This window comes from Corynebacterium sp. HMSC08F01 (assembly GCF_001807545.1).
GTDB lineage: Bacteria > Actinomycetota > Actinomycetes > Mycobacteriales > Mycobacteriaceae > Corynebacterium > Corynebacterium coyleae.
Window position 1 is genome coordinate 1 of the sequence record NZ_KV789316.1, and the last position, 54712, is coordinate 54712.

The following is a 54712-nucleotide window of genomic DNA, read 5'->3' on the forward strand; positions in this document are numbered from 1 at the left end:
CTCATTGCGCACGCCGACCGTGAACACAACGAGGAGCCCCGCCGCGATGAGCGCAAAAACGAGCTGGGCTACATGAAATCCATGTAACCCAGTCAAACTCGACGCAATCGAGGTTCCCATTAAAGCGCCGGCCCAAGCGGGACCGAACTTTGGCAACGTCATAGGACTAACGCTAGGCCTGCCACCGCGTCTCATCCACTTTGGGTCGGGGCTTTGTGGTTTTTAGAACGCGAATGGCCTGAAGCGCGCCAAGGGAGGCAGCCGGCACTAGAGCGTCACGTTGGCCAGCACCGTGCCGGTGGGTTGCGCCGCGCCGGCGGCGACTTCCTCGGTGACGAGGACTGAAGCAGTTCCACCGGGCAGCGGCATCCACACGTCGTCGTGGGGTTCTTGGCCGATGACTCCAGCCGATTCCATGGCGCCGTCATCCATGACTGCCCACACTTGTGCCCCCATGCCGTCGTCGAGAGCTGGCTGGCCGTTGACCATGGCGCCGCCCTTGCCCATGTCAGAGCTGATCGCGATGTCGAGGCTCGCGCCCATCGCGTCGGCCTGACCTTGACGCGCGTCGTCGGCCTCCATAATTGCGTGCATTTCGTCGACGCCCTGGGCTGTCACGGATTCGCGTGACTCGTCGACAGTGAATTGGGTGACCGCGAACCCGCCACCGGCGATGAGCACAACGGCGGCTGCTGCGGCGGTTGCGAGACGTCGCCCGGAGCGGTTCTTCCGCGCGGTGTCGAAGTCAGCGACCTGGTCGGTGGCGTCGATACGCTCCATGATTGAGCGTTTGAGCTCCGGTGGCGGAGTGACCGGCGTGGCTGCGGAATTGAAGAGGTCCTCGATATCTTTATCCATCACAGGCCTCCTTTCAACGACACGGCCTTGCGAAGCTTTTGCAACCCGTCGCGTACCCGGGTTTTGGCTGTTCCGAGAGCGACGCCAGTGGCATCGGCGATTTCTTGGTGGGTGAGTTCCCCGAAATACGCGAGCATGAGCGCACTTCGATGGGGCTCTCCGATTGAATCAATGAGTTCTTGCAGTTCCTCAGACTCTAGTCGCTGTTGAGCTTCGTCCTCAGCGGCAGCGACCCACGTGGTCAGTTGACTGTTGAAATCGTCGGTGTCGCGGGCTTGGGAGCTGCGCCAGCTCCGCAGCCGATCGATGGCTCGCGATTTGGCGAGCCGCAGTACCCGTGACTTGGCGCTGCCGCGGTGTGGGTCGAAGGTGTGGGCGCTTAGCCATACCTCCACGAAGACTTCTTGGGTGACCTCTTCCGCTTGGGCCCGGTCGCGCAAGATGTGGGTGGTGAGACCTAGAACCTGTGGGGCCAGAACGTCGTAAAGCTCGGCGAAGGCGACTTTATCGCCCGCGCGCACGCTTTCTAAGAGGTGGTCAAGATCCACAGGTTCTAACTCTAATACCTGGGTTATGTGCTACTTGGATTCTTCCGTCATTTTCTCTTCGCTCATCTTGTCCTCCATCATCGCCGCGGAAGACGGGGTCATGGAGCCGTCCATCTTGTCCTCCATCTTCTCCCCGGAGTCGTTGCATGCAACGAGGCCGACGGCGGCGATGACGATGGCGCTGGCACTGGCGATTGCGCGGTTGATAGACATAGTGTCTCCTTCACTTTTTCGGTTCGCAGGCGCAGTGTTTCTGGCCCGTCACTGAGTACTACGGAGCCGGGGGCTGATGCGGATTGGACCAATCCGATGCGGGCGCTCACTCCGTATTGCTGGGTGTAGGAAAGGTAACCGGAAAGTAGAGGAAACTCATGATCAGCGTGATTCTTGTTGGATTCATCGGGGGTGTGATCACGGCATTGTCGCCGTGCATTTTGCCAGTGTTGCCGGTGGTGCTGGGGGTCAGCGTCGGGCGTAAACCGTCGCACGTGGTGACAGGTTTGGTCGTGAGCTTCGCCGCGATCGCGCTGCTGGGTACGATTCTGCTTAGTGCGCTGCATTTGCCACAGTCGGTATTGCGCTGGGCGGGAGTGGTGTTGCTGGCATGGGTGGGGCTGGGAATGATTTTCCCGCCAGTGGGGGAGGTGTTGCAGAAGCCCTTTGACGCGCTTCCGCGCCCCACGGCATTGCAGGAGAAAACGCGCGGCAAGGGAGGTTTTCTCATCGGTCTGGCCCTTGGCGCGGTGTACGTTCCGTGCGCGGGCCCGGTGCTTGCAGCGGTGACGGTGGCGGGCTCGACTGGGCAGATCGGCTGGAACACGGTGGTGCTCACTGTCGCGTTCGCGATTGGGTCCGCGCTGCCGCTGTTCGTGTTCGCCCTGGCGGGCAACAAGATCGGTGACAAGGTAGACGCGGTGCAGCGCCACCGTAAGGCCATCGGCGTGCTCATCCTGGTCTTCACTGTGGCGTTGGCTCTCGACGCGCCGGCGGCGATCCAGCGTGCCCTGCCGAATTGGACGTCGTCGCTGTCGAACCGTTTTGAGAATTCGGACTTGGCCAATGACGCTCTCAGCAAGGTCGGCCCAACTGGGAGCGGTTCACTGCAGTCGTGCCGCCGTGCCGACCCCGCGCAGCTGCAGGATTGTGGCCCGGCACCGGAATTCGCGGGGCTGACGAACTGGATCAACACCGACCAGCCGCCGAGCCCGCAGGACGGTGGTGTCATGCTCGTTGATTTCTGGGCGTACGCCTGCATCAACTGTCAGCGTGCGGGGGAGCACATCACCAAGCTTTACGACACTTATCGCGATTCCGGCCTCACCGTCGTCGGCGTCCATTCCCCTGAGTACGCTTTCGAGCACGACCTGGGCAATGTCCGCAACGCCGTAGAAAAGGAAGGTATCCACTACCCGGTGGCGCAGGACAATGACTTCGCTACATGGAGGAATTTCAACAACCGCTACTGGCCAGCCCGCTACCTGGTGGACAAGCACGGCAACGTCCGGCAGATCGTGGAAGGGGAGGGAAGCTACGCCGAAACAGAAAAGCTCGTGCGTGAATTGCTCATCGACGCCAACCCCGACGTCGACCTCCCCGAACCGGTCGAAAGCGGCGAAGCAGCAGGCGGTACGAAGGGCCGCAACCCGGAAACTTATCTCGGCACTGCGCGCGCCGAGTACACCAAGCAGCCCGGTTACACCGACGGCGAGCACGACTTCGGTGAACCGGCCGCTCCGGAGCGCGGCATGTTCACTTTGAACGGGACGTGGATTCTCGAGGAGGAATCAGTGCAGACCACCAGTGGAGGACACCTGGACATCAACGTCTTCGCCAAGTGGGTCCAGCTCGTGGTTTCGGGTGAAGGCGAGATCGAGGTCGAGTATCCGGACGGTGCGACAAAGTCGTTCCCGGTCACAGATGGAACCCTCGACCTTGCGAAAAGCGACACGCCCACCGAGGGAGTGCTGCACATCCGGCCCACGGCAGGCGTGAAACTGTATTCGTTGACCTTCGGCTAGGCAGAGACAACCTTGTCCAGCGTCTCGGCGAACCGCGCGACGGTGCCGTCGACATCGCCCCACTTGTCCAAGCCGAACAGACAGATGCGGAAGGCGGAAAAGCCCTCCGGCTCGCCGACCTGCAGCGGAACACCGCTGGCGATCTGGACGCCGGCCTGTTTGAACGCGGATCCGTTGGCCTGCTCCGGGGCGGTGGCGTACATGACCACGATGGAGGTGGCCTCGAAGCCGGGGGCGGCGACGGAGACGTAGCCTTTGTCCGCCAGCAGCTTGCGCACCTTGGTGCCCAACTCGACCTGGCGGGCGGTGTACATTTGACGCGCATCTTCCCGTGCCCTACTGCTTCCCGAGTTGCTAGATGTTCCGGGAGCGATAGCGCCATGACCGCATCCTGCGGTACTTCTCTGGATTTACTTGCTGTCTTTAGCGGGAAGGTTTCTTTGCGCCGACACGCCGTCGAGTTCAAGTTCAACGTGTAGTGCTTAACCTCTGCGATGAACTCTTTGATCCCGGGACGTGATGAGGACTGGGGCTATTGTGCTCCCCCGAACGCTACGGCCCGGGGGCACGAGGCTGTGTCGCAGGTGCAGGCGAGAGGACCACTAGCGAAACACAGACCGCTGAGTCGACGCAGTCACGGTAAAGACGGAGCCGTCTAGGCGGTGCTCGAGGTTGCGCGGGATACGGTGACGCTGGGCGTCGGTAAGCGATGCGCATTCCGCGACATCGATGGAAAGCTGGACTTTGCCGTCCGTCGTGTTGACGCCCTGGCCGCCCGGAGTCGACGATTTCGCGAAACGCTCCGCGAGATCGGCGGCGATGACCGCACCGTCGGGGATCCCCGGGCCGGGTGCTATGGTCATGTCGTTCATGCCGCCCAGCCTAGGTGCCCACAACCCTTTCTCGTCTCGGCGGAAGCGGAGACCGCGTCGCGACGGCCGGGATCCAGCCTCAGTATTATCCTCGTCACCGGTTGATTCGAACGCTTTTTGCTCCTCCTTCTCCCGTCGGGCTTCGATTTCAGCGGCCTCCGCAGGTGGCAGTGATCGCTGGATCCGCTCGAACTACCGGTTCCGATCAGCGGTCGAAGGATTTTCGCAGCAGCCGGACCTGCGGCGCCGGTGCCGCCGCCGTAGCCTGACGAGCATCCCCGCCATGACGGCCATCACGACGGCGGTCCCGGCACCGATGATCCAGGGATTACCGAGGAGCCCACCGACGCCTGCGAGTGCTCCGCCCGCCGCGATGAACGGCAGGCCGCAGCAGAGCAGCGACGGAAGCGCGCAGCATGCCAGCAAGAGCAGCCCGGTCACTGCAGCGACGACGGGACCGGCGCGCCATTCGTCGCGGTCCTGATCGGCGCTCATCGTCTGCTTCAGGATGAGATCTCCCCGATTGCCTGCGTTGCCGTTCATGCGCAGCACGACAGCAGCGACGGGTCGGTGGTGAAGGCCTTCGCGGCGATTCGGATGCCCTCGGCCATGGTCAGGTAGGGGGCCCAGGCGTTGGCGACCTCGGCGACGGTCCTGCCGAGCACGTGGACGCCTGCGGCGGCGAGCTCCCCGGCGTCCTTGGCGACGGCGGTCAGGCCGAGGATCTCTTTCGTCTCGGCGTTCACGACGATCTTGATGAACCCGCGGGTGTCGCGGTTGACCAAGGCGCGGGGCACGTGGTGCAGGGGCAGGACGCGGCAGTCGCAGTGGATCCCCGCGGCGAGGACGTCCTTCTCGGTCATCCCGACCGCGCCGATCGCGGGCCCGGTGAACGTCACCCGCGGCAGGCGGGCGTAGTCGACGGACCGGTCGGCGTCAGCGAACGCGTTCTCGGCGACGAGGGTGCCGTGGTGGGCGGCGACGTAGACGAACTCGGGGTGCCCGGTCACGTCGCCCGCGGCCCAGACCCGCGGGTTCGAGGACTGCAGCCGGTCGGAGACGACCACCTCGCCGGAGTCTCCGGTATTCACCCCGACCGCATCGAGGTTCAGGCCATCGGTGACGGGACGGCGTCCGAGGGCGACCAGGACCTGGTCGGCGCGGAACTCCTGCGAGCCGCCGGACAAGGCGGCGGTCACGACGGCCTCGCCTCCCGTGCCGCGGGAGACCCGGGTGGGCACTGCGCGGCTGACGACGCGGATGCCCCCGTCGGCGAACACCTCCTGGAGCGCCTTCGACACCTCCGGCTCCTCCTTCGAGGCGAGCCGGGACCGCACGAGCAGCGTGACCTGCGAGCCGAGGCGGGCGAACAGCTGCGCCTGCTCCAGGGCGACGTAGCCGCCGCCGAGCACCAGCAGCGACTCGGGGACCTCCGTCAGCTCCATCGCCGTGGTCGAGGTCAGGTATCCGGTCTCCTTCAGGCCGTCGATCGGCGGTGCCCACGGGCGAGAACCAGTCGCGACCAGGTAGTGGTGGGCCTCGATGGACTCGACGCTTCCGTCGGATCCGGCAACATCGAGAACCGGCGCATCAGGGGTGCCCACGAACGAGGCGTCGCCGCGGAGGACCTGCCAGCCGTAGGAGTCGGCGACGTCGGCGTACTTCTCGCCGCGCAGCGACTCCACCAACGCTTGCTTCCCAGCGATCAGCGCGGGCATGTCGACGGGATCCGCCGTCGTCGCGATCCCGGGGAACCGGGTTGCGGCATCGACCGCGACGTGCCGCGCGCCGGCCGCGGCAATGAGCGCCTTCGACGGGACGCAGCCCGTGTTCACGCAGGTGCCGCCGAGCGTCCCGCGCTCGATCATCACCACCGACTTCCCGAGCGTGCTGGCGCGGATCGCAGCGGCGAACGCGCCGCCTCCCGATCCGATGATGGCGAGATCGTACTTCGTAGGCATCGCTACTCCTGTCAACTCTTGGCTTTCTGCTCTGTCTCATCCATACTGGACCTTCCAGTGCAGGGGAAGGTCAAGCGCGGCCACGGAGGGAGACAGCAATGTGGATCGGAGAACTCGCCGAGAGGGCGGGCACTACCGCGAAGACCCTTCGCTTCTACGAGGAACAGGGCCTTCTGCCCCCGACCGAGCGCACGCCGTCCGGATACCGCGACTACGCGCCCGAGACGGTCGCTCGGATCGACTTCATCCACCGCGGCCAGGCCGCGGGTCTCACTCTCGCCCAGATCCGCCAGATCCTCGACATCCGCGACGGCGGCCATGCGCCCTGCGAGCACGTGCGCGACCTGCTTGACGTGCGCCTCGCTGAGATCGAGCAGCAGATCGCGCAGCTCTCCGTGCTGCGCGACACTATCGCGGACCTTAGCCAGGACGCCGCGCACCCGGATCCTGAAACGTGCAGCACCGATCAAGTGTGTAGATACTTGTAGACGGCGGGAGTCAATGACTCAAACGCTACAACCCCGATATGCGCTAGCGCATGTCGATGCCGCCGGTGCCCACCTCGATGATTTTGGTGGTGGCCGCGATAGCACACAGCAGCGGCATCGGGGCGGAGGCCTGCAGTGCGAAGTGGTGGACTCGGAAGGACGCGTTGTTCACGCCGATTTCGTCCGCAGCCTGGGTGATCTCCAGACGAGTCTTGGCGATCTTTTCCGCAGATGGCCCGCACTAGCTGCCGAAGGCGTAATGCCCGAAGCTTAAGAAGCCGAACGCTTTCATTGGATAACACTCCTTTTGATGGTGTTAACGAGAGGGGGTAACTTTGCAACGACATACCGTCGAGTTCAAGTTCAACGTGTCGCTAGTCCTCGGGGCTGCCCACGCAGAACTCATTGCCTTCTGGATCCTGCATTACTGTCCACACCAATCCCGGTGCTTTGTGGGTGCCGAGTTCGGTTGCGCCCAAGCCTTTGAGGCGCTCTACTAAGGATTCGCGCTCCGCCCCGCCAGCGTCGATGTGCATGCGGTTCTTGCCAGGCGTGGGATCGTCAACGCGCTGAAACCCTAGCGCTGGGGTGGAATCAACCATCACGAAATCGCCGTAATCCGCGGCGATTTCGCAACCTGTGGCGGCGGACCAAAACTCGGCGAGCTGGGACGGTTCGAGGCAGTCGAAAGTGATCTGGCGGATCGTGAAGTTGGGGTCGCTCATGGGCATCATTATGGGGGCGGGGCTAAGAAAGCGCAGCATGGTGTCCGGGCGGGGACTCAGCCTTCCGGCGTAGTGGAGCGTATTGAATCGCGAGGGTCACTCCCGCGAGAGCGCAAGAACTCGATGTCGTAGCCTTTTTCGGCTTCGGCGACCCAAGCATCAACCTGATCTTCACTGATCGGCTTCCCGTTTTATTGTCTTCACGGTAGCCACCGTAATGCGGAGCTTGCGACGGTGTGGTTGCGTAAAGTGGGTGTGCATTTGTATTCGGGCGAGCACAAACTTAACGTTGTGCGTTATTGACGCTTCGCGTTATGGGGGATAGGGTGAGACATGATCCAGTCATTCGCTGACAAGGACACTGAGCGTCTGTGGAATCGAGAGCGGGTCCGCTCGATCGATTCCCGCATTCACTCAGTAGCGCTGCGCAAGCTTCGCCAGCTTGGGTACGCGCAGACTCTCGATGAGTTACGGATTCCTCCGGGAAACCGGCTCGAGGCCTTGAAAGGCGACCGGCGGGGTCAGTTCAGCATTCGAATCAACGACCAGTGGCGGATCTGTTTTCGGTGGTCCGCCGCGGGGCCAGAGGAGGTTGAGATCGTTGACTACCACTGACAAGCTCCCTCCGGTTCACCCGGGTGAGATCCTTATGGAGGACTTTCTCAAGGAAATGGAGATCACCCAGCACAAGCTGGCCGTCTCCATCGGCGTTCCGCCCCGCCGGATCAACGAAATTGTTCACGGTAAGCGCGCTGTAACCGCTGACACTGCCCTTCGTTTGGCGAAGTTTTTCGGGATGAGCCCCCAGTTCTGGCTTGGGTTACAGGCCCAGTACGACCTGGATGTGGCAGAAGACAAAATCCTGGCGGAAATCGAACGGATTCAGCCGCTCCAGGCTGCCTCGGCGTAGCAGGTCAGCGACTTTAAATGCGTCGCGCCATGTCGGGGTAGTAGACGACAACCCCATCTTCGTCGACTTCGAGCTCTACATCGACTCCTCGTGTTCCGCTTGCGTAGCGAACTTTGTGTGAGTCGATTGAACTGTAGTACTGATCCGAGGCGATTACCTGGAGAGAGGGCATATCGATCCAGGCCATGATGAGCGGAGTCTTGGGGACATTCTCTTCGAGCAACCCGAGGCGCCGAATGGGCATCGTGTTTGTCAAGGGGCATAGACCCAGGTCACAGTCCACTGCAGTTTCCAGATCAGCTGGTTGTACAAGACCCGGTGACGGGAGGTGGTCCGGCTGGGTGCCTGATTCTTTAGTAGTCGATTTCCACTCGCCTTCTTCGGACCGTGTGAGCTTAAGGTGACGCTCCCAACCTTCGCCCACGACGTTGGCCACCACGTTTTGAGTTACCCAGTTTTCTACAGCCCTCAGATCCCAGGCGGCTTTGTAACCTTCCCCGACCTGGGTACCGCTAGCCGTCAAGCCAGTTTGGTGGAACTGCACCCTTGCTTCGTTCTGGATTAAGGGGTTGTCTACATGCTGCCATGTGTAAGTCCGTTCCATGCGCTGAAGCCTACTGGCCCAGGGCGCTTGTGGTCGATGGTGACAGCTCTAAGGAATCTGGGGCCGCTTCCTCATGGACTTCAGCTCCGAGCGACGCATCTTCGCTTCTCGACGGCGCCGCACCGAGCCCCTGGTCGGCTTCGTCTTGCGCCGCGGGGGAGGCGGCGGGGCGAGCGCCTCGCGCAGCAGGGCGGCCAACCGCTCGCGCGCCTCGGCACGGTTGCGGACCTGTGACCGCTGGGACGACGCTGCCACGGTGAGGACGGTGCCGTCTAGGCGATGCTCGAGGTTGCGCAAGATGCGGCGACGTTGGGCGTCGGTAAGCGATGCGCATGCGGCGATGTCGAGGGAAAGCTGTACCTTGCTGTCGGTGGTATTGACGCCCTGGCCGCCCGGCCCCGACGACTTTGCGAACCGCTCCGTCAGGTCGGCGGCCGCGATGACCACGCCGCCGGGGATCCCCGGGCCGGGCGCGATGGTCAGGTCGTTCATGCCGCCCACCCTACGTCCGAGCTAAAAATCGCGATAGATCTCGCGGCGATGACCGATTGAAAGCACTTCGATTGTGATTGTGCCTTCGTTGATGAGAGCGAGGATTCGGTATGTGCCGACGCGGTAGCGCCACTCGCCGGACCGATTCGCGATGAGCCCTTTCCCAAATGCTCGTGGGTTGGTGCAACCTTCCAAGTTGTCTTTGATCCAGGTGGCGATGATCCGCGCGTCGAAGCGGTCCATCTTCTTCAACTGTTTGCGGGCGCGGGCTGTGAATTCGACCTTGTACTCTCCTGCCGCTGCGTTCATTGAAAGTTGCTACTGATCGAGGTCGGCCAGAATTTCGTCGAGACTGTAGCGCTCGCCGGTGTCGTGAGCGATTGCGTCGCGAAGCTCCTGTAAATCGTGCGCGTCCTCAATTTTCTCCAAGATCGCATCGCGGGCGAAGTCGGAAATAGTTACGCCCTCGAAGCGCGCGTACTTGCGCACTAGCTCGGCATCATTGTCATCCATCCGGATTGTCATCGTTGCCATGGGTACCCCTTTCATCAAACTGAATACAGTGTATTCAGCGGGTGACTGGCGTGCAATGGTCAATCAAGGGCTCGACGACTTCCGCCTACACTGGCGCGCATGAAGACATCGCTTTACGTTTAGTTTCCCGGCAATGCCCGAGAGGCGCTCGAGTTTTACCACGGCGTGTTTGGCGGAGAATTGAATATCCTCACGTACGGCGAGCAGCTTGACCGAGGTGTGCAGTTCCCGTTCGATCCGCCTCGCGACGCGGTTGCGTACGGCACTTTGACCGGGCCGTTCACAATCAGTGATCGGCGACGACCTGCAAAATCAGAAAGGCACTCTCGATCGTGGCGTGTTTGGATTCACCGTCGACGTTGAGTCGGTGAAAGAAGGCGAGCGTCTCATCGAACGCCTTACCGCAGGCGCCATGGGGTGCGCATTTCGGGGTGCTCGAGGATAAGTTCGGGCTCGCATGGAACATCAGCACCGGAGACGGCCCCCGCTAACTCACCTTCCGTGGCAGCACAACAGTGGGGTACTTGCGCACGTATCCCACCGCGATGATCGCCAAAGCGGCCACTGCGCCGAGCATGGTTTCTGCGGTGCGGGCGAGCAGCATCGGGCCGACTGGGGCGGCGTCGACAGCCTGCACCATGAGCAGCGCTGTTGGGGTGATGAAGCTGGCGGCGATGGTGTAGTTGCGGGTCACGTACATCTCGGTCAGGTACTGCAGTACGACGATCCAGACCACAATCTGCCAGCCCTGCGGATGGTGCGACAGTAGGAAGCCGGTCACAGCGATGCCGGTCAGGGTGCCAAGGACGCGCTCGATGGCACGGAAGTACTGCACCTTAAACCGGGAGTTCACCAGGGGAGCGGCGGCAGCGACCATGGCCCAGTAGGAGTGGGAGAGGGGATCGACAATCGTCACTGAGATCAGTCCCAAGGTGCCAGCGAGCAGCGGGGCGAAGAAGAACCGGTTCGCCTCAACCGCAAGGCGGCGGCGCGGCACGCGGCCTGCGTCGGGGGCTCGGGTGGCGATCTCGTTTTCCTTCGCGTCGCCACCCGGACCTTCGCCGATGAGGTGGGAGAACAAACCTAAAACAAGGCACACCAGCGCCGCGCCGCCCGCGATGGCGAAGGCGAGCAGCGGATGGACCGGGTTACTTAAGGAACCGACGGCAGCAACGGCAAAAATCACAAACACGGAGCCAGTCGGCTTCATGTCGGTGGCCAGCGCGATCGTCGCCCACACAGACGACGCAATAGAGGTGACAATCAGCAGGATCCAGGGGCTGACATCAAACCACGCGATGGTGGCGCCGAGGGTGACCATCAAGGTCAGTGCGGTGCCGGCAAGCATGTGGTGCTTCAGACGGACCTCGCGGGTGGCGTGGCGGCCGTAGACGCCAGTGAAGGCGCCGAAGTTTGCGTAGATGGCAAGGTCGAGCCGCCCGAGCGCTAGCAGGGTAAACATGGGGATGGCCACGCCGAGCGCGGTGCGGAAGGCAGGGATGTGGTCGCGTCGTGCAGGTCCCATCGTGAATAGTGGGCTGAAATGACGCAACCGGGGCCTCCTCAATATCGAACTTTTCTCATGCTGCCCTGCTAGGACACTCGAAATACTCTAATGGTCACTTCAAAATGTTTCAGAAGAGGGCCGTTAAGGTGTGCGCATATGACTACAACCAACGAGATCAGGGTCGCGGAGGTGGGGGACGCGGGGGTCGTCGCAAAGCTATTGCACGATTTCAACACAGAGTTTGATACCCCGGTTCCCGAAGGCCTTGAGGAGCGGTTTGCGCAGATCATCGCGCGCGACGACGCCTTCGTTCTCCTTGCTGGCGACATTGGTTTCGCCTACCTCACCCTGCGCCCGAGCCCGTATTTCGACGGGCCGGTGGCGATGCTCGACGAGCTCTACGTCGCACCCGCTCACCGCAATCGCGGCGTCGGCACGGCGCTGCTGCAGCGGGTCTTCGAGGAGATCTGCAAGCACAGCGCCGGCGAATTACAAATCAACGTCGACGAGGTAGACACCGATGCGCGCCGCTTTTACGAGCGCCATGGTCTGACCAACATCGAGCAAGGCTCCCGCATGCTGCTCTACATCCGGGAGCTTTAGGCCGGAAGCGATAGCTTTGCGACGAGCCCACCACCGGCCCGCGGCGCAAGCACCAGGGATCCGCCATGGGCGTTCGCGATCGCATCGACGAGTGCCAGCCCGAGCCCGTGGCCGGCACCTGCGGTGCGTTCGGCGCGCGCGAATGGTTCGGTCCAGGTTGCAACCTCGGCCGCGGAGTAGGCCTCGCCGCCGGATTCCACGGTGACCTCGGCGAAGCCGTCCACCTTGCGCAGGGTGAGCGCAGGGTCATGGCCGTGTGTAAGCGCGTTGCGCAGCAAGTTGTCCACTGCTTGGCGAGTCAGGGTGGGGGAGGCATCCACGGTCACGTCCACAGTGTCGGCGGGGACGTTGCGGTCGGTGCACACCTCGCGGCACAGTTCTGCCAGGTCGAGGCGTTGCCGGTCGCGCACGTCCACGTTGGCCAGTTGCAGCAAGGCGGCAACGGTGTCGGCGCTGCGGGCGTTGACCTCGCGCACGCGGGTGAGGGTGGGGCGTAGGTTGGCGTCGTCGCCGGTGAGTGCCACGTCCGCCATGGTCTGGATCGTCGCGATCGGGGTCTTCAACTCATGGGACGCGTTGGAGGCGAACCGGCGCTGGCGCTCCACCGCGCCAGCCAGCTCGTCGAGCATGACGTTGAGCGCGTCTGCGAGTTCGCCGACCTCGTCGTCGGGACCATGGTGGGTGATGCGGGCTGAGAGGTCGCCGCGGGTGACGGTGGCGGCGTCGTCGGCAATGTCGCGAAGAGGTTTGATCACCAGGCCTGCCACGAACCAGCCGATCACGCCCGCAAGCAGGGTCAAAAGGGCGAGTACCGACAGGGAAGCGAGGAGGACGCGGCGCAGGATCTCGCTGGTGATCGGCACGGCACCGTCGATGATGACGCCGTCCTCCACCGTGGGGAAGGTGGCCGTTACCGGCACCGGGGTGAGCTTCAGGTAGGCATACACCAGCCCGATCAGCGCTAACCCCATCCCAAGCACCGTGGCCACGAACATCACCGTGATGCGGGCCCGCAAACTCAGCCTCATCGTTCCTCCTCCGCCACGTAGTAGCCGGCGCCGGCCACGGTGTGCACGATGCGCGGCTCGCCTAGCTTCTTGCGCAGGTGCGACACCGTCACGCGCGGGGAGTTGGTGAACGGGTCCGCGTTTTCGTCCCACGCCTCCGCGAGCAGGTCCTCGGCAGAGATCACTCCGCCGTCGGCCTCCATGAGCACCTCGAGCACCGCGAACTCCTTCGGGCTTAGCGGCACAGTCTCGTCACCACGGGTGACCTCGCGCCGAAAGGTGTCTAGGCGCACATCTCCGCACCGATACACCTCGCCGCGCGCCGGGGCGTTGCGCTTCGCCAGCGCGTTAACCCGCGCGATCAGCTCCGGGACCTCGAACGGCTTGGGCAGATAGTCGTCCGCGCCGAGCCCGAAGCCTTCCAGCCTGTCGTCCAGGGAGCCGGATGCGGTCAGCATGATCACCCGGGTCGCGGGATGCGTATCGACGACCCACCTGCACACCTCATCACCATGCAACCCCGGCAGGTCCCGGTCGAGGACGACAACGTCGGGGCGGGTGTCGTCGATACGTGAACGTGCTTCGAGGCCGTCGTAAACGGCACTAGCCTGCATGTTCGCGTTGTTGAGCGCGGTGGCGATGGCGTCGGCGAGATAGGCTTCGTCGTCGACCACAAGTACCCGAATTGTCATGGCCCCGATCGTATCGGCGGGGGTGTTGCGTCCACGTTAACGTCACCGCAACATCTGGTTGCGTAACTTCCACAGCCATGCAGACCCGAAACGTAGGAATCGACGCCGCCCGCGCGGTGGCACTCGTCGCCATGATGGTCGCGCACCTCACCGTCCAAGACGGCATCACCGCACAGGTGCTGTTCGGCTTCCCGGCCGCGCTGTTCGCCTTCATCGCCGGTGTCTCAATGGGGTACATGCGCGCCCAGCCCGCCGAGTTCATCGTGCGCGGCATCCTTCTGATCGCCCTGCACTTCGCGCTCGCCCCATTTTCGGGATCGATCGTGGTGGTGCTCGGCACCATCGGGGTCTGCATGGCGCTGCTCGCCTGGGCGCCACGCTGGGACACACCTTTGTTGCTGTGGCTCGCGTGCGCCCTCACGTTCGGGTCGGCGGTGCTCGCGCCGTCATCCTGGCCGTATCCGCTGTTGATGTGGGCCGCGCTCATGATCGCCGGCATCCTGTTCAAACGCCACATGCCGTTGTGGCCCGGCCTCGTGGTCGGCGGGGCACTGTTTGCCCTGGATGTGGCGCTGCGCTGGACCACACCGTTGCCACCGCTTCTCGACGCCACCGGACACACCGGCGGGCTCATAGACGTTGTGGGCAGCGTGGGGGCGTCGATAAGCATCTGCTCCCTGTGCTGCCTGGCGCAACGGTGGCTCGGATGGCTCGCGCCGCTGGGGCGGATGCCGCTGACCCTGTACTGCATCCACGTGCTCACCGCCGAATGGCTCAACGTCTGGGTGACCGTGGGCGGCGCCATCGTGATCGCCTACGTATGGCTCGCGGTATTTCCGCGCGGGCCGCTTGAAACTGTAATTCGCCGCATCACCGCGGTAGTGAAGGAGAACAATCGTGAAAAAGTACGCAGCTAGCCTCGCCGTCGCAGGCGCCCTCGTCGCCCAACCCGCATGGGCGATGGAAAGCACCACCTTCGCCGGCGACACCGACGAAGCTAAGCCCGTAGTCTCCGTGCGTGTCGACGACTCCGACCCCGACGACGGCGTCTGCACCGGCACCGCCATCGACCCCCACTGGGTAATCACCGCCCGCCACTGCGTCGAGGCTGCCGCCAAGCCGGGAGGCTCGGTCCGCACCGGCCAGGGCGACGACCAGCGTGTCTACAAGGTCGACCGCCACGAGATTGCCCCGCGTGGCGACATCGCCCTGCTCCACACCGAAGAGGAAATGCAGCTAGACACGTTTGCAGAGGTTGCCGACGAGGTCCCCGCTGGCGCAGTCAACATCTACGGCTGGTCCTCCGACGGCTCGGGCGGCTCCACAAAGCTGCCCTCCGCCGAGGCTGAGGTGCGTGGTGATTCCCCGCTCGCCCTTTTCGACGCCCCAACCGCCCTCGACGTCGCCCTCAAGAACGGCGCCCGCATCCAGCCGGGCGACTCCGGCGGCGCCATCTTCGCCGACGGCAAGGTCGCCGGCATCATGTCGGCCGGTCTGTTCGAGGATCCCGAGAACCCGACCGAGGAGGAAATGACCTCCAACGCCGCCGTCGCGGTGGCGCCGGTCGCTGAGCAGGCCGAGTGGATCCGCAGCGTTGTTGGTGGTGAGGCGGCAGACTCTTCCGCGACCGCCTCTCCGGAATCGCAGGCTGAGCCATCGGCGTCCTGGCGTAACGTTGCCATCGGCCTGGGGGTTTTGGCCCTCGTGGTTGCTGGCTTCCTGGTGCTGCTGCGTCGCCGTTCTAACTAATCGCACTCGCTAGCCACTCTCGCTAGAGCACAGGGTTAAAACTCGAGGTGTGCTACTCGGTTTCTTTCGCCGGGTAGCGCACCTTTTTGTCGTCGCCGACGGTGGCGCCGTCGTTGAGCTTCGCGGGGGTTAGGGTGGGGCCGTGCTGGGTCATGCCCATGATGTGCTGCACGTCGTCGCCGTGGGCGAGGAGGTGGTCGGCGATGATGCGGCGATGGCAGCGCCACCACACTGCTTCCGAGCACATGATCGCCGTTGGGGTTTCCGCGGCCTGGTCTCTGAGTTCTGCGAGGGCTTGCACGAACTCGCTACCAAGCGCGTGGTCCGCGTAATTGTGGAAGCTGCGGTTGCGCCAGTTTCCGTTGACCTCAAAGGGGATGGTCTTGGAGACGTTGCGCCGCCCGGTAAGGCCTTCGCTTCGGGAGTAGGCGATGCCGTGCTCGGGTAGGTGTGTGGCGAGGTGGTCGTCGTTGAACCAGGGGTACTTCTTGGAGCCGGGGAGTTTGCGCACGTCCACAATGGTGCGCACGCCGGAAGCCTCGAGCATCTCAGTGAATTGGTCAAACTCGAGGTTGGAATGGCCGACGGTGAAAATACGCATGCCTTCGAGGGTAGGCACCGTTAGGCACCTTTGGGTATCGGTGGGCTACCAGGTGGGTGGCTGGGTGGATTCCCCGGTGGGTAACCGGGTGGGTAAAGGGCAGGGTCGGGTGCCCCGGTTCGGGCGCAGTCACATCTTCCTTTGGCTGCGTAGATCCGGCTGACCGCGGAGTGTTTCGCTGGGACCGATTGGTTGTATTTCAGCGGGTCAAAGGGGTGTTTTCGGTACCCGGCTTTGCCTGTTTGTGGGTCGTAATCCATGTACCCCTTGTTCAAGGAGCCATCCCTGTTGTCGTTGTTACACCTGTGGTGTTCGCGACACAGGCCGGTGAGGTTCTCGATGTCGGTGTTGCCACCCTTGATCCAGGCAAGGATGTGGTGGGCTTCGCACTCCGTCATTGGGGTGGTGCAGCCGAGCCAGGAGCACACGCCTTGGATGGCGAACATTGCGATGCGCTGTTCGACTGAGGCGAGTCGTGTGGTTCGGCCCATCCACAGTGGCACTGAGGTGACGCCGTCGACTTGGAGGAGGAAGTCGGTGGTTCCTTCCATGCCGAGGCGGATGAGGTCGAAGCAGTCGACTTCGATGCCGGTGTTGGTGTCGTAGAGCATGGAGGCGTCGCCGTCGGCAAGGTCGTCGAGCGTCATCGAGATCACTACCGAAGCCGCCCCGCCGTTCTTCTTCTGGCAGTCCTGTTCGTACTGCTGGAAGATGGCGAAGAACTGGTCGAAGCGTCGCTGTTGTGGGGTGCGGGAATCGACGTTGTCTTGTTGGTCGGCGGGCAGATTGGAGTTCGGTGCGAGGCCTTTGTCCGCGTGCGCCTTGATCAACGCGGCGGCGCCGGCGGTGGCGGTGATGTGGATATCCACGGTGCCATCTGCTTTACGACGACCAAACGACAAACCACGGTTCTCATACCCCGCATTCGGATTGGAGTGGGGAGCGTGCTTCCGGTTCGCTTCGGCCACGGCGCGGCGGACGAACTGGCGGAGGTCTTCCGGGCTGCGCAGGAGCGCTTCGGCCATGGCGTCGGCGTAGATGCGGGTGCGCTCGCCGGAGGCGGCCTTGAGCAGCTTGTCTAGTTCGCGCCGGATGATGTCTTGCTTTTCAGCGCTGACTTGGGAGGAGTTCTTGCGGGCGTCGTCTTGCTGCTGCTTCTGACGGTCCTGCTGCTCCTGCTCCTGTTGGTCGTGGCGGTCCTCGTCCGCGGCACCAAAGAGGTCGTCATCCTGGTCTTCCTCAACCGGGGGAGTGGCAGGTTCCGGCGGTGGGCCGAACAACAAGCGCCCGCGCTCGAGCCGGTTGTAGGCTTCGCCCTTCGACAAGTCGAGGTACTGCTGGAGGTATGCGTTGGGGTAGTTGGCACCGACGATGCGGCCGGCGTCGTCGCGTTCGGCAATAAAAGCGAATGCGGCGTCGATGGTTGCCTTCTTCTTAAATTGTTCTTCCAGGCGTTCCATGTCGCGACGAATGTCGTTGAACGCGAGGGCGGAGGGGTCGTCGAAAAGCGTGCTCAATGTGCGAAGTGCAGCGGAAATCTCGTTGACGCATTGGGTGATGGTGCTGGTCATGGCCCCTCCTTCCGTCGGTCGCTGAAGTGATGGATTCAATGTAACAGCGCGCCCGACACTGAAAGACCACATTCGAACAAACATGCGAAATTGACTAGTTGAGCACCTCATACGTAGCCTCGTCGCCCATCCAGGTCGAGCCGAGCGGCATGGAAGTATCAGACGGGAAAGCGATGTCGTCCTGGTCCTTTGTAAACTTCATCCGCTTGCCCACGAAATCCTCCCACTGCGTGTTGTACTCCTGGGGGCCGTGCGGCCAGTATTCACGGCTGCCGAGGGTGACAAACTCGATTTCTTTTGTCTCCGTGGAAGTGTTTTTCTTCCCCGTCACCGTCATCGGTTCATCCAGCCAGAGCAGGAAGTATTCGCTATCCGGCGACTGTCCGTTCGGCATGCCAAGCCCGCGCGGCGCCATGAGTTCCTCGCCAGTTTTGCGCACAACATTGCCCACGAACTCGATCTGGCTGGAACTCTCCGGCGCAGACGCACCACCTGACGGTGCGAACACAGTCGGGGTGCCGGCGCGCAGAGGGTGCGGATCGCTGACCGGGTGCCAGTCGATGAGCAGGTGGTCCGCCAAGTTACTGTCACTCGGGAACGTCTCCTGTGCTCCTCCGCGCAGCGAGGCTCCGTCCAGTCTGAACAGCTCGGATGAAGACTCCCGCGACCCTGCCGAACCCGCGATCTGGTACACACCCGCCCCATCCGCGGACGCCCACACCGCCAGCCGTCCCGCGCCGTTACCCGGCGCGCCCATCAACAACACGTCTTCGGAGGCGTGGGCCTTACCGTCGTCGCCAATCGTGAACACGATGACGGGCGATGCGTCACTGCCTCCCACCGCCAACAGCAATTCCGGCGAGCCGCCACCGTTGGCTTCCACCAGCGCGTACTCGTATGTGCCATCGGGTGTGTACTGCGCCGCCGAATTCACGGGGTAGTCGCCGGGGTGGTCGAGCACCCAGGCGTACTCGCTTTGCCAATTGCTTGTCGACGACCCCTTCTCACCATCCGGATCATCTTCCCCTTCAATCTCCGAGCCATCGGGGTTGACCCACTTCACAGAGGTGACCACGACGGTTTCCCTGGAATCCCCACCCGCGCAGGCGGAGACGAACGCAACGGAACTGGCAGTAACAAGCGCGAGCGCGCGACGCAACATCATGCGCCAACTCTAACCGCCGTGCACAGGAAATATCCGGCTATTTCCCAAGTTCTTTGCGACGCTCGTAGGCCAGCTTGAGCCGTTCAGCACGCTCTTTCTTGTCCTTTTCCAGAAGCTCCTCGAGGACCTCGTCTTCCTCTTCGGAGATATCGAATATCGCGTACCAGGCGATCATCAGTGCGCCCATCACGGGCCACACCACCCAGGCGTAATCGAGGTCGACGAAAAACGTGATGAAACCGAGGACGCCCGTTGCCGTCATGGCCGCATCCATCTTCTTCTTCGCGGAGAGTTTGCGTTCCAGCTCCATCTCCGAAGGGGACGGTTGTGCTGGTGTTGCGGGTTCGGCCGGGAGGTCGTCGAAAAGCGTGGTTAACTCGCCACGTGTGCGCGCTACTGCAGCCTGCCCTGTGCGTTCTTCGAACTCGCTCACGTCGAGGTAGCCGTCGGCGAACAGTGTGCCCAACCTGTCCAGGGCTGCTGAGCGCTCCGAATCGCCTACACGCACATCGTCCATGTTCGCCTCCAATTTGCGCTTGCCCCAGCGGCAACCTGTTCAATCACAATCATGACAGAGGATAACGAGTACACGATCGGGCAAGCAGCACAAGCTCTTGGCGTATCGACGAAAGCGTTGCGTCACTGGGAAACCCTCGGGCTCATCGAACCGGAGCGCACGTGGGCAGACCACCGCATCTACACCGAGGCGGATCTTGAACGTGGCGCAGCTATTGCGCTTTACCGCGGCGTTGGCGTGCCACTCGCGGAGATTGCATCGCTTCTCAGCGCCTCCCCGCACACCCTCGCAAACGCCCTCAAACACCACAAACAGGCACTTGCTTCTCGACGAGACGCCCTCGAGGAACAACTCGCCTCTGTCGAAAGACTCATCAACGAATCAACACAAGGAGCGATCAACATGGACGCAATGAAGAAGTACCTCGGCGAGAACATGCCCGCCTACCAGGAGGAAGCACAGCAGCGCTGGGGCGAAACGCCGGAGTGGGCACAGTCCCAGGAGAAGCTGGCGCAGATGGGTGACGGCGACTTCAAGCGCCTCCAGGAAGAGCAGGACGCGCTGGCTAAGGACCTAGTCGTGGCCCGCGATGCCGGCGTCGCACCTGGTTCCGAGGAGGCCGAGGCGTTGGTGGAGCGTCACCGCGCGAGCATCGGCCAGTGGTACGACGTCACCCCGGCGCGCCGGCTCATCCTGGCCCGCATGTACGTTGGCGACGACCGCTTCCACGCCGCCTACGACGGAGCGCAGGACTACCTGCTCGAACTGATCACCGCGCACGCAAAGAATGCTGGCGTGGATGTGGACAACCCGCAGTGGGGCTAGCCCAACTCTTCAACTCCCATGATTGCCCCGGACCTGCCCTGGATCTGTGCCGGCACCTACACCGGGCAAATGACAGGAACGTTGCCGTCGTGGAGAACTTTGGCGCGGATGCCGTAGACCTGCTCCAACAGTTCGGGTGTGAACGCATCGTTGGGGGAGTCGTGGGTGATCGTCTTGCCGCCTTTCATAACGAGTAGCTCGTCGCAGTAGCGGGCAGCGAGGTTGAGGTCATGGATGGCGACGATTGCCAGCTTGTCGGTGCCTGCGATGACCTCACGGACCAGCTGGAGGACGTCGACTTGGTGGCGGAGGTCGAGGGCGGAGGTGGGCTCGTCGAGAAGCAAGATGCGAGGCTCGCGTACCAACATCTGTGCGATGCCGACGAGTTGTCGCTGGCCGCCTGACATGGCGGACATCATGCGGTCTGCAAGCGCTGTGATTCCGAGCCGGCTCATGATGCGTGCTGTGGCATCGACGGGATTTTCGGTGGAGCCACCGCCGCGCCGGGCTGCGATCACGATGGACTCGAACGCGGTGAGCGAGGCTCCAGTGAGCAGATCCTGTGGTACATAACCGATGACGTGAGGGCGGTTAGCGTCGGAGACAGTCGCACCGTCGAGAGTGATTGTGCAGGTGCCGGACGTTGGCGTTTTAATGCCTGCCAGGGTTTTGATCAGCGTTGATTTTCCGGCGGCGTTTGGGCCGAGCAGGCCGATTACGTTGCCTTCAGTTAGCGGGCCGAACGACATGGAGTCGAGGATGGTGCTGCGCCCGTATTTCACTGTCAGGTCGTCTACTTGGACTGCCATGGTTTCAGCCTTTCCGCCGGTTGCGGGTGAAAATGAGGAAGATGAAGAATGGCACGCCGACGAGCGCCGTGATGATGCCGATCGGGATCGCCACGCCCGGGATGATGGAAAGGGATACGGCGTAAGCGACGCTGAGCAGCATTGCCCCAGCTGCAGCTGAGGCGGGTAGGAAGAACTTCTGGTCTTCGCCGACCAGCATCCTGGCCACGTGCGGGCCGACGAGACCGATAAAACCGATGATGCCGGTGAACGCCACCGAGGCTGCTGCGAGCACTGAAGCGACGAGCAGGGTGGTGATGCGGAGCCGGGCGACATTGATACCGAGGGCGGCGGCTCGGTCGTCGCCAAGCCGAAGCGCTGTAAGCCGCCATGAATTGGCAACGCAAAACGGGATGGCGACTGCAATAACCACGGCAAGAATGGACGTGGTGGTCCAGTTCGCACGTTGCAGCGAGCCCATTGTCCAGAACACAATCTGTTGGAGCGCTTCGGTGTTCGCGCCGTATTGCAACAGCGAAAGTAGCGCCTGGAAGAGGAATGATAGGGCGATGCCGAGCAGGATCATCGATTCAGCGCTTGCACCTTTCCACACTGCGGCAGCGGCAACGATGGCGACTGCGACAAGTGCCGACAATGCTGCGGTGAACGCCAAGTTGAGTTGCGCGTTCGGCAACACCACCCAACCGATGACGATGGACATTGCCGCGCCGAAGGCTGCCGCTGCGGAGATACCGAGGGTGAACGGTTCCGCTAGCGGGTTGTCCAGGATTGTCTGCATCTGCGCGCCTGCGAGCGACAGTGCTACGCCGACGAGGACTGCCATGATCGCAGCCGGAAGGCGTAGGGTGCGGATGACGGTGCGCGTTTGCTCGTCGACAAGTTCAGGGCGGAAAACCGCATTCCAAACCTGGCCGAGCGAAATGTCCAACGGACCGACGATGACTGCGATGAGGAAGCTCACAACCGCGGCGAGGGTGAGCCCCGCAATCGCGATTGCTTTGCGACGACCCCGTTGCCGGTACGTCGCAATCGCCTCCATTGCCTCTGTCTCGTCATACATGACTGGAGGTGTTACCGCTGTAGCCATTAGGAGTTAGCGTCCGACGCGTTGACAAAGAAGGTGCCGCTGTAGTCGTACGGCAGCCATTCGTCGTGGAACTCTTCGAACTCTTTTGCCGGATCGAGGTCCTTGAACTCCTCGGGGTGCAGCCACTTCGCAATCGCTTCGAGGGCGAACACGTTGAACGGGTTGTCGTAGAACTGGTGGTAGATGGCGTAGTAGTTGCCGTTCTTCGGGGCGTCGAGCAGCTCGATGCCGGGGATCTCCAACGGACCAGAGCAGGTTTTAAGTGCTGTGTTGGCGTCGGCCTGGTAGCCGAGTTCGACATGCTGGAACTGCTCGGTCTTGTTCGGATCGCGGGCCCACTCACCACCAGTGACGATGAGCTTCTCCGGGTTGATCTCTACCAGCTTCTCTGCGGTGAGCTTTGGAGAGTCAACGCTGATGACATCAGGTCCGAGGTTATGCCCGCCTGCAGCGGTGACCAAGGTGCCCAGGTGGACATCGCCTGCGACGCTGCAGCAGTCGGTGAACCCGGCTGCAGTCCACACCAAGGTGTCGGGGCGGTCCTTGATGGTTGCGACACGGTCTGTCACAGTCCGGACCTTAGTGTCGTAGAAGTCGTTGAACTTCGCTGCCCGATCTTCTTTGTCCAGCAGGGCGCCGAGCAGGGACATGGAAACGGTAGTATTTTCCAGTGGCTTTTGGCGGAAGTCGATGAAGGCGTACGTGATGCCGGCGGCGTCCATGTCCGCCAGGAAGCCGCTTTCTTCGGTGGCCTTCTTCTGGTCGAGCGTCATGATGACTACGTCCGGATCCTGAGCGAGCAGGTTTTCCACCGTGACGTCACCCTTTTGAATCGAGCCGATCATGGGCATGTCGATGGCTTCCGGGAACTGCTGGAAAAGCTTCTCGCGGAATGCGGGTGCGGCTTTAAACAGGTCTTGGCCGTAGGCGACGATGTTGTCGAATGGGTCATCTTGCAGAGCAGAGGTAGCAAAGACCGCGCGTCCTTCGGCGAGGACGATGCGGTCGGGGTGCTCGTCGAATTCGAGAGTGCGTCCCGCAGCGTCTGTGACGTGGACGCTACCGTCCGCCTTGCGTGTCGAGGACGCCGTGGCGGATGTCGCCGACGTTGCGGTGGTGTCTTGTGGTTGGGTCTCGCCGGAGCATGCGACGAGGCCGAGAACTGTTGCAGCGGAGACAATGGCTACCCCTGCGCGCTGGATGAGCTTCAACCCAGTACCTTTCTAAATATTGATTAGGCTTACCTTACAAGCCTCGGAGGTAAGGTAAGGCACGCCTGGCTTGGCGTCAAGTGTCTGGGGGTGAGTTAGGGGGACGCTGGGGAATCGCCTAGAGCGCCCCGTGCTCCAGCACGAGGTCTGCGAAGTCCAGGTCGCCGTCGGGCATGGCGACCTCGGCCACGTACAGCAGGCTGAGTGCATAGTGGCGTGGGCAGAACAGCAGCGTTTCACCCGCGTGCGCTGAGCCATGTTCGGGGCAGGGATAGGACACGAAGTACTGTGCGGTGTCGCCACACGGCGCGTTGGTCCAGTTGCAGCCCTTGTGGGACCAGCCGTCGTCGGTGTCCATCGGTGGCAGCGAATCGACGGTGTCGGTGGTAAAGCGTGTGCTCATTATTTACCCCCAATGGCTTCGAGTGCGGTCGCGATTGCGGCGTCGATTTCGGCGTCGGTGTGCGGGATGGAGTCGTCGGCAAGGTGGCCCCACCTGCGCTGGAATCGTTCCTGGAGTTCGTGGCGTTTGGCGTACGGCACTTGGTGCTTATTTTCGACGACCACACTTCCGCCGTTGTTATCCACCGTGATGTACAGCAGCGTGGCGTCAGGGGAGACCTTGAGCATGAAGTTCAGGTCGGGAAAGCACAGTGCCCACCAGTTGTACTCAGCCGACGGTTCGAAGGTGACGTATTCGGGCAGGTCGGAGATCCGGTACGCGGTCGCCGCACCGCACTGGGTTGGCTGGGTGCTTGCGGCGGCGTCCATGTACTGGGCGTAGACGTAGGAGGCGTAGCCCATGTCCTGGAGGATCTCGTACCACTGGTTTGGCTCGATCGAGGTGGTGTAGGGGCCTGGGGAGTATGCGTCGGGGTGGCCGGTGTCGGCAATCAGACTGGCATCCCCAAGCCCGGTTTGTGTCGCATTGCCCGGCCAGGACAGCTCGCGTACCTCGACTCGCACTGGGCTGGAGGAAAGGACACGGTTGAGGTAGTCCTCGCAGGCCTTCGGGTCGGCGAACGCTTCCAGGCGCACCGGGGTGTAGGACACCTCGACCACGTTGTGCTCGGCGCGCTCGAGTTCGGATTCCAGATCGTCGCCGTGCCAGCGCGGATCCTGCCGGTCGGCCTCGCGCCCGCAGCCGTCGAGGTAGACGATGGCGTCGTACCACTCCAGAAGCGTCACCGGTCGCTGCGGCAGCTCGGGGATATCGGCCGTGACCACACCGTTGATGGTCACGGACTCCACGGTGTCGTCCTCGCCGAGGCGCAAGCCGTACACGGCGTCGCCGCCGGTGTAGGTGCGGGCGTGGATCTGCCAGGTGTCGTCGATAAGCGAAAAGTCCCCCGGTGAAACCTTGGATAAATACGACGGAACGTAATCGGGTGCGGCGGCCAGCGCGCGCTCGAAAGGATTCATGCAGCCACAATACGCATGTAAATAGGTACGCTACTGGCGTGTCACCCGAGAATATTTTGTTGCGCATCCCGGAGGAGGAAGAACGCGCAGTTCGGCAGATCTACGCGGAGCTCGCGGAGCGGGGCTTCCCGCAGCAGCACCAACGGCCGCACATCTCGGTTACCTTCGCACCGACAATGCACCGCAACGCTATCGGGGAGGCGGCAGTCATCCTGCCGCCAGAATTGCCAGCTGCTTTACGACGAACCGGGGTCGTCGTCTTCGGCACCAAATCCAAACAAACCGTGGCCTGGCTGCTTGAAGCCCCCGAATCCCTCGACACGGCAGCCCAGCGCGTCAGCGCCGCCAACCCGGACGGTCGCGGCGCTCGCTGGATCCCGCACCTGACCATGGGACTGCGTATTCCCAAGGCCATGGTGCCGGACTACATCGCAGCGTTAGCCGAGGTCACATCCCCGCACTTCAAAGAACTCACCGCGGAATACGCCGCGCTCTACCAGCCGTCGCTGGGCACTGAGTTACGGCTCTGAAGTCCCTTGCGGTGGGTTAGTCGTGGTGGGGCGGGGTGTCGTCGATAAGCAATTGCCCCAACTTCGACGGCACGTCAGCACAACACCGCAACGGCTGATCAGACGCCGCGACCACCACGTTGCCGTACGCGCCGCCGGCGAGCACCGGCGCACTTGCCGCGACCATGGTGTGGCGAAACACCTCGCTCAAACCCGCCAACTCCGCACGCGTACGCGCAAGGCCAGCAGCATCCCCAATGTTCGCCACAAACAACCCACCCGGACACAACGCTCGATGTACTGCCCGATAAAACTCCACCGTGGTCAGTGGGCGGGGCGTGTCCGGGCCAGCGAACACATCGCGCACAATCACATCCACCGAACCTTCCAGCAACGCATGCGTAAACGCGCGCGCCTCCGCCACCTTGATCGCCACCGGCGGATCAAACGCATCGCGCACCAACCGCGCCAACTGACCATCCAGCTCCACCGCAACGTTGCTGCTCGGCCACCGATGCTGCACATAACTCGGCAACGCACACCCCGCAGCACCCAGATGCACCGCAGCAAACGGCGCGAGGGGCCGGTCCTCCACAAACCCCTGGATAAACCCCGCGATCCACCGCATGTAGTCGTACTCCAACACCTCGGGCGCGCCGGGCACCACATACGACGACGGGACGTTATTCACCTCTAACGTGTAGCCGCCGTCGCGTTCCGGATCCGCGATGATGGCCGCGTGGCCTGAAGCAATTGGGTAGGTGCCCGTGATGCGTCGCTTTGGCGCACGAGGTTTACGCCGTGGGGAGTTCATAAGGGAAATACCAGCACAGGGTCGGACCAGTTGTTACGATCGCTGCATGATCTACTTGTCGCAGGATTATATCGGTGAGCTACCCAAGCAACATATCTCGCTGGGAAAGTTTGATCCCGACAATATTCCTGCCGACCCGAACGAACTGTTTGCCACGTGGTTTAAAGAAGCCGTGGAGAACGAAGTCGGCGACCCTACTGCGGTAACCGTGGCCACAGTGGACGACAACGGTCAGCCCGATGCGCGAGTTGTTGACCTGTTGTACCTCAACTCCGACGGCTTCCACTTCGGAACCGCGACAGGAACGGCCAAGGTGGACCAGCTTGAGAAGAGCTGGGCCGCTGCGCTGAATTTCTGGTGGCAGCCCATGCGCCGGGCGGTGCGTATCCGTGGCGCGGCATCGCGCGTAGTCGATGGTGACCGCTTTAACCTCTGGCGGGTGGAGCCGAACCACTTCGAATTTTTCAACCTTTGGGACGACCGCTCGAACTCGGATCGCGTGGCCTACGTGCTCAATGACCACGGTGACTGGGACCGCGTTCGCATCATGCCGCGCCCTTAAGCGCACCAACCTAGGCGCTGTTCCGCTACGGTCCTACCTCTCTAGGCGCTGCCCCAGGACTTGGTTTTTGCAAAGAAGCAGGCAGTCAGAGCGCCAGCGGCGATAACAACGCACGGCAACCAAATCGACGTTGCCATCGCAGCCGCAAACGGCTCGTGCAAAAACTCCGGCAGGGGGCCGGAAACCTGCGTTGGCGATGCAGTTGGCGATGCTGGCGGTGTCTCCGCGGTGCCGCCGTTCGCACCCGTGTGTGGACCTAACCGCGAATCGAGCTGCGCGGACATCATCGCGGCAATTGCTGCTGATCCGATCACTGCACCAATTTGGCGGGTGGTGTTGTACACACTTGAACCGGCACCCGCCAACTTTGGGTCCAGGTTGCGGGTAGCGATCATGGAAAGTGGCCCCCACATCATCGAGTTGGCTACGCCGTACACCACCGAAATGGCATACATCCAGTTCGGGTCAACCCCAGGTGTTGTGATCAGTGCGGTTGCGCCGATGCTTAGCGCCGCCAGCGTCATTCCCGCTATGGCGAACGGCTTTGGGTCGTGCGTGTTGGTGAGTCTGCCGATGTACGGCGACAACACCCCGGAGACCAAGCCGGATGGCAAGATCAGCAGCGCGGCGTGGGTAGGGGAGAGCTCGCCGACGGTTTGGATGTAGATCATCCACGGAATTACATAAGTGGATACCGCGAAGCCGACGGTGGAGATGGTGAAGGCGGCGAGGGAGAAGTTGCGGTCGTCGAAAAGTGCAAGCGGCACCAATGCGTTCGTGGATTGGCGTGACTGCCAGCGGAAGAAGAACACCATCGCAACAACGCCAACGACGAGCAGGGTCCACACGCGCCAGTCCCAGCCGAACTGCTGGGCTTCCTGCACGCCGAAGACGAGGCAGAACATGCCAAGCGCACTGAGCACCACCCCGGGCCAGTCGAAGTGGCGGTTATTCTGCTCCAGCTTCGGCACAAATATCCAGGCCAGGATGAGGCCGATGATGCCGATTGGGACGTTGACGTAGAAGATCCAGGGCCACCCGGCGGCGTCGACAAGCACACCGCCCAGCAGAGGTCCGGTCACCGTGGCAAGGCCGGCAGTCGCACCCCACACACCCATCGCGCCGCCGCGTTCCTTCGGTGCAAACGTGCGGATCATCACCGACATCGTCTGCGGCGTTACCAGCGCGCCACCCAAACCTTGGAAGGCCCGGGCGGCGATGAGCGCAGCCGAACTTCCCGCCAAGCCACACGCCAGCGAAGAAACAGTAAAGATTGTCAGGCCGATCAGATAGATCGTGCGCGGCCCGAAGCGGTCCCCGAGACGCCCCGTGATCAGCAGCGGCACCGCGTAGGCGAGCAGGTAAGCACTGTTGACCCACAACACCTCGTTATATGACGCCTCCAACCCGTCAGAGATTGCCGGGATGGCTACGGAGACGATGGTGGAATCCACCAAAATCATGAAAAAGCCCAGCATCATGCTCCACAGAGCAGGCCACGGCGAGCGCTTTACAGGGACAGTCACTGCCGAGATGATACTGGGCTTTCCCAGGGGTGGCTAGAGGCCGAGCATCTGTCGAATCTGAGGCGGAAGCATATCGACGACCTGCTGCGGGATCTGGTCCTTCACATACGGGAACACCAGCATGCCAGCCGCGCCAAGTGCGGCGACGACGCCCAACACGATGCCTGTGGTGCGCAGCGCGTCGTTGTCCTCGGAGGACAGGAGCGTCTCCGGCTTGCTCTGGACCAGGTTTTCCTCGGATTGCATGTCCGGAGTGTCGGTGGCGGCGTGCTCTTCGACCTCCAGGACCTTGTCGTCCTCGATAGCCTCATCCATGTTGATGCCGAAGAAGGTGTCCAGGCCCTTCACGTTGAACTGGGTGGACATGTAGCGGTCGTTCGTGCCGGTGTTCCACTGGGAGACGACGATGTCCATGTTGTCAATCGTGGACCCAGGCACGATGTAGCCGCCGTAAGGCTGCGACCAGTTCTGGGGATTTTGCGGCCTGAGCCAGGAGCCGTGCTTGGCAATCGTCGCCACGGGCACGTTGTCCCAGTTTTGCTCAAGCGTGTCGGAGATGCGTACCTCGATGGCCAGCTTCTCCTCGTTGAACATCACGAGCACCCAGTGACCGTTGATGTAGCGCAGGTTCATCTCGCCGGCCTTGACACCGTCCGACAGAATTGGGGCAGCGACGTTGCTCCACTTCTTGTCGGCGTCGGGTTCGGAGTAGTCGTAGAGCTCCCACTTGCTGCGATCCGCAATGTCCTGCGGCTTAAAGCGCGAAAGGAAAACCTTTTCCTTGCGGGTGAAGGCACTCGACATCACGTACACGTAGCCGTCCGGGCCCTTCTCCCAGGTGATCAGGTCGCCGAGGCCTCCCGGAATGTAATTCGTTGGGGTTTTGGAAATCGACTTCCAGGTCTGGCCGTTGTCGGTGGACTTCCAGATCTCCGTGTAGAGCACGTTACCGATGCCCTTGTTCCACATGCCCTGCATGTACAAGGTGCCGTCGAGGTTGATCACATCCGACGGGATAAGCGTCAGGTTGTCGGTGTGGTGGTACGACACCAGGCTTTCCACACGGCGTCCGTTGTTCAGGGGGCGGACAATCTCAATGAACCCGTCGTCGTTCATCTTCGCCACAACACCAACCGGGCTCAACCATTCGTTCTTGGGGCCCTTGATGGATTCGCGGAAGGAGTCGCCGAAGATCATGGCGAACTCCTTGCTGTTGTTCAGTGGCGCCATCGCACCCAGGTCGCCGTCCTTAAACCCGACGTGCTTGGAGTACTTGCCCAGCACATCGTCCATCACCTGCACGATTGTGCCGTCGGGCATGGTCACAGGGTCGGACGCGCGCTTCTCAGGTGGTTTCGGGAAGGTGTAGGACTCGTTTGACGGTGATGAGGGTCGCGACGAGCCGGACGAACCAGACGAGCTAGAAGAGCTCAGGCTGGACTGGGCGTGCGCGGGGGCGCATACGGAACCGGCGAGGAGCAAGCTGCCTGCGGTGGTTGCACACAGCAAAGCGTTGCGACGAGAGGGGAAACGCATGGGAGGGCCTTCTTAAACAAAGATGTCGAATTGCGTGTGAATAAGCCCTTAGAATGTAGCAGACGAAAACGGCCCCGGCAGGTGCTCGGGGCCGTGACGTTATTGCTGTACGTTGCCTGTGTTTGGATTAGACAGCGTCGTGTTCATCCGGGTCGTTATCGGCGTCCGCCTTGGTCTCGTGGCGGGTACCCGGCTTGTGCTCCGGCGGTGCGTAAATGGAGTACAGCTTTGCCGGCTTGTCGGACTCGTTGACAAAGTTGTGCCACTTGCCGCCCGGGACGAATGCTGCCCAATCATCCTTGATCACTTCGTTGACTTCGAGGTCGTCCTCGGATGCGCCGATCATTGCGCGCAGCTCGCCTTCTTCGAGGCGCAGGAACTGGTCATGGCCGTCGTGGATCTCAGCGCCGATCTCGCCGCCCGGCGGGATGGTCATGACGGTCAGCTGCAGGAACTTGCCGGTCCACAGGGTGTCGCGGAACGCCTCGTTATCAAGCGTCGCCTTTTCAATGTCAACGACGTACGGATTCGGTCCATGGTCAGCCATGATCGCTCCTTAAACTTCGGGTTCGTTACGGTTCCCACCATAGGAGCTTTTGCTTATCGACGATGCCTTCCGCCACGACGACGCTTCCGGTTCCGCCTCCTGAGCTGGACCTTCTCCACCTCGGTGAGGTAGCCCTCTGGGCGGTCGTTCTGCGCAACTCGTGTTGCGTCCGGGCGCTTCGCAGGCGCTGCAGGCGCTGCGGGCTTGTCGGGTGTTTCGGTCTCGTCGAGACGCGCGAACATCTCCGTCGGTGCGTCGAGCTCGTCTGGGCGGCCTTTGCCCTCAAGCGAGACATAGCGTGCGGTGTGCTTCGGGTGCACCGTGTCTTGGGGGTCGATCGCTGCGTCGCGCTCCACGGTGATGGCCCAGCTGCCGTCTGGAAAGTCGATCACTTGCCACGGCGTGATCTGGCGTGCCGGCGCCGCCGATAGCGGCGGGACGGTGTCGGTGCCTTCGTCCGGGCTTGCGGCATCCAGCGCCGCCATGCCGTCGAGCAGGATCGCGCGTGCCCAAAGGTTGCCGTGCTCGTAGGAGCGAACCCATTCGACGACCTCGGGCTCCGCAAGCGAGCCGAGCACCTTGCCATCCAGGGTCGCGACGGCGGTGTCGCCGAGCGCTTGCAATCCGACGAACCATTGGCCAGGGGAGCGGTGTGCTAGATCTGCCGCGTTAAATTCCCCTTCGGTGGTGTCGATGACCAACATGTCGCCGGCACGCAGGACAGAGGCAGTCTCAGGTGCGTTGTTGCGCGGAACCGCCAACTGGGGCTCGGGCAGCAACAAGTTGACCTCGAATTGGCCGATGTCGCGTTCCAACTTCACTGCCGCCAGGGCAACGGGTTTCAGGATTGAGGAGTGGACGCGCTCCACCTCGTCGAAAAGCGAACGCCACTGCGGCGAAACCTCCCCAAGCACTGGTCCAGCCAGCATGCTGTTTTGCGATGCTGCATTGTGTAGCCGCACACGCCACGACGCGTTGAGGGGGTTCGCCTCAAGCACGACGGGCACATAGGAGGTGCCTCGCTTACCAGCGAAATCCGAGAACAACGCCGCTTGGGAGACGTGATCTACGGGGATTTCAACGGCCGCACCCCATGTGGATGGAGCCAGTGGGTAAAGCTTTTGTGCCATGGGCGCATTGTAGGCGCAGCCTACGCAGCGTCCGTCGGGGCAGTCTCTTGGGAGCGCTCGGATGCGTTACCACCGCGCAGTTTGCCCACAGCAGTGACGATGCCGACGATGATGAAGCCGACGATCAGGCCAACGACGAGCGAGACGCCGGTGTCCACGAACCAGCCAAGCACACCGCCACCGACGAGTTCCTGACCCTTTTCGATGATGTGGTGTGGCCAGTCAATGCCGAAGACCTCGTCGAGGCCACGAACAATGAGGTGACCGCCGACCCAGAGCATCGCAACAGTGCCGATAACGCCGATGGTGCTAAGCACGTACGGCATGCCTTTCACCAGTGCGTGACCGGTTTTCGGTGCGTTGCCGCGCTTGATCATGCCGTGGCCGATGTCATCGATCTTCACTAGTAGCGCCACAGCGCCGTAGACGGCAAACGTGATGAAAATGCCAACCGCGAGCAGTACTGCGGCCTCCATCCAAATTGACTGGTCCTTGACCTCGTCCAACGCGATGATCATGATCTCCGCAGAAAGGATCAAGTCCGTGCGGATCGCGCTGTTGACCAGGGAATCCTCGTCCTGCTCTGTTCTATTGACCGCTTGTTCTTGCTGCTCCTCGGCGTCGGAGGAAAGCTTATGGGCGATCTTCTCCGCGCCCTCAAAGCACAGGTATGCGCCGCCAAGCATGAGGATCGGGACCAATGCCCACGGTGCAATCGCGTTGAGCAGCAGCGCGATCGGCAGAATAAACAGCAGCTTGTTGCGCAGGGATCCTTTGGTGATGCGCCAGATCATCGGAAGCTCACGCGCCGGAGTAACTCCGGAGACGTATTGCGGGGTGACCGCGGCATCGTCGATTACAACCCCGGCTGCTTTCGTGGATGTTTTTGCGGTCAAGGTGGCGACATCGTCGACGCTTGCCGCGGCTTGTCGTGCGATCAGTGCGACATCGTCGAGAAGTGCGAGGAGGCCACCGGCCATGAGGGTCCTTTCATACAGGTGCAACTGCTTTGCGACGCAAACGCCACGGGCCTCGAGTGTATTGCACGTACCTCCTGACACACGATGCTCACAGCGTTTCAAAAGATATTTGTGAAACTCCCCACGGGCGACCGTCAAGTGTGGTGAAATACATGGACATCCAAATTGTGAGCCACAGGACATTCCTTGGCTCCATACTTGGTCGAAGGAGAACACATGCAACTGAAGAAGACAGCGGCGATTCTTGGCGCCGGTGCCCTGACGTTCGGTCTGGTCGCCTGCGGTGACTCAAACGATTCTGCAGATGGTGGCGCTGAAGGCACCACCAGCGGTGGCGACAACTACGTTCTTGTCAACGGCTCGGAGCCGCAGAACCCGCTCGTACCGGGCAACATCAACGAGACCGGTGGCGGCCGCATCATCGACCAGATCTTCGCAGGCCTGGTCTATTACGACGGCGACGGCGAAGTGCAAAACGATATCGCCGAGTCCATCGAGCCGGAAGGCGACGCAGGCTACCGCGTCACCCTGAAGGACGCGAAGTGGTCCGACGGATCCCCAGTCACGGCCAAGGACTTCGTCGACGCATGGAACTACACGGTAGAAAATTCGCTGCTCGGCGCGTACCACCTCGAGCCGATCAAGGGCTTCGAGGAGGGCAAGAAGCTCGAAGGCCTCGAAGTTGTCGACGACAAGACCTTCACCATCGAGCTGACCCAGCCGGAGTCTGACTTCCCGAGCCGCCTTGGCTACACGGCGTTCTTCCCGATGCACCCGTCCGCATACGACGACATCGAGGCGTACGGTGAGAAGCCGATCTCCAATGGCCCGTACACGCTGTCCGAGTGGAACCACAACCAGAACGCAGTTGTTGTCCCGAACGCTGAGTACGACGGCCCGCGCAAGGCCCAGAACGACGGCCTGGACTACGTCTTTTACGCGCAGCAGGACGCCGCCTACGCCGACCTGCTCTCCGGCAACCTGGACGTCCTCGACGCCATCCCGGACTCTGCATTCGCCACCTTCGAAGACGAGCTCGGCGACCGTGCAGTGAACCAGCCAGCAGCGATCTTCCAGTCCATGACGATCGGTGAGAAGGCCGACCACTTCAGCGGTGAGGAGGGTGCGCTTCGTCGTCAAGCAATCTCGCGCGCTATCAACCGCGAGGAGATCACGGCAACGATTTTCGACGGCACCCGCACCCCGGCCACGGACTTCACCTCCCCGGTGCTGCCGGGCCACTCCGACAGCCTCAACGGTGTTGAGGTACTGAAGTACGACCCGGAAGAGGCGAAGCGTCTGTGGGCTGAAGCCGACGCAATCGCACCGTTCACCGGCGAGTTCACCATCTCCTACAACGCTGACGGTGGCCACCAGGCATGGGTCGATGCTGTTGCGAACTCCATCCGCAACACCCTCGGCATCGAGGCAGTGGGCAACGCGTACCCGGACTTCAAGTCCCTGCGCGATGACGTGACCAACCGCACCATCGAAGGCGCATTCCGTACCGGCTGGCAGGCAGACTACCCGCTGCTGAGCAACTTCCTTGGCCCGTTGTACGGCACCGGCGCAGGCTCGAACGACGGCGACTACTCCAACGCTGAGTTCGACGACCTGCTGAAGAAGGCCAACGGTGCAGCAGACCAGGAAGCAGCCGTGAAGGACCTCAACGCGGCGCAGGAGATCCTGCTGAAGGATCTGCCAGCAATCCCGCTGTGGTACTCGAACCTGACCGGTGGCTACTCCGAGGACGTTGACAACGTTGTCTTCGGCTGGAACCAGGTACCGCTCTACTACCAGATCACCAAGAAGTAACACCCCGCTGTTGGCGAATTAGATTCGCAACAACGACAACGACCGCGCCGTCCACATCCCCCCTGGGTTGTGGCGGCGCAGTTTCTATTTTTCGGTCCATTGGACCGCACGCGCGGGGCGGCCGGATTATGGGAGGTTACGTTTATTGTGGTGGACTCCTTAGAGCACGCTGAGTGTTTGACAGCACAACATGCGAAAACATGAAAAGACACAAGGAGTCAAGGTGCACATCAAGAAAGCAGTTGCCGCCCTCGGCGCCAGCGCACTGGCGCTCGGCCTTGCCGCATGTGGCGGCTCCGCCGACAATTCTGCCGACGGAGCAGGAAACTACGTTCTGACCAACGGTTCCGAGCCACAGCGTCCGTTGCTGCCCGCAGATACGAATGAGACCGGCGGCGGCCGCATCGTCGATGTCCTGTACGCAGGTTTGACCTACTACGACAAGGACGGCGAAAGCCACAACGAGCTCGCAGAGTCCATCGATCTCGAGGGTGAGAAGACCTACCGTGTCACGCTGAAGGACACGAAGTGGGCCGATGGTACCCCGGTGACGGCGAAGGACTTCGTCGACGCGTGGAACTACGCAGTCGAGAACTCCCAGATGAACGCGTACTTCTTCGAGCCGATCAAGGGCTACGAGGACGGAAAGCCGCTCGAGGGCCTGGAGGTTATCGACGACAAGACCTTCACCATCGAGCTCGAGCAGCCGGAGGCTGACTTCCCGCAGCGCCTCGGCTACACGGCATTCTCGCCGCTTCACCCGTCTGCGTTCGACGACATGGAAGCGTACGGCGAAAACCCGATCTCGAACGGCCCTTACAAGCTGCTGGAGTGGAACCACAACCAGGACGCCATCGTGGTGCCGAACGAGGAATACCAGGGTGATCGCAAGGCGCAGAACGACGGCGTGAACTTCATCTTCTACGCCCAGCAGGACGCGGCCTATGCCGACCTGCTCTCCGGAAATCTCGACGTGCTCGATGCTGTGCCAGATTCTGCACTGGCCAACTTCGAAGACGAGCTTGGCGAGCGCGCTGTGAACCAGCCAGCAGCTGCATTCCAGTCGATCACCATCAACGAGAACGAAGAGCACTTCGGCGGCGAGGAAGGCAAGCTTCGTCGCCAGGCAATCTCTAAGGCGATCGACCGCGAGCAGATCACCAAGACCATTTTCGACGGCACCCGCACCCCGGCGACCGACTTTGCCGCACCGGTGATCCCGGGCCACTCCGACAACCTTGAGGGCGTCGACGTGCTCAAGTACGACCCGGAGGAGGCAAAGCGCCTGTGGGAGGAAGCCGACAAGATCAACCCGTACACCGGTGACCTGGAGATCTCCTACAACTCCGATGGTGGCCACCAGGCATGGGTCGATGCTGTTGCGAACTCCATCCGCAACGCCATCGGCATCGAGGCAGTGGGCAACGCCTACCCGGACTTCAAGTCCATGCTCGACGATATGGACAACGACGCCGTCAAGGGCGCATTCCGTACCGGCTGGAGCGCTGACTACCCGTCGCTGGGTAACTTCCTGATCCCGCTGTACGGCACGGGTGCTTCCTCGAACTATGCGCGTTACTCCAACCCGGCAGTCGACGCACTGCTGGAAGAAGCAGCAACCGCAGCTTCTCCGGAAGCTGCTGCTGAAAAGTACAACGAGGTGCAGAAGGTTCTGTTTGAGGATCTGCCAGCGATCCCGCTGTGGTACTCCAACGTTGCAGGTGGCTACTCCGAAAACGTAGAGAACGTCGCGTTCTCCTGGCGCTCACTTCCGGTGCTGCATCAGATCACCAAAAACTAGGTGGTAACCTAAGCAACCACGCAAAGTGGCCCGTTCGCATTTTGCGGCGGGTCATTACTCGTTTCACACTCAAAATTGGTTTTCGTCCCGACTCACATGGAAAAGGAGAGCCCGGAACCATGCTGCGTTATATCGGGCGGCGGCTGCTCCAAATGATCCCCGTCTTCTTCGGGGCCACTCTGTTGCTTTACGCCCTCGTGTTCCTCATGCCGGGCGACCCCGTACAGGCGCTTGGCGGAGACCGCGGCCTGTCCGAGGCCGCCCGCGCCCGCATCGAAGCGGAATACAACCTTGATAAACCATTTATCGTCCAATACCTGCTCTACATCAAGGGCATTTTCATGGGCGATTTTGGCAAGACCTTCTCCGGCCAGCCCGTCGCGTCGGTGATGGCTAACGCGTTCCCGGTGACCATCAAGCTCGGTTTGATGGCGCTGGCGTTTGAGGCTGTGTTCGGCATCATCTTCGGCGTGATCGCCGGTGTGCGCCGCGGCGGTGTCTTCGACTCCACGATTCTCGTCGCATCGCTGATCGTCATCGCCGTCCCGTCGTTCGTGATCGGCTTTGTCATGCAGTACCTCTTCGGCGTGAAGTGGGGACTGTTGCCTGCAACGGTGGGGCGCAATGAGTCATTTGAAGCGTTGCTCATGCCTGCGATCGTGCTTGGTGCGCTGTCGTGCGCGTACGTGATCAGGCTGACGCGTCAGTCCGTGAGCGAAAACCTTCGCGCAGACTACGTCCGTACCGCGCGAGCTAAGGGTCTGAGCGACGGTACCGTGATGACTCGCCACGTGCTTCGCAATTCCATGATCCCGGTCGTGACTTTCCTTGGCGCTGACCTTGGTGCGCTGATGGGTGGCGCGATTGTGACCGAAGGCATCTTCGGCATTAACGGTATCGGTGGCACGATCTACCAGTCGATCATTAAGGGCGAGCCCGCGACCGTCGTGTCGATCACCACTGTGCTGGTGATTATCTACATCGTTGCCAACCTCATCGTTGACCTGCTTTACGCAGTACTCGACCCAAGGATCCGCTATGACTAATTCCATTCCACAACCTGAAATGTCGGCTGATCGCACGATGGCCAATGCTGGGGTGCTGCGCGGTCAGGAATACTACGTCGCAGAGACCGATGAGACTGGCCTCGGCGCAGTTGATGCTGTGCCGGATGCCGGTACACCCACCAGCCAGTGGGCTGAAGCTTGGAACTACCTGCGTCGCAGGCCGCTGTTCTGGTTCTCTGCAGTATTGATCCTGCTTGCCGTCACCGTCGCTGTGTTCCCTGGTCTGTTCACCAGCGTCGATCCGCGCGAGTGCATGCTGTCGCGCTCGCTGAACGGGCCGACGGACGGGCACATCTTCGGCTTTGACCGTCAAGGCTGCGATATTTACTCGCGCATGATGTACGGTGCTCGCGCATCGGTTACGGTCGGCGTGCTGACCACACTGATCGTGACCGTGCTTGGTGGCCTCATCGGTGCGATCGCCGGTTACTTCGGCGGCATCTGGGACACACTGCTATCGCGTCTGACTGACATCTTCTTCGCGGTGCCGCTCGTGCTGGCCGCGATCGTCGTCATGTCCATGTTCCAGAACAAGCGCTCGATCTGGATGGTGGTATTCGCGCTGTCCATGTTCGGCTGGACTCAGATCGCCCGCATCACCCGCGGTGCAGTGATGGGGATTAAGAACGACGAGTTCGTCACCGCCGCCCGCGCGGTGGGGGCGAGCGACTGGAAGATCATCACCTCCCACATCCTGCCGAACGCCGCGGCGCCCGTGATCGTGTACGCCACGGTTGCGCTCGGCCAGTTCATCGTGGCCGAAGCGACCCTGTCCTTCCTGGGCATTGGTCTGCCGTCCACGGTGGTGTCGTGGGGTGGCGATATTTCGGCTGCGCAGGCGTCGCTACGCACTCAGCCGATGGTGCTGTTCTACCCGGCAATTGCGCTCGCACTGACGGTGCTGAGCTTCATCATGATGGGCGACGTTGTGCGCGACGCCCTTGATCCGAAGGCGAGGAAGCGATGACCACCGCAATCGGTAAAGACAACAAGACTGGCGCGCCCGAGCCGCTGCTTGAGGTGACCGACCTCCGCATCACGTTCGAGTCCTCCACGGGTGTGGTTGAGGCTGTGCGTGACTTCGATATGACGATCTACCCTGGCCAGAAAGTTGCCATCGTGGGCGAGTCCGGTTCGGGCAAGTCCACCTCTGCCATGGCGGTGCTCGGCCTGCTGCCTGGCACCGGCAAGGTCACTGGCGGCTCGATCAAGCTGCGCGGCGAGGAACTGACCAATCTCGATGAGAAGGGCTGGCAGAAGATTCGCGGCAACAGGATTGGTCTGGTTCCGCAGGATCCGATGTCTAACCTGAACCCGGTGTGGCGCATTGGTACCCAGGTGGAGGAGTCGCTGAAGGCGAACAACATCGTCGAAGGCTCCGAGCGCCACCAGCGCGTCATCGAGTTGCTTGAGCATGCAGGCCTGCCGGACGCGGAGCGTCGTGCGGGCCAGTTCCCGCACGAGTTCTCCGGTGGCATGCGCCAGCGCGCACTCATCGCGATGGGCTTGGCTGCGAACCCGGAGCTGCTCATTGCCGACGAGCCCACGTCTGCCCTCGATGTGACCGTGCAGAAGCGCATCCTGGACCACCTTGAGATGCTCACCCAGGAATCCCAGACCGCGCTGCTGTTTATCACCCACGACCTGGGGCTTGCAGCAGAGCGCGCTGACCACCTGCTGGTTATGCACCGCGGTCGTGTGGTTGAGCGCGGACCGAGCCTGGATATTTTGCGCAACCCGAAGCACCCGTACACCCGCAGGCTGGTTAACGCGGCTCCGTCGCTGGCAGCCGCGCGTACGCACGCTGCGCTGAAGGATGAAGACATCACGGTGGCCGAGACCAAGCCGGAGGACGTGGTCATCCGGGTGGATAACCTGGTCAAGGAGTTCGACGTCCGTGGCCAAAAGGGTGCGAAGAAGACACTGCGCGCGGTCGATGAGGTGTCCTTCGATCTTCGCCGCGGCACCACGCTTGCGCTGGTGGGTGAGTCTGGCTCCGGCAAGTCCACTGTGGCCAACATGGCGCTAAGCCTGCTTGAGCCGACCAGCGGCACCGTGTACTTCGAGGGTCGCGACATCTCGGAGTTAAACCGCAAGGAACTGTTCAATCTGCGTCGCAAGATGCAGGTGGTGTTCCAGAACCCGTACGGTTCGCTCGACCCGATGTACTCGATCTACCGCTGCATCGAGGAGCCGTTGCGCCTGCACAAGGTGGGCTCGCGTAAGGAGCGTGACGCTCGCGTGGCGGAGCTGCTGGACATGGTGCAGATGCCGAGGTCCGCGATGCGTCGCTACCCGAACGAGCTCTCTGGCGGTCAGCGTCAGCGCATCGCGATTGCGCGTGCGATGGCGTTGGGCCCGGAGGTCATCGTCCTCGACGAGGCGGTCTCGGCCCTCGACGTGCTTGTGCAAGACCAGATTCTGCAGTTGCTCAAGGGCCTGCAGGCCGAGATGAACCTGTCCTACCTGTTCATCACCCACGACTTGGCTGTGGTCCGCGAGACCGCAGACGACATTGTGGTGATGCGCCAGGGCAAGGTTGTGGAGCAGGGGCCGGCGGATGCGATCTTCGCCGACCCGCAGGCGGATTACACCCGCAACCTGATCGATTCCGTGCCGGGTCTCCACATCGAGTTGGGGCGCGGCTAGGAGCATAATTGCTTATCGACGACGCCACCGCACCGATGCGGGACGTCGTCGATAAGCATGTCTGGGGCGTGTTGTAGCATCGCCTCCGAGAACTGAACACACACGGGTGCTGCGTTCGCAGCTGAGATGCCTTCGGGCGGACCGTTGAACCTCGACCCGCGTGGCCGCGACGAGGTCATCAACGCCGTCGACCGCGTCTGCAAACGCACCGGTGCGACCCTGATTGTGGTGGAGCACCGCCCCAAGCACTGGTCGCACGTGGTGGACACCTACTACCGCTTGGATGCGGACGGTCTTCGCCGCATTACCGAGGACGAATTGCCGCAGGTGCCTTCGTTGCCGCCGGCGAAGCAGGTTCCCGCTGGCACGCCGGCTGCGGTTGCGACGCAGAACTTGCTCACCCGCTTCGGCCCGCCGCGCACGGTGCTTGCGCCTGAGGGGTTCTCCACTGTGGTCACCGGTGAAAACGGCTCGGGAAAAACTACGCTCGTGCAGGTACTTGCCGGGCTAACACCGCCGAAGCAAGGGCGGGTGGAGTACTCGGAAACTATCCGCCAGGGGCTAGCCAAGCCGTCGATTGACTGGTCCTCGGCAGATCTGGCGCAACGCATCGGGTACGTCTTCCAGGAACCGGAACACCAATTTGTCACTGCCACCGTGCGCGAGGAAATGGCGCTGTCTGGTGCGCCGCAGGAACGCATCGATGATCTGCTGCAGCGTTTGCGCCTGACCCACCTCGTCGACGCCAACCCGTTCACACTCTCTGGCGGGGAGAAACGCCGACTTTCGGTGGCAACCGCGCTGGTCAACGCTCCGAAGTTGCTTATTTTGGACGAGCCGACCTTCGGCCAGGATGACCGCACTTTCGTCGAACTCGTCGGCCTGATCCGCGAACTCACGGACAAGGGCGTCACGGTCATCTCGATTACCCACGACGAAGCGTTTATCGCATCGCTTGGAGACCACACCGAACACATCACGGCAGGGGAGGGGCAGCCATGAACCTGCTGGCAAACATCAACCCGGTCACGCGCATCCTCGGCCTGGCGCTGCTGACCACTCCGCTGATGTTCACCGTGGACTGGGTCTCCGCAACCGTGGTGCTCGCGTTTACGCTGCTCATGGTGCCGCTATGCGGGCTTGGCTACGGACGCTTTTTCAAACGCGCATTGCCGATCCTCATCGTCGCGCCCCTGGCCGGTATCCCGATGGCGCTCTACGGACAGGCGGGCGGGGAGACTTACCTGAACTGGGGTTTGATTCACGTCACGGAACTCTCCGTCTCCCTGGCTGGTGCGATGGTGTTGCGCGTGCTTGCCATCGCGCTGCCGGTGGTGCTGTTGTCCGCCGATGTCGACCCGACTGACCTTGGCGACGGCCTCTCCCAGGTCCTGCGCCTCCCCGAACGCTTTGTCATCGGTACTGTCGCGGCCCTTCGCATGCTCACACTGCTTCGCGACGACCTCGACGCCATGCGCCGATCGCGTCGCGCCCGCGGTATCGCGGACCAAGGCAAGATCAAATACTGGTTCACCTTGTCATTCGGGCTGTTGGTGATGTCGCTGCGCCGTGCCGGAAAACTCGCCACCGCAATGGAGGCGCGCGGTTTTGGCGGACCGACGAAGCGTTCCTGGGCCCGAGAATCCAAACTGCGCAGCCGCGACTGGGGCGTCATGGTTGTGTGCCTTGGCATGGCACTTGTCGCGCTTGGCATCGCGTGGCTCACAGGCGACCTGCGCCCAGTGTGGTCAGTGCGATGACATACACACTGCTCATCGATGGCCCATCTGGCTCCGGCAAGACCACCCTGGCCAACCAGATCGGGGACGCGCTCGGTATCCGGGTGGTGCACCTCGACGATTTTTACCCCGGTTGGTACGGCCTCGGAGAAGGTGCCGCGATGGTCGCCCGCGACGTGCTGCACCCTGCCAGGCCAGGGTTTTGGCGCTGGGATTGGATCAACCACGAGCGCACGAAGTGGGTGCCGCTCGACCCGGCAGAGGATCTTTTGGTGGAAGGTGTTGGGGCGGTCACGGAGTCGTCGATAAGCGCTGCCCGGGCGCGTGGAACCGTCAACACCATCCGCGTGACCGCCGACCTAAAGACACGAAAAACCCGGGCCCTGCGCAGGGACCCGGGCTACGCCCCCTGGTGGGGGATGTGGGCAGCGCAGGAAGCACGACTTCCGACGCTGCCCGTCGATGTGACGGTTAGGAGATAGCCTCCTCCGGCTTGTACACCGTACGCACGCGGGAGCGCTCCGCATCCGGATCAGGGATCGGAATCGCCGACAGCAGCGCCTTCGTGTACGGGTGCTGCGGGTTGTCGAAGACGTCGTCGGTCTCGCCGAACTCCACAAAGTCGCCCTTGTACATCACGGCCACACGATCCGACAGGTGGCGCACCACCGACAGATCGTGTGCGACGAACAGGTAGGACAAGCCAAGCTTGCGCTTGAGCGAATCCAGCAGGTTGATCACGCCGGCCTGGATGGACACGTCGAGGGCCGATACCGGCTCGTCGAGCACGATCACCGCAGGGTTCGTGGCCAACGCACGCGCCAAGCCGATGCGCTGACGCTGACCACCAGAGAAGTGGCCAGGGAAGCGGTCCAACTGCTTCTCATCCAGACCCACCGTGCGCATGAGCTCGGAGATACGGGCATCCTTGTCGCCCTCGTAGCCCAACGCATCCAACGGCTCTTGGATGATCTCCTTGACCGTCATACGCGGGTTCAGCGAGCTCATCGGATCCTGGAACACCATCTGAATATTGCGGCGTGCCTGACGACGATCCGACGCACTCATCTTCGCCGCGTCCTTGCCACAGATCACGATGCGGGAATCACCCTGTGGATCCAGGCCCATGATCTCCAGCAGGGTCGTGGTCTTACCGGAACCGGACTCACCCACAATGGCCATGCACTCACCGGCGCGAACATCGAAGGAGATGTTCTTCACAGCCTCCACGGTGCCGATGCGGCGCTTCACCAGCGCGCCCTTGGTCAGTGGGAACGCACGGTAAAGGTTCTCTACCTCGAGGGTGACTTCGCGCTCCTCGCGCGGGATGCCCGCGAACTTGTTCTCCGGCAGGACAGGTGCGGGGAACAACGGCTTACCGTCGAGAGTGCCGTTTTCAATCTCATCGTGGCGCACGCACGCAACCATGTGGTTCTCGTCGCCCTTGTTCGGCACCAGCGGCGGCTCCTGCGTCAGGCAGGCCTCGGTGGCGATGGGGCAGCGTGGTGCGAACTGGCAGCGGTCGGCGACGTCGATGAGCATCGGCGGGTTGCCGTCGATAAACGTTAGCGGCTCGTTCGATGGCTGATCCACACGTGGAGTGGAACCCAGCAGGCCCACCGAGTACGGCATCTTCGGGTTGCCGAACAGTTGGTGGACCTCGGCGCGCTCGACCGGACGGCCGCCGTACATCACCAGCACGTCATCGGCGGTGCCTGCGACCACGCCCATGTCGTGGGTAATCATGATGCAGGCAGCGCCGGTCTCACGCTGCGCCTTCTTGATCACTTCCAGAATCTGAGCCTGGATGGTTACGTCGAGGGCTGTGGTGGGCTCGTCGGCAATAAGCACCTTCGGGTTGTTCGCAATCGCAATTGCGATCACCACACGCTGACGCATGCCGCCCGAGAACTCGTGCGGGAAGGAACGCAGCCGCTTCTTCGGCTCGGGGATACCCACCAGATCGAGCAACTCTGCAGCACGGTCCATCGCCTTCGACTTAGAGATGTTCGTGTGCGCCTGGATGGCTTCCACCAACTGCGTGCCGATGTCGTACACCGGAGTCAGAGCGGACAGCGGATCCTGGAAGATCATGCCGATGCCGTTGCCACGAATCTTCGACATGGCGGCATCTGACTTGCCCAGGAGCTCCTCGCCCTCAAACATCACAGAACCGGTGACCTTGGCGTAATCCGGCAACAGGCCCATGACAGCGAGAGAGGTGACGGACTTGCCGGAACCTGACTCGCCCACGATGCCGAGGGTACGGCCTGGGAGGAGATCGAAATCCACGCCTCGCACCGCGCGGACCACACCGGCTTCCGACGGGAACGACACGTTGAGGTCGCGTACCGAAAGCACCGGGGAACCCGAGTTGTTGATGCTGGTTGTCATGCTGCAGAACCTCCAGAGTTCGAGTTCGGGTCGAGTGCGTCACGCAGACCATCGGCGATGAACGCCATGGACACGGTGAGCAAGGTCAGGACGAGGGCAGGGAAGTAGAACTGCCACGGAGCGGTCACCAGGGTTGCGGTACCAGACTGCAACAACGTACCCAGGGACACGTCCGGCAGCTTCACACCGAGGCCCAAGAACGACAGGGCAGTCTCCGACATGATCGTGGACACGATGCCCAACATCAGCTGGATAATCAGCAGCGACGCGACGTTCGGGATGATGTGGCGCACGATCGTCTTGGAGTTGGACACGCCCATGAACTTGGCGGCACGCACATAGTCGTTTTCGCGGATGGACAACGACAAGGACCAAATCACACGTGCTGAGTACATCCAGCCAAACGCGATGAGCACGACGGTGAGCACCTTCCAGTCGCCGCCCGAGCCGGATACCAGCAGGGCGATGATGAGGAACGTCGGCACAGCCAGCAGGAAGTGGATCACTGCCAGCACAATCTTCTCCAAGCTTCCGCCAAACAGGGCAGCACCTGCACCGACAATCGCGGAGATCACCGTCGTGGCAATCGATGCCGGCACAGCGATCGACAGCGAGCGACCGAGGCCGTGCACCACCTGCGCAAACAGGTCGTTGCCGGAGTCAGTAGTGCCAAACCAGTGTTCAGCGGAGGGCGCGACGGACAGGTTCATGAAGTCCGGGTCGTCGTAGCTCCACGGCGTCATGAACTTGCCAAAGAGCGCGAGCAGTACCATCAGGAAGAAAATCACCAGGCCGACAACCGCGGCCTTGTTACGCATGAAGCGGCGCAGGTAAATCTTCGACTTACGCGTTGCGCGCATCGTCTGCTGATCTTCGATGCTATCGCCCTGCTTCGGCAGGATTGGCGGCGTGTTCTTGTCTTTACTCATCACGCCGTCGGCCTGGCGGCCGGTCTCAGAGATGGCGGTCATGTCGTTGACCGGCATTGCGGCGTGCAGCGCCAGCTCGCTCGAGGTGGCGTGGGCGCGGGGGTCACTGAGCTTGCGGGATGTACCGCGTGGTGGCTTGTTTGTCATGGCTGTGATCTCCTTAGCTCACGCGCACGCGCGGGTCGAGGGCAACAACGATGAGGTCGGCCAAGATAGCGGACACTGCGGTCATTGCGGCACCGAATGCGGCCACAACGACGACACCGTGGACGTCGTTACGCGCAATCGTTTGGATGAAGTACTGGCCCATGCCTTGCCACGCGAAGATGCGCTCCGTCATCACGGCACCGGTGAAGATGCCGGGCACCGAGAACGCCACCGAGGTAGCAACCGGAATCAGCGAGGTTCGCAGCGCGTGTTTGCGCACTGCTTGCGCCTTGGTTAGGCCCTTCGCGCGGGCGGTGCGGACGTAATCGGCGTTCAAGTTATCCAACAGCAGTGTTCTCTGCATGAAGTGATAGCCCGCATACGAAATGATCAACAGTGACAAGGTGGGGAGCACGAGGTGTTGGGCGTAGTCGACCATCTTCGGGAAGAACCCTTCAACGCCAGGGTTGGAAGCACCGGTGACGTAGAAGACGCGCTTGCCGGTCCACTCGTTGACCTTCAGACCGAACCACACCACGGCGATCGAGGCGACGACCACGTGAATGTTCATCGTGATGATCGAGATGCCCTGCCACATGCGGTCGGCGCGCTTGTACTGGCGCGACGCAGTGTACACACCGAGGGCGACTCCGAGGAGGATCGACAGCAGGGTGGCAAACAGGGTCAGCTGCGCGGAGACCCAGATGCGGTAGGAGACTTGTTCATTGACGGAGTCGCCGATCGGGGATTTACCCCAGTCCCAACGAGTCAGGACGCCAGTAAGCCACGTCCACCAACGCTCGAAGATTGGTGTGTTTGGGTTCAAGTTCAACGGATCGAGCAGTGCATCGATCTGCTCTTCTGGCAGAGGTGGTCGGCGGCCAAAGTAGTTGGCGCGGGGATCGAGGAAAAAGCTGGCGAGAAAAAACGTGAGGTTGGTGGCAAGAAAAACAATCAAGCCCCAGCTCAGCGTCTTCCGGATCAGGTATCGAAACATAGTGTCTCTCAGTTCCGTGGTGGGCGGACGGGGGAGTTATTGAGAAAGATTGGAAGCCCGCCCAGCGTGGGAATGCTGGGCGGGCTCGCACTCAGTTCGTGGATTTCACGTGCGTCGAACCGTTACGGTTACTTCGCCCAGCCCACGTTCTCGATCGGGAGGATCGCGAAGGAGTTAGCACCGAAGTTTGCCAGGCCCTTCTTCACGGCGACGATGGCCGGGCCGTTGGCGTACGGCATGATGCCGTACTGAGCCAGGGCTTCCTTCTCAAGCTCGTTTGCGCGCTTGATCTGCTCGTCAGCATCCGGGAGCTGCTGCAGTTCCTCAATCTTCTTGTCCATCTCCGGGGTGCCGGTGCCGGACTTGTTCAGCTCGGAATCGGACTTGTAGATCTGGCCGAAGTACGCCACACCGAATGGGTCGGAGGAGCGGAAGCCGGACATGAACAGGTCGAAGTCGCGCTCGGAGACGACCTTGGAGAAGTCAGAGCTCGGACGCTCCTCAACCTGGACGTCGATGCCAATGTTGCGCAGCATTGCCTGCAGGGCAGTGGTGGTCGCCTGGATCATCGGGGAGTCACCCAGGGTGACGTAGCGCACGGACAGCGGGTTGGACTCGTCGTAGCCTGCTTCCTTGAGCAGCTCCTTGGCCTTCTCCGGGTCGTACTGGATGACCTCGCCGAAGTTGTCCTCGTAGCCCGGCTGGGTCTGGTACAGGTTGAACGAACCTGGCAGATCCTCGGTGTAGCCGAGGCCCTGGAAGCGGATCGCGGCGAGCTGCTCGCGGTCAACACCACGCATGATGGCCTCGCGGACCTTGATGTCGTCCAGGCCCGGGGCGGTGGAGTTGATCGTCATCAGGTAGTTCGCCGGGTTCAGGGCGGTGCGGATCTCGATGGAGTCGCCCATCTCCTTCGCCGTTGCCAGACGGTCTCGAGAGGACACACCGGTTGCGTCGATTTCACCTGCGCGGAAGGCGTTCAGGGATGCCTGGTCTTCCATCTGGCGGTAGGTGATCTTGTCCAGCTTCGGCTTCTCGCCCCACCACTTCTCGTTCGGAACGAAGGAAGCGGTGCCGTTCTCGAAGTTGACGTCCTCAACCTTGAACGGGCCTGCACCCCACTCCGGGTTGACCTTCTTCAGGTAAGCGTTCATGAACGTGTCCGCGTCCTTGACCTGCGGCGGCACGAGGGTGCCGAAGAGGCCCTCCCACCACGGGTATGCCTGCTTGAAGGTGACCACGGCCTGCTTGTCGTCCTCGCCGCGCTCGACGGACTCGATGAGCTCGTAGCCGTCGGTGGAGTTGACCTGGACATCCGGGTTGGAGCCGTTGTTGAACTTGAAGGTGTTCTCGAAGGCGGTCCAGTCAAGCGGGGTGCCGTCGTTGTACACGGCGTCCGGGTTGATGGTGTAGGTGACCACGGTCTTGCCGTCGACGGTCTCATCCTTCACGTCGGTCAGATAAGCCGGGTTCGGGTGATAGGTGCCGTCGCCGTCGAAAAGCGTGAGCTGCGGGTTGTACTTGCTCCAGATGGTGTCCGTGTAGGACGTCATGTTCGCGTGGAACACGTTCTGCTGCTCAGCAATTTCGGTAATCGCGAGAGTGAGCTCGCCGCCATCCTGGATCTGGTCGCGCTCGAGCGGGTTGTAATCACCGGCAGCGTTGACTTCGAGCTGCTCGCCCGAGTTGTCAGCTTCCTTGGAGTTCGCGGAGTCCTGTCCGGCCTGGTTTGCGGTGGTCTCTTCGGTTCCGCCATCCGAGGAGCAGGAGGCGAGGACGAGGGACAGGGAGGAGAGTCCGGCGAGAGCGGCGACACGGAGGCGTTTGCTCATGGTCTGGGTCCTTTCAGTGATCGTCCGTACGCAGAGAACTTTGCGACGGTTGCCCGTGTTTGGGCGGTACGACGAAATGGGTATTTCGACGACCCCTGCACCACGATTGGGCCCACCAAAACTTGAAGCTCAGGTGAACACGACGTAATCAGGTTGCACAAAAACTTACATGAAGTGTTAGGCAGTTCACAGTGTTTGTGAAAAGTAATTTACGGCGAAATGCACGCTGCCTCACAGGGCTATGACAGGAATGGGTGTTTCTGCACGCTGATAGGCATCTGTAGCCATCGCAACGCTTTCTCAGCTTCTTCACGGATCGTGAATGTTATTCGCATGAAACGACCCCACCTGCGGGGTGCAGGTGGGGTGCAGTACGGGAATTGGGGTGTTATGCCACAGGAGTTAACTCGACTTCGTCCGCCCACGTCAGTTCAATACCCAGGGCGCGCAGCCACTCCATGGCATCGTCGCCGTGCCGAGTAATGCCCTCAACGGCGTTGAGGGTGACGTCCATGGCCTTCTCTGCCTCTTCGGCAGTGATCAAGCCTGCAGACGTCGCGGCTGCGAGTTCGTCGATATCAAGCACGTCGATCGGGTTGCCTGTCAGCGACACAATGTCGACGTACAGGTCGCGTGTGCGCCAGATATCGCCATCAACGTCAATGTCGGCGATGTCGAAGTAGAAGTCCTGATCGCGCTCTGCGCCCTCGCGGTAGTGGAAGATGTTTGCCCGCAGGCCGAGTTCCGGCAGCAGCCAGCTTTCTAGGTAGCCGAACTCGGGGTGATTCGCCCCGCGTGCCATGTAGAGGCCAAAGTCGGTGACCTGGTACGTGTCTACCTCGCGCAGGAATCCCTTTGGGTCCGTGTTGATGTTCGCGGACGTGTCAAAGGTCTCTTGCTTTACCGGGTGTAGGTCGACGGTCATCGGTTACCTCACGTTGATCGAAGCGGCGGTCGGGGCAAATGCGCAGGTCTTGTCGGTGGTGCGTACTGCACCGTCGACGACTGCGAGGACGCGGCCCTTGCCTGTGTTTGCGGTGGCGGACAGGGTGGACGGTCCTGTTGGGTTTATCCCGTTGTTATCTAAAGGTGTTACGCCGGTGCGAAAAGTGTTGAGGTTAACCCAGTACACCTTCATGAGCCCCTGGTCCTTGGCGGCTGCCGGGGTGCCTAGTGCGGTGAACACAAACGTGGTCTGTCCCGCGCCTGCGCCTGGCGCTGGTGTTTTGGTCGGTCCCGGTACCGCAATTGCGGACGCGGTCGAGTGCAGCCCCTTGCCCATGCAGTGCCCGGAGACCGTCGGCCAGGCGAACTGCGTGAAGGCCGGGGCGTCCTCTGGCAGTGGAGGGCCGCCGAGCTCGCCGGTACCAGCGAAGAAGTTCACGGCGGTGCGAAGCGCGTTGCCGACCTGTTCCGGCACCTGTGGTTGGTCCGCGAACGCGTGGACTCGGGCGACGGTCTCGGGGGTGGGGCGGCCAAGGCTATCGAGCGGGTTCGATGATTTGGCATGAGCCATTTGCGTATCGACGACACCGGCTACCAGCATGCCGGCAGCGCAAACCGCCGCGACGGCGGAGCGTGCAAAAGATCGGGGAGTGCGCACGGCTGTCCTTTATTACATAGGGGCCACGGACATTAACTCAAGCAACATTAGTCACATAAGTGACAGCGTCAAGTGGAAACCGTTGATTTTGTAGGGGGAATTGTCCAGAAACTTTCGGTGTTCTCCCAGTTTTATCTGTTTACCCTTGTGAGCACGGGCACATTTAAGACCCGTGAGAACGTGAGATCCGTTGTCCCCAACACTGAAAGGACTGATCACAATGGATGCCCAGACGTTCACCACCAACCTGTCCCTTGAGGAGATTGAGCAGCGGCTGTCCGGACTGGACAAGTTCAATGTCAAGGACAAAACCGCCAGCGAACTGGCTGTCAACGTCGGCAGTGCACTGAAGTTCCGTCTTATCGGTGTGTATTTGAATAAGGACTACCAGGCGCCGCTGGCTATCGATGCCGCAGATAACGGCGATGGCACCACCACCGTCGAGCTCTCCGCGCGAGGGACGGAAGGGGCTGTCATTACTACTGGAACGGCCGAACAGTTCTTCAATGACGCGTTTGCAGAGCTCCGCGCCACGTTGGAGGGGTAGCGGAGAGGTGCGCTCAACTTAGCTGGGGAGTATCGTGTAACCGTTATTTCCGACAATGTAAAAGGATCTGTTGAGTGTCGCACCCTGAATTTCGCAACGTAGCTATCGTCGCCCACGTTGACCACGGCAAAACCACCCTGGTCAACGCCATGCTGGAGCAGTCCGGCGTCTTCGGCGACCACGGCGAGCATGGCGACCGCGTGATGGACTCCGGCGAGCTCGAGTCCGAGCGCGGCATCACCATTTTGGCCAAGAACACCGCCATCCGTCGCGCCGGTAAAGGCAAGGACGGTGCGGACCTGGTCATCAACGTTATCGATACCCCGGGCCACGCCGACTTCGGCGGCGAGGTCGAGCGCGGCCTGTCCATGGTTGATGGTGTCGTGCTGCTGATCGATGCTTCCGAAGGCCCGCTTCCGCAAACCCGATTCGTCCTGGGCAAGGCCCTCGAAGCGAAGAAGCCGGTCATCATCTGTGTGAACAAGACTGACCGTCCGGACGCACGTATCGACGAAGTCGTGGAGGAAGCACAGGACCTCCTCCTCGAACTCGGCGCTGGCCTGGAGGACCCGGAGGCTGCAGAGGCTGCTGAGAACCTCCTCGAGCTGCCGGTGCTGTACACCTCAGGCCGTGCAGGCCGCGCGTCCCTGGAGAACCCAGGCAACGGCAACCTGCCGGACAACGAGGACCTGCAGCCGCTGTTCGACGTTATCTACGACGTCCTGCCGGAGCCGTCCGCTGAGATCGACGCTCCGTTCCAGGCACAGGTGACCAACCTGGACTCCTCCTCCTTCCTGGGCCGCATCGGCTTGATCCGTGTGTTCAAGGGCTCGGTAAAGAAGGGCCAGCAGGTCGCATGGGTCCACTACGACGAGGACGGCAACCAGCAGGTTAAGAACGTCAAGATCGCTGAGCTGCTCGTCACCGAGGGCCTCGACCGTGTTCCGGCTGAAGGCGACGTTGTCGCAGGTGACATTGCCGCTGTCTCCGGTGTGGAAAACATCATGATCGGTGACACGCTGTGCGATCCGGAGCACGTCGAGCCGCTGCCGCGCATCGCCATCGACGATCCGGCAATTTCCATGACCATCGGCGTGAACACCTCGCCGATGGCTGGCCGTAACGGTGGCGACAAGCTCACCGCCCGCATGGTCAAGGCTCGCCTGGATCAGGAGCTCATCGGTAACGTCTCCATCAAGGTGCTGCCGACCGAGCGTCCGGACGCGTGGGAGGTTCAGGGCCGTGGCGAGATGGCGCTGACCGTGCTGATTGAGACGATGCGTCGCGAAGGCTTCGAGCTCACCGTTGGCAAGCCGCAGGTAGTGACCAAGGAGATCGACGGCAAGACCTACGAGCCGTACGACCACATGATCATCGACGTCCCGTCGGAGCACCAGGGTGCTGTCACCCAGCTCATGGCAAACCGCAAGGGTCAGATGACCGCGATGTCCAACGCGGGTTCCGGCGATTGGGTCCGCATGGAGTTCGACGTCCCGTCCCGTGGCCTGATCGGTTTCCGTACGACCTTCCTCACTGAGACCCGTGGTGCCGGTATTGCCAACTCCTACTCGATCGAGCACCGTCCGTGGGCCGGCGAGATCAAGGGCCGCCCGACCGGTTCGCTCGTCGCCGACCGTTCCGGCCAGGTCACCGCGTACGCCCTGCAGCAGCTTGCGGACCGCGGCGATTTCTTCGTCGAGCCGGGTGCCGAGACCTACGAAGGCATGGTCGTTGGTGCGAACTCGCGCGACGAGGACATGGACGTCAACATCACCAAGGAAAAGAAGCTGACCAATATGCGCTCCGCCACCGCGGATGCGACTGTCACGCTGCAGAAGGCCCGTACCCTCTCCCTGGATGAGGCCATCGAGTTCTGTGACGAGGACGAATGTGTTGAGGTTGCCCCTGAGGCGATGCGTGTGCGCAAGCTCATCCTGAACGCTACCGAGCGTGGCCGTGCCCGCTCCCGTGCGAAGCAGAAGAACAGCTAGCCTGTTCTTCATGCAGCCTCCTCGATCGCGCCGCCCAGCCACCCGTGCTGCGGCGGCGCTTTCCGCGCTTTGCCTCGTCGCGTCGTGCTCGGCGAACCCGGGCCCACCGCCGCTCGTTGAGCCGGAATCCGCCCAAAGCGAGACATCTGGCGTATCGACGACACCTTCCGACGACAACCCGCGCCGCAGCGACCGCACCCAGGTACAAGTGGGCGTCGACCCTGTACGAGGAGGCTTTAACCCGCACCTGATTGCGGACGATTCCTCGACGGTGCGTGCCATCGCAGACCTCACCCTGCCTAGCGCATATGTGGGCACGAGTCCGAACAGGGACCTGCTGGTGGGGGTTTCAACGCTGCCGACCTCGCCCGCGGCCCAAACCGTGCGCTACGTCATCGCACCGGAGGCGCAGTGGTCTGACGGCACCCCGATTACCGGATCCGACTTTGCCTACCTGTGGCGCGGGATGGTGACCACCGCCGGCACCGTCAACCCTGCGGCCTACCGGGCAATTCAGGCGATCCGCATTTCTGGTCAAGGCGGCAAGGTCGTCGATGTGGACTTTGAGCGCCCCGTGGCTAACCGCGAGGAGCTCTTTGCCCACCTGCTGCCGTCGCACCTGTTCGCCGCTGACGCCAGCGATTTCCCGTTCGCACTGCGCAACATGGTCCCTGCGTCTGCCGGGCGTTTCCTCATGGCAGATGTCGGCCGGGCCCGCGGCACGGTAGTGCTGAATAGAAACGACAGGTTTTGGGGTACTGAGCCAGCAAGCGTGGACATTTTGACGCTGACCGCCGCGCGCGATACAACACAAACCGCCGACCAGTTGCGCTCCGGCCAGCTCGCGTTCGCCGACGTCACGCCGCAGGAAACCACGGAAGAGGTCTTTCGCCGGGTGCCGGGGGTGGAGGTGCGCGAGGGGTCGTCGTCACGCGTGCTTGGCGTCGTCATCTCCGCGACAAGCGGGCTCGACCAAGCAATGCGCGAGCAAGTGCGATCGCTTATCGACGTCCCCCTGCTCGCCCACATCGCCACCGGCCGCAGCACCAACCTGGCCGTGGCAGAGCATGCGTTCACGCCGGGGGAGAAGGACACCGCAGCGCTACGAGCGCGCACCGTTCCCATCCGCGTCGGGGCGGATGCGATGGACCCGGCGGCGGCCGCAGCGGCGCGCACGCTTGTCGACATCCTCAACGGCGCCGGCATTCCCGCAAAACTCACCTCTACCGACGCGACGACGCTCGCCGGGCGCAGCCTGCCATCGTCGGAAGTTGACCTGGCAGTGGTGTGGCAGCGCAACTCCACGTCCATGACCACGCTTGCCAGCCGCATGGCGTGTCCGTCCAAAACTTCGCGTGCTGGCAACCTCTCCGGCCTGTGCTCCGTGGGCAACGAAGCGCTCGCCGGGCGAATCCTGGACGGGACCATGAGTGCGACCGAGGCCCGAGCAGCCGTGGCTGAAGCCGAAGAGCGCGACGCCGTGTGGGTGCCCATCCTCAACGAAACACGCATCGCAGCATCCTCCGGTGGCGTCGCCATCCCAGGCGTCTCCACCTGGCCCGGGGGTATCAGCGACGCCGCCCGCTGGCAACTGGCCGATACAGTAGGCCCGACACCGAAGGAGAAACCATGACAACGCGCGACCTCACCGGCTACCGAGTAGTGGCCGTCCACGCCCACCCTGACGACGAAGCCATCACCACCGCAGGCGTCATCGCCGATCTGAGCCGACGTGGCGCCGACGTCCTCGTCGTCACCTGCACACTCGGCGAAGAAGGCGAAGTTATCGGCGAGCCGTACCAGCACCTCGTCGTCGACGAAGCCGACCAGCTAGGCGGCTTCCGCATCGGCGAACTACGCGAGTCGTTGGCCGCCATCGGCGCGCGCGGCACCTTCCTCGGCGGAGCTGGCCGCTTCCGCGACTCCGGCATGGCCGGCTCGCCCGCAAGCCGCAACCCGCGCGCTTTTGTCAACTCCGGCGACGCCGCAGTAGCCGAACTCGCCGCGATCTTCGACGCCGAGCGCCCCCACCTTGTCATCACCTACGGCCCCGACGGCGGCTACGGCCACCCGGACCACATCCGCGCCCACGAAATCACCCACGCCGCCGCCGAACGCGTCGCTATCCCGCGCATCCTGTGGGCCGTACGCCTCGCCGAAGAAACCGCAGCGCTTACGCCCGAGACCGCCCCCGACGGCTGGCGCCTTGCCCAACCCGGCGAACTCGACGGAGTCGCCACCTCCGACATCGCCGTCTCCCTTGACGACCACGCCTACAGCGCCAAAATCGCCGCCATGCGTGCCCACGCCACCCAACTCTGGATCGCCGACGGCCGCACCACCGACGTCAACCCCCACGCCGCCATCGCCCAAGGTCCCGTCGTCTACTACGCCCTGTCCAACCTCATCACCCAGCCCATCCAACGCGTCGAACACTTCCAACTCGGCGCAGGCACGCCACTTCACGACGACGCCACCCACGTCCTATCCGGAATCCCCAAATGAGCCAACCCGTCATCCGCGACAATTTTTCACGCGGGGAAGCCATCGCCGGCATCACCTGGCTGAGCGTCGGCGCCCTCGGCTCGCTCATCCTGGAAGTGGCGTACCTGAACTGGTTCTGGGTCATCATCGCAGCGGTGTTTAATGCGGTGTTGGCGAAGACGGCGCGGCTGTGGTCGTCGAAAAGCATGATTGTTCCGCTTGCCGTCTGGGCAGCAGCACTGTTCGCCTCCATGGTCATCCTCCCTCCAACCGGGTGGACCCTCGCACTCCTTATCGCGGGGCTAGCGGGAGGCGTTTGGCCACTACTCAAGGCGAA

The 54712-nt window shown here is 62.1% G+C and carries 57 protein-coding genes and 3 pseudogenes (1 of these 60 cut by a window edge); 23 read left to right on the forward strand and 37 right to left on the reverse strand.

Translation table 11 applies throughout. The features are described from left to right. Positions 1–267: 267 nt before the first annotated feature. Genes HMPREF3171_RS08505 through HMPREF3171_RS08515 form a run of 3 tightly spaced genes read right to left on the reverse strand, consistent with a single transcriptional unit; the run spans position 268 to position 1619 of the window. Positions 268–858 carry an anti-sigma factor gene (locus HMPREF3171_RS08505; RefSeq protein ID WP_070484373.1) on the reverse strand — a complete coding sequence of 197 codons (591 nt, stop codon included), beginning with the start codon at positions 856–858 and terminating at the stop codon, positions 268–270. After that, entirely contained in the window at positions 858–1406 is a 549-nt protein-coding gene (locus HMPREF3171_RS08510; protein WP_070484377.1) for a sigma-70 family RNA polymerase sigma factor, read from the reverse strand. The genes HMPREF3171_RS08505 and HMPREF3171_RS08510 overlap by 1 nt, the downstream gene beginning before the upstream one ends. 30 nt (positions 1407–1436) lie before the next feature. Beyond that, positions 1437–1619, reverse strand: a complete 183-nt coding sequence (locus tag HMPREF3171_RS08515; RefSeq protein WP_070484380.1) for a hypothetical protein — start codon at positions 1617–1619, stop codon at positions 1437–1439. Between the two features lie 158 nt (positions 1620–1777). Between HMPREF3171_RS08515 and HMPREF3171_RS08520 the strand changes: the two genes are divergently transcribed. Further along, positions 1778–3424 carry a cytochrome c biogenesis protein CcdA gene (locus tag HMPREF3171_RS08520; protein ID WP_070484384.1) on the forward strand — a complete coding sequence of 549 codons (1647 nt, stop codon included), beginning with the start codon at positions 1778–1780 and terminating at the stop codon, positions 3422–3424. Here HMPREF3171_RS08520 and HMPREF3171_RS08525 read toward each other — a convergent pair. The 4 genes and pseudogenes from HMPREF3171_RS08525 to merA form a co-directional block, all read right to left on the reverse strand. Beyond that, entirely contained in the window at positions 3421–3738 is a 318-nt protein-coding gene (locus HMPREF3171_RS08525) for a hypothetical protein (RefSeq protein WP_070484391.1), read from the reverse strand. The two genes, HMPREF3171_RS08520 and HMPREF3171_RS08525, sit on opposite strands and share 4 nt — an antisense overlap. Positions 3739–3906: 168 nt before the next feature. Continuing rightward, positions 3907–4296, reverse strand: a pseudogene (locus tag HMPREF3171_RS08530) (peptide chain release factor I). A gap of 192 nt (positions 4297–4488) precedes the next feature. Further along, positions 4489–4839, reverse strand: a complete 351-nt coding sequence (locus HMPREF3171_RS08535; protein WP_005293255.1) for a hypothetical protein — start codon at positions 4837–4839, stop codon at positions 4489–4491. Continuing rightward, positions 4836–6257, reverse strand: coding sequence for a mercury(II) reductase (merA, locus tag HMPREF3171_RS08540; protein ID WP_070484394.1), 1422 nt, complete (start codon positions 6255–6257; stop codon positions 4836–4838). Before merA ends, HMPREF3171_RS08535 begins: the two co-directional genes overlap by 4 nt. 98 nt (positions 6258–6355) lie before the next feature. Between merA and HMPREF3171_RS08545 the strand changes: the two genes are divergently transcribed. After that, entirely contained in the window at positions 6356–6745 is a 390-nt protein-coding gene (locus HMPREF3171_RS08545; RefSeq protein ID WP_005290994.1) for a heavy metal-responsive transcriptional regulator, read from the forward strand. A 46-nt stretch (positions 6746–6791) separates the two neighbouring features. On the opposite strand, the pseudogene HMPREF3171_RS12505 reads toward HMPREF3171_RS08545, so the two are convergent. Further along, positions 6792–7037, reverse strand: a pseudogene (locus tag HMPREF3171_RS12505) (LLM class flavin-dependent oxidoreductase); the annotation flags it as partial. An 82-nt stretch (positions 7038–7119) separates the two neighbouring features. Continuing rightward, positions 7120–7470, reverse strand: a complete 351-nt coding sequence (locus tag HMPREF3171_RS08555) for a VOC family protein (RefSeq protein ID WP_070484397.1) — start codon at positions 7468–7470, stop codon at positions 7120–7122. A 333-nt stretch (positions 7471–7803) separates the two neighbouring features. Between HMPREF3171_RS08555 and HMPREF3171_RS08560 the strand changes: the two genes are divergently transcribed. Together HMPREF3171_RS08560 and HMPREF3171_RS08565 are read left to right on the forward strand one after the other, a co-directional pair. Continuing rightward, positions 7804–8085, forward strand: a complete 282-nt coding sequence (locus tag HMPREF3171_RS08560; RefSeq protein WP_005290974.1) for a type II toxin-antitoxin system RelE/ParE family toxin — start codon at positions 7804–7806, stop codon at positions 8083–8085. A 34-nt stretch (positions 8086–8119) separates the two neighbouring features. After that, on the forward strand, positions 8120–8380 hold the full coding sequence (locus tag HMPREF3171_RS08565; protein WP_070452758.1) for a HigA family addiction module antitoxin: 261 nt from the start codon (positions 8120–8122) through the stop codon (positions 8378–8380). Positions 8381–8393: 13 nt separating this feature from the next. Here HMPREF3171_RS08565 and HMPREF3171_RS08570 read toward each other — a convergent pair whose 3' ends face one another. The 5 genes from HMPREF3171_RS08570 to HMPREF3171_RS08595 form a co-directional block, all read right to left on the reverse strand. Beyond that, the gene (locus HMPREF3171_RS08570) at positions 8394–8984 is read right to left on the reverse strand and encodes a putative glycolipid-binding domain-containing protein (RefSeq protein WP_083284865.1); all 591 of its coding nucleotides are present in this window, start codon (positions 8982–8984) and stop codon (positions 8394–8396) included. A 48-nt stretch (positions 8985–9032) separates the two neighbouring features. Further along, positions 9033–9476, reverse strand: a complete 444-nt coding sequence (arfB, locus tag HMPREF3171_RS08575) for an alternative ribosome rescue aminoacyl-tRNA hydrolase ArfB (protein WP_070452622.1) — start codon at positions 9474–9476, stop codon at positions 9033–9035. A gap of 21 nt (positions 9477–9497) precedes the next feature. Further along, entirely contained in the window at positions 9498–9785 is a 288-nt protein-coding gene (locus tag HMPREF3171_RS08580) for a type II toxin-antitoxin system RelE family toxin (RefSeq protein WP_070452625.1), read from the reverse strand. A 9-nt stretch (positions 9786–9794) separates the two neighbouring features. Further along, positions 9795–10010 carry a type II toxin-antitoxin system RelB family antitoxin gene (relB, locus tag HMPREF3171_RS08585; protein ID WP_070452628.1) on the reverse strand — a complete coding sequence of 72 codons (216 nt, stop codon included), beginning with the start codon at positions 10008–10010 and terminating at the stop codon, positions 9795–9797. Between the two features lie 487 nt (positions 10011–10497). Then, positions 10498–11535: an FUSC family protein gene (locus tag HMPREF3171_RS08595; protein WP_070484403.1), complete on the reverse strand. Its 1038-nt coding sequence runs from the start codon at positions 11533–11535 to the stop codon at positions 10498–10500. Between the two features lie 138 nt (positions 11536–11673). On the opposite strand from HMPREF3171_RS08595, the gene aac(3)-XI reads away from it, so the two are divergent. Further along, positions 11674–12120, forward strand: a complete 447-nt coding sequence (gene aac(3)-XI / locus HMPREF3171_RS08600; protein ID WP_070484407.1) for an aminoglycoside N-acetyltransferase AAC(3)-XI — start codon at positions 11674–11676, stop codon at positions 12118–12120. Here aac(3)-XI and HMPREF3171_RS08605 read toward each other — a convergent pair. Together HMPREF3171_RS08605 and HMPREF3171_RS08610 are read right to left on the reverse strand one after the other, a co-directional pair. Then, entirely contained in the window at positions 12117–13148 is a 1032-nt protein-coding gene (locus HMPREF3171_RS08605; RefSeq protein WP_070484410.1) for a sensor histidine kinase, read from the reverse strand. The genes aac(3)-XI and HMPREF3171_RS08605 overlap by 4 nt on opposite strands. Beyond that, positions 13145–13819 (reverse strand): response regulator transcription factor, encoded by a 675-nt coding sequence (locus tag HMPREF3171_RS08610; protein ID WP_070484413.1) that lies wholly within the window; start codon positions 13817–13819, stop codon positions 13145–13147. The genes HMPREF3171_RS08605 and HMPREF3171_RS08610 overlap by 4 nt, the downstream gene beginning before the upstream one ends. Positions 13820–13896: 77 nt before the next feature. Between HMPREF3171_RS08610 and HMPREF3171_RS08615 the strand changes: the two genes are divergently transcribed. Further along, positions 13897–14736 (forward strand): DUF418 domain-containing protein, encoded by an 840-nt coding sequence (locus tag HMPREF3171_RS08615; RefSeq protein ID WP_070484417.1) that lies wholly within the window; start codon positions 13897–13899, stop codon positions 14734–14736. Continuing rightward, a complete protein-coding gene (locus HMPREF3171_RS08620) occupies positions 14717–15568 on the forward strand; it encodes a trypsin-like serine protease (RefSeq protein ID WP_070484419.1) in 852 nt (283 codons plus the stop codon). The genes HMPREF3171_RS08615 and HMPREF3171_RS08620 overlap by 20 nt, the downstream gene beginning before the upstream one ends. Positions 15569–15620: 52 nt before the next feature. Here HMPREF3171_RS08620 and HMPREF3171_RS08625 read toward each other — a convergent pair whose 3' ends face one another. The 4 genes from HMPREF3171_RS08625 to HMPREF3171_RS08640 form a co-directional block, all read right to left on the reverse strand. Continuing rightward, positions 15621–16169 (reverse strand): DUF488 domain-containing protein, encoded by a 549-nt coding sequence (locus HMPREF3171_RS08625; RefSeq protein ID WP_070484508.1) that lies wholly within the window; start codon positions 16167–16169, stop codon positions 15621–15623. A gap of 20 nt (positions 16170–16189) precedes the next feature. Further along, positions 16190–17740 (reverse strand): HNH endonuclease signature motif containing protein, encoded by a 1551-nt coding sequence (locus tag HMPREF3171_RS08630; protein ID WP_070484422.1) that lies wholly within the window; start codon positions 17738–17740, stop codon positions 16190–16192. A 94-nt stretch (positions 17741–17834) separates the two neighbouring features. Beyond that, on the reverse strand, positions 17835–18905 hold the full coding sequence (locus tag HMPREF3171_RS08635; protein WP_070484424.1) for a hypothetical protein: 1071 nt from the start codon (positions 18903–18905) through the stop codon (positions 17835–17837). A gap of 37 nt (positions 18906–18942) precedes the next feature. Then, a complete protein-coding gene (locus tag HMPREF3171_RS08640) occupies positions 18943–19422 on the reverse strand; it encodes a DUF1707 SHOCT-like domain-containing protein (RefSeq protein ID WP_070484427.1) in 480 nt (159 codons plus the stop codon). A 51-nt stretch (positions 19423–19473) separates the two neighbouring features. On the opposite strand from HMPREF3171_RS08640, the gene HMPREF3171_RS08645 reads away from it, so the two are divergent. After that, entirely contained in the window at positions 19474–20247 is a 774-nt protein-coding gene (locus tag HMPREF3171_RS08645; protein ID WP_070484429.1) for a MerR family transcriptional regulator, read from the forward strand. A gap of 56 nt (positions 20248–20303) precedes the next feature. Here HMPREF3171_RS08645 and HMPREF3171_RS08650 read toward each other — a convergent pair whose 3' ends face one another. The 5 genes from HMPREF3171_RS08650 to HMPREF3171_RS08670 form a co-directional block, all read right to left on the reverse strand. Continuing rightward, positions 20304–21056: an ABC transporter ATP-binding protein gene (locus tag HMPREF3171_RS08650; RefSeq protein WP_070484432.1), complete on the reverse strand. Its 753-nt coding sequence runs from the start codon at positions 21054–21056 to the stop codon at positions 20304–20306. A 4-nt stretch (positions 21057–21060) separates the two neighbouring features. Next, on the reverse strand, positions 21061–22116 hold the full coding sequence (locus HMPREF3171_RS08655) for a FecCD family ABC transporter permease (protein WP_168161894.1): 1056 nt from the start codon (positions 22114–22116) through the stop codon (positions 21061–21063). A gap of 26 nt (positions 22117–22142) precedes the next feature. Continuing rightward, on the reverse strand, positions 22143–23354 hold the full coding sequence (locus HMPREF3171_RS08660) for an ABC transporter substrate-binding protein (RefSeq protein WP_070484437.1): 1212 nt from the start codon (positions 23352–23354) through the stop codon (positions 22143–22145). Between the two features lie 118 nt (positions 23355–23472). Then, complete coding sequence (locus tag HMPREF3171_RS08665) at positions 23473–23757, reverse strand: hypothetical protein (protein ID WP_070484440.1); 285 nt, start codon at positions 23755–23757, stop codon at positions 23473–23475. Next, entirely contained in the window at positions 23757–24776 is a 1020-nt protein-coding gene (locus HMPREF3171_RS08670) for a hypothetical protein (protein WP_070484442.1), read from the reverse strand. Before HMPREF3171_RS08670 ends, HMPREF3171_RS08665 begins: the two co-directional genes overlap by 1 nt. A 38-nt stretch (positions 24777–24814) precedes the next feature. On the opposite strand from HMPREF3171_RS08670, the gene HMPREF3171_RS08675 reads away from it, so the two are divergent. After that, positions 24815–25306 carry a 2'-5' RNA ligase gene (locus tag HMPREF3171_RS08675; protein WP_070421633.1) on the forward strand — a complete coding sequence of 164 codons (492 nt, stop codon included), beginning with the start codon at positions 24815–24817 and terminating at the stop codon, positions 25304–25306. Between the two features lie 16 nt (positions 25307–25322). On the opposite strand, the gene HMPREF3171_RS08680 is transcribed toward HMPREF3171_RS08675, so the two are convergent. Further along, positions 25323–26099, reverse strand: coding sequence for a spermidine synthase (locus HMPREF3171_RS08680; protein WP_070484445.1), 777 nt, complete (start codon positions 26097–26099; stop codon positions 25323–25325). Between the two features lie 46 nt (positions 26100–26145). On the opposite strand from HMPREF3171_RS08680, the gene HMPREF3171_RS08685 reads away from it, so the two are divergent. Then, entirely contained in the window at positions 26146–26661 is a 516-nt protein-coding gene (locus HMPREF3171_RS08685; protein ID WP_070452676.1) for a pyridoxamine 5'-phosphate oxidase family protein, read from the forward strand. A gap of 41 nt (positions 26662–26702) precedes the next feature. Here HMPREF3171_RS08685 and HMPREF3171_RS08690 read toward each other — a convergent pair whose 3' ends face one another. The 5 genes from HMPREF3171_RS08690 to HMPREF3171_RS08710 form a co-directional block, all read right to left on the reverse strand. Further along, positions 26703–28142: a DHA2 family efflux MFS transporter permease subunit gene (locus tag HMPREF3171_RS08690; RefSeq protein ID WP_070484448.1), complete on the reverse strand. Its 1440-nt coding sequence runs from the start codon at positions 28140–28142 to the stop codon at positions 26703–26705. Positions 28143–28220: 78 nt separating this feature from the next. Further along, positions 28221–29723: a DUF4185 domain-containing protein gene (locus HMPREF3171_RS08695; RefSeq protein WP_083292036.1), complete on the reverse strand. Its 1503-nt coding sequence runs from the start codon at positions 29721–29723 to the stop codon at positions 28221–28223. Between the two features lie 127 nt (positions 29724–29850). Beyond that, positions 29851–30270, reverse strand: a complete 420-nt coding sequence (locus HMPREF3171_RS08700) for a cupin domain-containing protein (protein ID WP_070484455.1) — start codon at positions 30268–30270, stop codon at positions 29851–29853. 53 nt (positions 30271–30323) lie between these two features. Continuing rightward, positions 30324–31400, reverse strand: coding sequence for a hypothetical protein (locus HMPREF3171_RS08705; protein WP_070484458.1), 1077 nt, complete (start codon positions 31398–31400; stop codon positions 30324–30326). Positions 31401–31420: 20 nt separating this feature from the next. After that, on the reverse strand, positions 31421–32380 hold the full coding sequence (locus HMPREF3171_RS08710) for a DUF808 domain-containing protein (protein ID WP_070484461.1): 960 nt from the start codon (positions 32378–32380) through the stop codon (positions 31421–31423). A gap of 216 nt (positions 32381–32596) precedes the next feature. Between HMPREF3171_RS08710 and HMPREF3171_RS08715 the strand changes: the two genes are divergently transcribed. The 8 genes and pseudogenes from HMPREF3171_RS08715 to HMPREF3171_RS08750 all read left to right on the forward strand — a co-directional run bounded on the left by HMPREF3171_RS08715 (position 32597) and on the right by HMPREF3171_RS08750 (position 41933). Beyond that, positions 32597–34195, forward strand: a complete 1599-nt coding sequence (locus tag HMPREF3171_RS08715; protein ID WP_070484466.1) for a peptide ABC transporter substrate-binding protein — start codon at positions 32597–32599, stop codon at positions 34193–34195. A gap of 223 nt (positions 34196–34418) precedes the next feature. After that, positions 34419–35996, forward strand: coding sequence for a peptide ABC transporter substrate-binding protein (locus tag HMPREF3171_RS08720; RefSeq protein ID WP_070484469.1), 1578 nt, complete (start codon positions 34419–34421; stop codon positions 35994–35996). A 119-nt stretch (positions 35997–36115) separates the two neighbouring features. Next, positions 36116–37042, forward strand: coding sequence for an ABC transporter permease (locus HMPREF3171_RS08725; protein WP_070421623.1), 927 nt, complete (start codon positions 36116–36118; stop codon positions 37040–37042). Positions 37043–37079: 37 nt separating this feature from the next. Beyond that, positions 37080–38030, forward strand: coding sequence for an ABC transporter permease (locus HMPREF3171_RS08730; protein WP_070421663.1), 951 nt, complete (start codon positions 37080–37082; stop codon positions 38028–38030). Next, complete coding sequence (locus HMPREF3171_RS08735; protein WP_070484472.1) at positions 38027–39712, forward strand: ABC transporter ATP-binding protein; 1686 nt, start codon at positions 38027–38029, stop codon at positions 39710–39712. The genes HMPREF3171_RS08730 and HMPREF3171_RS08735 overlap by 4 nt, the downstream gene beginning before the upstream one ends. Positions 39713–39859: 147 nt before the next feature. Continuing rightward, a pseudogene (locus HMPREF3171_RS08740) lies at positions 39860–40714 on the forward strand (ABC transporter ATP-binding protein); the annotation flags it as partial. After that, positions 40711–41472, forward strand: a complete 762-nt coding sequence (locus HMPREF3171_RS08745) for an energy-coupling factor transporter transmembrane component T family protein (RefSeq protein WP_070421619.1) — start codon at positions 40711–40713, stop codon at positions 41470–41472. The pseudogene HMPREF3171_RS08740 and the gene HMPREF3171_RS08745, both read left to right, overlap by 4 nt. Then, positions 41469–41933 carry a nucleoside/nucleotide kinase family protein gene (locus HMPREF3171_RS08750; RefSeq protein WP_070484477.1) on the forward strand — a complete coding sequence of 155 codons (465 nt, stop codon included), beginning with the start codon at positions 41469–41471 and terminating at the stop codon, positions 41931–41933. Before HMPREF3171_RS08745 ends, HMPREF3171_RS08750 begins: the two co-directional genes overlap by 4 nt. On the opposite strand, the gene HMPREF3171_RS08755 is transcribed toward HMPREF3171_RS08750, so the two are convergent. The 6 genes from HMPREF3171_RS08755 to HMPREF3171_RS08780 form a co-directional block, all read right to left on the reverse strand. Beyond that, positions 41923–43845 (reverse strand): ABC transporter ATP-binding protein, encoded by a 1923-nt coding sequence (locus tag HMPREF3171_RS08755; protein ID WP_070484481.1) that lies wholly within the window; start codon positions 43843–43845, stop codon positions 41923–41925. The two genes, HMPREF3171_RS08750 and HMPREF3171_RS08755, sit on opposite strands and share 11 nt — an antisense overlap. Continuing rightward, positions 43842–44831, reverse strand: coding sequence for an ABC transporter permease (locus HMPREF3171_RS08760; protein ID WP_101733235.1), 990 nt, complete (start codon positions 44829–44831; stop codon positions 43842–43844). Before HMPREF3171_RS08760 ends, HMPREF3171_RS08755 begins: the two co-directional genes overlap by 4 nt. A 103-nt stretch (positions 44832–44934) precedes the next feature. Next, complete coding sequence (locus HMPREF3171_RS08765) at positions 44935–45918, reverse strand: ABC transporter permease (protein ID WP_070421616.1); 984 nt, start codon at positions 45916–45918, stop codon at positions 44935–44937. 128 nt (positions 45919–46046) lie between these two features. Further along, a complete protein-coding gene (locus tag HMPREF3171_RS08770) occupies positions 46047–47750 on the reverse strand; it encodes an ABC transporter family substrate-binding protein (RefSeq protein ID WP_070484485.1) in 1704 nt (567 codons plus the stop codon). A 388-nt stretch (positions 47751–48138) separates the two neighbouring features. Continuing rightward, positions 48139–48675 carry a ribonuclease FAU-1 family protein gene (locus HMPREF3171_RS08775; protein ID WP_070484488.1) on the reverse strand — a complete coding sequence of 179 codons (537 nt, stop codon included), beginning with the start codon at positions 48673–48675 and terminating at the stop codon, positions 48139–48141. Positions 48676–48678: 3 nt separating this feature from the next. Beyond that, on the reverse strand, positions 48679–49296 hold the full coding sequence (locus HMPREF3171_RS08780; RefSeq protein ID WP_224213884.1) for an Rv1157c family protein: 618 nt from the start codon (positions 49294–49296) through the stop codon (positions 48679–48681). A 277-nt stretch (positions 49297–49573) separates the two neighbouring features. On the opposite strand from HMPREF3171_RS08780, the gene HMPREF3171_RS08785 reads away from it, so the two are divergent. The 5 genes from HMPREF3171_RS08785 to HMPREF3171_RS08805 form a co-directional block, all read left to right on the forward strand. Continuing rightward, complete coding sequence (locus HMPREF3171_RS08785) at positions 49574–49900, forward strand: hypothetical protein (protein ID WP_070484494.1); 327 nt, start codon at positions 49574–49576, stop codon at positions 49898–49900. Positions 49901–49974: 74 nt separating this feature from the next. Then, entirely contained in the window at positions 49975–51891 is a 1917-nt protein-coding gene (gene typA / locus HMPREF3171_RS08790) for a translational GTPase TypA (RefSeq protein WP_070484497.1), read from the forward strand. 10 nt (positions 51892–51901) lie between these two features. Beyond that, positions 51902–53524 carry an ABC transporter family substrate-binding protein gene (locus HMPREF3171_RS08795; protein WP_070484501.1) on the forward strand — a complete coding sequence of 541 codons (1623 nt, stop codon included), beginning with the start codon at positions 51902–51904 and terminating at the stop codon, positions 53522–53524. Continuing rightward, entirely contained in the window at positions 53521–54396 is an 876-nt protein-coding gene (gene mshB / locus HMPREF3171_RS08800; protein ID WP_070484503.1) for an N-acetyl-1-D-myo-inositol-2-amino-2-deoxy-alpha-D-glucopyranoside deacetylase, read from the forward strand. Before HMPREF3171_RS08795 ends, mshB begins: the two co-directional genes overlap by 4 nt. Further along, on the forward strand, positions 54393–54712 hold the 5' portion of the coding sequence (locus HMPREF3171_RS08805) for a hypothetical protein (protein ID WP_101733171.1). It continues 4 nt past the right edge of the window; the window shows 320 of its 324 coding nt (coding positions 1–320); the start codon lies at positions 54393–54395; the stop codon falls past the right edge of the window. Before mshB ends, HMPREF3171_RS08805 begins: the two co-directional genes overlap by 4 nt.

Excerpts from the sequence above, each read along its gene's own strand:
- HMPREF3171_RS08505 (WP_070484373.1), bottom strand. The coding sequence starts at position 858 with ATGGATAAAGATATCGAGGACCTCTTCAATTCCGCAGCCACGCCGGTC.
- HMPREF3171_RS08515 (WP_070484380.1), bottom strand. The coding sequence starts at position 1,619 with ATGTCTATCAACCGCGCAATCGCCAGTGCCAGCGCCATCGTCATCGCC.
- HMPREF3171_RS08520 (WP_070484384.1), top strand. The coding sequence starts at position 1,778 with ATGATCAGCGTGATTCTTGTTGGATTCATCGGGGGTGTGATCACGGCA.
- HMPREF3171_RS08525 (WP_070484391.1), bottom strand. The coding sequence starts at position 3,738 with ATGTACACCGCCCGCCAGGTCGAGTTGGGCACCAAGGTGCGCAAGCTG.
- HMPREF3171_RS08535 (WP_005293255.1), bottom strand. The coding sequence starts at position 4,839 with ATGAACGGCAACGCAGGCAATCGGGGAGATCTCATCCTGAAGCAGACG.
- merA (WP_070484394.1), bottom strand. The coding sequence starts at position 6,257 with ATGCCTACGAAGTACGATCTCGCCATCATCGGATCGGGAGGCGGCGCG.
- HMPREF3171_RS08545 (WP_005290994.1), top strand. The coding sequence starts at position 6,356 with ATGTGGATCGGAGAACTCGCCGAGAGGGCGGGCACTACCGCGAAGACC.
- HMPREF3171_RS08555 (WP_070484397.1), bottom strand. The coding sequence starts at position 7,470 with ATGAGCGACCCCAACTTCACGATCCGCCAGATCACTTTCGACTGCCTC.
- HMPREF3171_RS08560 (WP_005290974.1), top strand. The coding sequence starts at position 7,804 with ATGATCCAGTCATTCGCTGACAAGGACACTGAGCGTCTGTGGAATCGA.
- HMPREF3171_RS08565 (WP_070452758.1), top strand. The coding sequence starts at position 8,120 with ATGGAGGACTTTCTCAAGGAAATGGAGATCACCCAGCACAAGCTGGCC.
- HMPREF3171_RS08570 (WP_083284865.1), bottom strand. The coding sequence starts at position 8,984 with ATGGAACGGACTTACACATGGCAGCATGTAGACAACCCCTTAATCCAG.
- arfB (WP_070452622.1), bottom strand. The coding sequence starts at position 9,476 with ATGAACGACCTGACCATCGCGCCCGGCCCGGGGATCCCCGGCGGCGTG.
- HMPREF3171_RS08580 (WP_070452625.1), bottom strand. The coding sequence starts at position 9,785 with ATGAACGCAGCGGCAGGAGAGTACAAGGTCGAATTCACAGCCCGCGCC.
- relB (WP_070452628.1), bottom strand. The coding sequence starts at position 10,010 with ATGGCAACGATGACAATCCGGATGGATGACAATGATGCCGAGCTAGTG.
- HMPREF3171_RS08595 (WP_070484403.1), bottom strand. The coding sequence starts at position 11,535 with ATGGGACCTGCACGACGCGACCACATCCCTGCCTTCCGCACCGCGCTC.
- HMPREF3171_RS08605 (WP_070484410.1), bottom strand. The coding sequence starts at position 13,148 with ATGAGGCTGAGTTTGCGGGCCCGCATCACGGTGATGTTCGTGGCCACG.
- HMPREF3171_RS08610 (WP_070484413.1), bottom strand. The coding sequence starts at position 13,819 with ATGACAATTCGGGTACTTGTGGTCGACGACGAAGCCTATCTCGCCGAC.
- HMPREF3171_RS08615 (WP_070484417.1), top strand. The coding sequence starts at position 13,897 with ATGCAGACCCGAAACGTAGGAATCGACGCCGCCCGCGCGGTGGCACTC.
- HMPREF3171_RS08625 (WP_070484508.1), bottom strand. The coding sequence starts at position 16,169 with ATGCGTATTTTCACCGTCGGCCATTCCAACCTCGAGTTTGACCAATTC.
- HMPREF3171_RS08630 (WP_070484422.1), bottom strand. The coding sequence starts at position 17,740 with ATGACCAGCACCATCACCCAATGCGTCAACGAGATTTCCGCTGCACTT.
- HMPREF3171_RS08635 (WP_070484424.1), bottom strand. The coding sequence starts at position 18,905 with ATGATGTTGCGTCGCGCGCTCGCGCTTGTTACTGCCAGTTCCGTTGCG.
- HMPREF3171_RS08640 (WP_070484427.1), bottom strand. The coding sequence starts at position 19,422 with ATGGACGATGTGCGTGTAGGCGATTCGGAGCGCTCAGCAGCCCTGGAC.
- HMPREF3171_RS08645 (WP_070484429.1), top strand. The coding sequence starts at position 19,474 with ATGACAGAGGATAACGAGTACACGATCGGGCAAGCAGCACAAGCTCTT.
- HMPREF3171_RS08650 (WP_070484432.1), bottom strand. The coding sequence starts at position 21,056 with ATGGCAGTCCAAGTAGACGACCTGACAGTGAAATACGGGCGCAGCACC.
- HMPREF3171_RS08655 (WP_168161894.1), bottom strand. The coding sequence starts at position 22,116 with ATGTATGACGAGACAGAGGCAATGGAGGCGATTGCGACGTACCGGCAA.
- HMPREF3171_RS08665 (WP_070484440.1), bottom strand. The coding sequence starts at position 23,757 with ATGAGCACACGCTTTACCACCGACACCGTCGATTCGCTGCCACCGATG.
- HMPREF3171_RS08670 (WP_070484442.1), bottom strand. The coding sequence starts at position 24,776 with ATGAATCCTTTCGAGCGCGCGCTGGCCGCCGCACCCGATTACGTTCCG.
- HMPREF3171_RS08680 (WP_070484445.1), bottom strand. The coding sequence starts at position 26,099 with ATGAACTCCCCACGGCGTAAACCTCGTGCGCCAAAGCGACGCATCACG.
- HMPREF3171_RS08685 (WP_070452676.1), top strand. The coding sequence starts at position 26,146 with ATGATCTACTTGTCGCAGGATTATATCGGTGAGCTACCCAAGCAACAT.
- HMPREF3171_RS08690 (WP_070484448.1), bottom strand. The coding sequence starts at position 28,142 with ATGATGCTGGGCTTTTTCATGATTTTGGTGGATTCCACCATCGTCTCC.
- HMPREF3171_RS08695 (WP_083292036.1), bottom strand. The coding sequence starts at position 29,723 with ATGCGTTTCCCCTCTCGTCGCAACGCTTTGCTGTGTGCAACCACCGCA.
- HMPREF3171_RS08700 (WP_070484455.1), bottom strand. The coding sequence starts at position 30,270 with ATGGCTGACCATGGACCGAATCCGTACGTCGTTGACATTGAAAAGGCG.
- HMPREF3171_RS08705 (WP_070484458.1), bottom strand. The coding sequence starts at position 31,400 with ATGGCACAAAAGCTTTACCCACTGGCTCCATCCACATGGGGTGCGGCC.
- HMPREF3171_RS08710 (WP_070484461.1), bottom strand. The coding sequence starts at position 32,380 with ATGGCCGGTGGCCTCCTCGCACTTCTCGACGATGTCGCACTGATCGCA.
- HMPREF3171_RS08715 (WP_070484466.1), top strand. The coding sequence starts at position 32,597 with ATGCAACTGAAGAAGACAGCGGCGATTCTTGGCGCCGGTGCCCTGACG.
- HMPREF3171_RS08725 (WP_070421623.1), top strand. The coding sequence starts at position 36,116 with ATGCTGCGTTATATCGGGCGGCGGCTGCTCCAAATGATCCCCGTCTTC.
- HMPREF3171_RS08730 (WP_070421663.1), top strand. The coding sequence starts at position 37,080 with ATGGCCAATGCTGGGGTGCTGCGCGGTCAGGAATACTACGTCGCAGAG.
- HMPREF3171_RS08735 (WP_070484472.1), top strand. The coding sequence starts at position 38,027 with ATGACCACCGCAATCGGTAAAGACAACAAGACTGGCGCGCCCGAGCCG.
- HMPREF3171_RS08745 (WP_070421619.1), top strand. The coding sequence starts at position 40,711 with ATGAACCTGCTGGCAAACATCAACCCGGTCACGCGCATCCTCGGCCTG.
- HMPREF3171_RS08750 (WP_070484477.1), top strand. The coding sequence starts at position 41,469 with ATGACATACACACTGCTCATCGATGGCCCATCTGGCTCCGGCAAGACC.
- HMPREF3171_RS08755 (WP_070484481.1), bottom strand. The coding sequence starts at position 43,845 with ATGACAACCAGCATCAACAACTCGGGTTCCCCGGTGCTTTCGGTACGC.
- HMPREF3171_RS08760 (WP_101733235.1), bottom strand. The coding sequence starts at position 44,831 with ATGCCGGTCAACGACATGACCGCCATCTCTGAGACCGGCCGCCAGGCC.
- HMPREF3171_RS08765 (WP_070421616.1), bottom strand. The coding sequence starts at position 45,918 with ATGTTTCGATACCTGATCCGGAAGACGCTGAGCTGGGGCTTGATTGTT.
- HMPREF3171_RS08770 (WP_070484485.1), bottom strand. The coding sequence starts at position 47,750 with ATGAGCAAACGCCTCCGTGTCGCCGCTCTCGCCGGACTCTCCTCCCTG.
- HMPREF3171_RS08775 (WP_070484488.1), bottom strand. The coding sequence starts at position 48,675 with ATGACCGTCGACCTACACCCGGTAAAGCAAGAGACCTTTGACACGTCC.
- HMPREF3171_RS08780 (WP_224213884.1), bottom strand. The coding sequence starts at position 49,296 with ATGCTGGTAGCCGGTGTCGTCGATACGCAAATGGCTCATGCCAAATCA.
- HMPREF3171_RS08785 (WP_070484494.1), top strand. The coding sequence starts at position 49,574 with ATGGATGCCCAGACGTTCACCACCAACCTGTCCCTTGAGGAGATTGAG.
- HMPREF3171_RS08795 (WP_070484501.1), top strand. The coding sequence starts at position 51,902 with ATGCAGCCTCCTCGATCGCGCCGCCCAGCCACCCGTGCTGCGGCGGCG.
- mshB (WP_070484503.1), top strand. The coding sequence starts at position 53,521 with ATGACAACGCGCGACCTCACCGGCTACCGAGTAGTGGCCGTCCACGCC.